The organism is Terrabacter terrigena (genome assembly GCF_042676085.1).
GTDB classification, from domain to species: Bacteria; Actinomycetota; Actinomycetes; order Actinomycetales; family Dermatophilaceae; genus Terrabacter; species Terrabacter terrigena.
Window position 1 is genome coordinate 112,374 of record NZ_JBHTKH010000004.1, and the last position, 55,171, is coordinate 167,544.

Annotated in this window: 53 protein-coding genes and 1 pseudogene (1 of these 54 running past the window's edge); 37 read left to right on the forward strand and 17 right to left on the reverse strand. The window is 72.3% G+C overall.

The genetic code is table 11. The features are described from left to right. Window positions 1-434, forward strand: partial view of a LemA family protein gene (locus ACFQ2V_RS08050; protein ID WP_386052155.1) — the 3' portion only. It extends 307 nt beyond the left edge of the window; the window shows 434 of its 741 coding nt (coding positions 308-741); the start codon falls outside the window, past its left edge; it ends in the stop codon at window positions 432-434. A gap of 131 nt (window positions 435-565) precedes the next feature. Here ACFQ2V_RS08050 and ACFQ2V_RS08055 read toward each other — a convergent pair whose 3' ends face one another. Beyond that, window positions 566-1,513: a TIGR03086 family metal-binding protein gene (locus ACFQ2V_RS08055; RefSeq protein ID WP_386052156.1), complete on the reverse strand. Its 948-nt coding sequence runs from the start codon at window positions 1,511-1,513 to the stop codon at window positions 566-568. A gap of 74 nt (window positions 1,514-1,587) precedes the next feature. Next, window positions 1,588-2,313, reverse strand: coding sequence for a DedA family protein (locus ACFQ2V_RS08060; RefSeq protein ID WP_386052157.1), 726 nt, complete (start codon window positions 2,311-2,313; stop codon window positions 1,588-1,590). Window positions 2,314-2,584: 271 nt separating this feature from the next. On the opposite strand from ACFQ2V_RS08060, the gene ACFQ2V_RS08065 reads away from it, so the two are divergent. Next, entirely contained in the window at window positions 2,585-3,196 is a 612-nt protein-coding gene (locus tag ACFQ2V_RS08065) for a TrmH family RNA methyltransferase (protein ID WP_386052158.1), read from the forward strand. 45 nt (window positions 3,197-3,241) lie between these two features. On the opposite strand, the gene ACFQ2V_RS08070 is transcribed toward ACFQ2V_RS08065, so the two are convergent. Further along, window positions 3,242-4,420 carry a citrate/2-methylcitrate synthase gene (locus ACFQ2V_RS08070; protein ID WP_386052159.1) on the reverse strand — a complete coding sequence of 393 codons (1,179 nt, stop codon included), beginning with the start codon at window positions 4,418-4,420 and terminating at the stop codon, window positions 3,242-3,244. A 101-nt stretch (window positions 4,421-4,521) separates the two neighbouring features. On the opposite strand from ACFQ2V_RS08070, the gene ACFQ2V_RS08075 reads away from it, so the two are divergent. Further along, window positions 4,522-5,679, forward strand: coding sequence for a citrate/2-methylcitrate synthase (locus tag ACFQ2V_RS08075; RefSeq protein WP_386052160.1), 1,158 nt, complete (start codon window positions 4,522-4,524; stop codon window positions 5,677-5,679). 264 nt (window positions 5,680-5,943) lie between these two features. Here the strand turns inward: ACFQ2V_RS08075 and ACFQ2V_RS08080 are convergent, their stop codons facing one another. Genes ACFQ2V_RS08080 through ACFQ2V_RS08095 form a run of 4 tightly spaced genes read right to left on the reverse strand, consistent with a single transcriptional unit; the run spans window position 5,944 to window position 10,279 of the window. Further along, window positions 5,944-7,206, reverse strand: coding sequence for an ABC transporter permease (locus tag ACFQ2V_RS08080; protein WP_386052161.1), 1,263 nt, complete (start codon window positions 7,204-7,206; stop codon window positions 5,944-5,946). Further along, window positions 7,203-8,159, reverse strand: coding sequence for an ABC transporter ATP-binding protein (locus ACFQ2V_RS08085; protein WP_386052361.1), 957 nt, complete (start codon window positions 8,157-8,159; stop codon window positions 7,203-7,205). Before ACFQ2V_RS08085 ends, ACFQ2V_RS08080 begins: the two co-directional genes overlap by 4 nt. A 39-nt stretch (window positions 8,160-8,198) precedes the next feature. After that, window positions 8,199-8,915, reverse strand: a complete 717-nt coding sequence (locus ACFQ2V_RS08090) for a response regulator (protein ID WP_386052162.1) — start codon at window positions 8,913-8,915, stop codon at window positions 8,199-8,201. Next, window positions 8,912-10,279, reverse strand: a complete 1,368-nt coding sequence (locus ACFQ2V_RS08095; protein WP_386052163.1) for a sensor histidine kinase — start codon at window positions 10,277-10,279, stop codon at window positions 8,912-8,914. Before ACFQ2V_RS08095 ends, ACFQ2V_RS08090 begins: the two co-directional genes overlap by 4 nt. A gap of 81 nt (window positions 10,280-10,360) precedes the next feature. Here ACFQ2V_RS08095 and ACFQ2V_RS08100 point away from each other — a divergent pair, with 81 nt between their 5' ends. After that, entirely contained in the window at window positions 10,361-11,488 is a 1,128-nt protein-coding gene (locus ACFQ2V_RS08100; RefSeq protein ID WP_386052164.1) for a M24 family metallopeptidase, read from the forward strand. Window positions 11,489-11,536: 48 nt separating this feature from the next. Here ACFQ2V_RS08100 and ACFQ2V_RS08105 read toward each other — a convergent pair whose 3' ends face one another. After that, complete coding sequence (locus ACFQ2V_RS08105) at window positions 11,537-12,949, reverse strand: NAD(P)/FAD-dependent oxidoreductase (protein WP_386052165.1); 1,413 nt, start codon at window positions 12,947-12,949, stop codon at window positions 11,537-11,539. 34 nt (window positions 12,950-12,983) lie between these two features. Here ACFQ2V_RS08105 and ACFQ2V_RS08110 point away from each other — a divergent pair, with 34 nt between their 5' ends. The 17 genes and pseudogenes from ACFQ2V_RS08110 (at window position 12,984) to ACFQ2V_RS08190 (ending at window position 30,142) form a co-directional block, all read left to right on the forward strand. Then, a complete protein-coding gene (locus tag ACFQ2V_RS08110) occupies window positions 12,984-13,835 on the forward strand; it encodes a GNAT family N-acetyltransferase (protein WP_386052166.1) in 852 nt (283 codons plus the stop codon). A 280-nt stretch (window positions 13,836-14,115) separates the two neighbouring features. Next, entirely contained in the window at window positions 14,116-14,733 is a 618-nt protein-coding gene (locus ACFQ2V_RS08115) for a hypothetical protein (protein WP_386052167.1), read from the forward strand. Window positions 14,734-14,846: 113 nt separating this feature from the next. Then, window positions 14,847-15,875, forward strand: coding sequence for a class II fructose-bisphosphate aldolase (gene fbaA / locus ACFQ2V_RS08120; RefSeq protein WP_386052168.1), 1,029 nt, complete (start codon window positions 14,847-14,849; stop codon window positions 15,873-15,875). Between the two features lie 8 nt (window positions 15,876-15,883). Then, on the forward strand, window positions 15,884-16,291 hold the full coding sequence (locus ACFQ2V_RS08125; RefSeq protein ID WP_386052362.1) for a DUF3151 domain-containing protein: 408 nt from the start codon (window positions 15,884-15,886) through the stop codon (window positions 16,289-16,291). Between the two features lie 24 nt (window positions 16,292-16,315). Then, entirely contained in the window at window positions 16,316-17,119 is an 804-nt protein-coding gene (locus tag ACFQ2V_RS08130; protein WP_386052169.1) for a Cof-type HAD-IIB family hydrolase, read from the forward strand. 178 nt (window positions 17,120-17,297) lie between these two features. After that, window positions 17,298-18,608, forward strand: a complete 1,311-nt coding sequence (locus tag ACFQ2V_RS08135; protein ID WP_386052170.1) for an adenylosuccinate synthase — start codon at window positions 17,298-17,300, stop codon at window positions 18,606-18,608. Between the two features lie 58 nt (window positions 18,609-18,666). Next, window positions 18,667-20,451, forward strand: a complete 1,785-nt coding sequence (lysS, locus tag ACFQ2V_RS08140; protein WP_386052171.1) for a lysine--tRNA ligase — start codon at window positions 18,667-18,669, stop codon at window positions 20,449-20,451. A 102-nt stretch (window positions 20,452-20,553) separates the two neighbouring features. Continuing rightward, window positions 20,554-21,159 carry a helix-turn-helix domain-containing protein gene (locus tag ACFQ2V_RS08145; RefSeq protein ID WP_386052172.1) on the forward strand — a complete coding sequence of 202 codons (606 nt, stop codon included), beginning with the start codon at window positions 20,554-20,556 and terminating at the stop codon, window positions 21,157-21,159. A gap of 131 nt (window positions 21,160-21,290) precedes the next feature. After that, window positions 21,291-22,595 carry an MFS transporter gene (locus tag ACFQ2V_RS08150; protein WP_386052173.1) on the forward strand — a complete coding sequence of 435 codons (1,305 nt, stop codon included), beginning with the start codon at window positions 21,291-21,293 and terminating at the stop codon, window positions 22,593-22,595. Window positions 22,596-22,606: 11 nt separating this feature from the next. Continuing rightward, window positions 22,607-24,001 (forward strand): FAD-dependent oxidoreductase, encoded by a 1,395-nt coding sequence (locus tag ACFQ2V_RS08155; protein ID WP_386052363.1) that lies wholly within the window; start codon window positions 22,607-22,609, stop codon window positions 23,999-24,001. Continuing rightward, complete coding sequence (locus ACFQ2V_RS08160) at window positions 23,998-25,248, forward strand: CaiB/BaiF CoA transferase family protein (protein ID WP_386052174.1); 1,251 nt, start codon at window positions 23,998-24,000, stop codon at window positions 25,246-25,248. Before ACFQ2V_RS08155 ends, ACFQ2V_RS08160 begins: the two co-directional genes overlap by 4 nt. After that, window positions 25,245-26,051 carry an enoyl-CoA hydratase-related protein gene (locus ACFQ2V_RS08165; RefSeq protein WP_386052175.1) on the forward strand — a complete coding sequence of 269 codons (807 nt, stop codon included), beginning with the start codon at window positions 25,245-25,247 and terminating at the stop codon, window positions 26,049-26,051. The genes ACFQ2V_RS08160 and ACFQ2V_RS08165 overlap by 4 nt, the downstream gene beginning before the upstream one ends. Then, window positions 26,048-26,971, forward strand: coding sequence for a dihydrodipicolinate synthase family protein (locus ACFQ2V_RS08170; protein ID WP_386052176.1), 924 nt, complete (start codon window positions 26,048-26,050; stop codon window positions 26,969-26,971). The genes ACFQ2V_RS08165 and ACFQ2V_RS08170 overlap by 4 nt, the downstream gene beginning before the upstream one ends. Next, window positions 26,971-27,744: an SDR family oxidoreductase gene (locus ACFQ2V_RS08175; RefSeq protein ID WP_386052177.1), complete on the forward strand. Its 774-nt coding sequence runs from the start codon at window positions 26,971-26,973 to the stop codon at window positions 27,742-27,744. Before ACFQ2V_RS08170 ends, ACFQ2V_RS08175 begins: the two co-directional genes overlap by 1 nt. 33 nt (window positions 27,745-27,777) lie before the next feature. Continuing rightward, window positions 27,778-29,208, forward strand: a complete 1,431-nt coding sequence (locus ACFQ2V_RS08180; RefSeq protein WP_386052178.1) for an aldehyde dehydrogenase family protein — start codon at window positions 27,778-27,780, stop codon at window positions 29,206-29,208. Further along, window positions 29,205-29,486 (forward strand): annotated as a pseudogene (locus ACFQ2V_RS08185) (hypothetical protein); the annotation flags it as partial. The gene ACFQ2V_RS08180 and the pseudogene ACFQ2V_RS08185, both read left to right, overlap by 4 nt. Before the next feature lie 140 nt (window positions 29,487-29,626). Next, entirely contained in the window at window positions 29,627-30,142 is a 516-nt protein-coding gene (locus tag ACFQ2V_RS08190) for a hypothetical protein (protein ID WP_386052179.1), read from the forward strand. An 81-nt stretch (window positions 30,143-30,223) separates the two neighbouring features. On the opposite strand, the gene ACFQ2V_RS08195 is transcribed toward ACFQ2V_RS08190, so the two are convergent. Together ACFQ2V_RS08195 and ACFQ2V_RS08200 are read right to left on the reverse strand one after the other, a co-directional pair. Further along, window positions 30,224-31,798 (reverse strand): M4 family metallopeptidase, encoded by a 1,575-nt coding sequence (locus ACFQ2V_RS08195; RefSeq protein WP_386052180.1) that lies wholly within the window; start codon window positions 31,796-31,798, stop codon window positions 30,224-30,226. A gap of 598 nt (window positions 31,799-32,396) precedes the next feature. After that, window positions 32,397-34,676: a HelD family protein gene (locus ACFQ2V_RS08200; protein WP_386052181.1), complete on the reverse strand. Its 2,280-nt coding sequence runs from the start codon at window positions 34,674-34,676 to the stop codon at window positions 32,397-32,399. Between the two features lie 128 nt (window positions 34,677-34,804). On the opposite strand from ACFQ2V_RS08200, the gene ACFQ2V_RS08205 reads away from it, so the two are divergent. The 3 genes from ACFQ2V_RS08205 to ACFQ2V_RS08215 are packed head-to-tail and all read left to right on the forward strand — an operon-like array spanning window position 34,805 to window position 37,621. Further along, window positions 34,805-35,434, forward strand: coding sequence for a GNAT family N-acetyltransferase (locus ACFQ2V_RS08205; protein WP_386052182.1), 630 nt, complete (start codon window positions 34,805-34,807; stop codon window positions 35,432-35,434). Window positions 35,435-35,444: 10 nt separating this feature from the next. Further along, window positions 35,445-36,731, forward strand: a complete 1,287-nt coding sequence (gene purD / locus ACFQ2V_RS08210) for a phosphoribosylamine--glycine ligase (protein WP_386052183.1) — start codon at window positions 35,445-35,447, stop codon at window positions 36,729-36,731. Beyond that, the gene (locus ACFQ2V_RS08215; protein WP_386052184.1) at window positions 36,728-37,621 is read left to right on the forward strand and encodes a phosphoribosylaminoimidazolesuccinocarboxamide synthase; all 894 of its coding nucleotides are present in this window, start codon (window positions 36,728-36,730) and stop codon (window positions 37,619-37,621) included. Before purD ends, ACFQ2V_RS08215 begins: the two co-directional genes overlap by 4 nt. Here ACFQ2V_RS08215 and ACFQ2V_RS08220 read toward each other — a convergent pair whose 3' ends face one another. Further along, on the reverse strand, window positions 37,622-37,819 hold the full coding sequence (locus ACFQ2V_RS08220; protein WP_386052185.1) for a hypothetical protein: 198 nt from the start codon (window positions 37,817-37,819) through the stop codon (window positions 37,622-37,624). It abuts the gene before it with no gap. Window positions 37,820-38,149: 330 nt separating this feature from the next. Continuing rightward, window positions 38,150-38,356, reverse strand: coding sequence for a hypothetical protein (locus ACFQ2V_RS08225; RefSeq protein WP_386052186.1), 207 nt, complete (start codon window positions 38,354-38,356; stop codon window positions 38,150-38,152). Between the two features lie 257 nt (window positions 38,357-38,613). Between ACFQ2V_RS08225 and ACFQ2V_RS08230 the strand changes: the two genes are divergently transcribed. Continuing rightward, complete coding sequence (locus ACFQ2V_RS08230) at window positions 38,614-39,183, forward strand: GNAT family N-acetyltransferase (RefSeq protein WP_386052187.1); 570 nt, start codon at window positions 38,614-38,616, stop codon at window positions 39,181-39,183. Here ACFQ2V_RS08230 and ACFQ2V_RS08235 read toward each other — a convergent pair. Beyond that, window positions 39,170-40,000, reverse strand: coding sequence for an aminoglycoside adenylyltransferase domain-containing protein (locus ACFQ2V_RS08235; RefSeq protein ID WP_386052188.1), 831 nt, complete (start codon window positions 39,998-40,000; stop codon window positions 39,170-39,172). The genes ACFQ2V_RS08230 and ACFQ2V_RS08235 overlap by 14 nt on opposite strands. Before the next feature lie 132 nt (window positions 40,001-40,132). Here ACFQ2V_RS08235 and ACFQ2V_RS08240 point away from each other — a divergent pair, with 132 nt between their 5' ends. From ACFQ2V_RS08240 to purL, 4 genes are all read left to right on the forward strand, one after another. Further along, window positions 40,133-40,759, forward strand: coding sequence for a hypothetical protein (locus tag ACFQ2V_RS08240; RefSeq protein ID WP_386052189.1), 627 nt, complete (start codon window positions 40,133-40,135; stop codon window positions 40,757-40,759). Between the two features lie 103 nt (window positions 40,760-40,862). Beyond that, window positions 40,863-41,198: a phosphoribosylformylglycinamidine synthase subunit PurS gene (purS, locus tag ACFQ2V_RS08245; protein WP_386052190.1), complete on the forward strand. Its 336-nt coding sequence runs from the start codon at window positions 40,863-40,865 to the stop codon at window positions 41,196-41,198. Then, the gene (gene purQ / locus ACFQ2V_RS08250; RefSeq protein WP_386052191.1) at window positions 41,195-41,890 is read left to right on the forward strand and encodes a phosphoribosylformylglycinamidine synthase subunit PurQ; all 696 of its coding nucleotides are present in this window, start codon (window positions 41,195-41,197) and stop codon (window positions 41,888-41,890) included. The genes purS and purQ overlap by 4 nt, the downstream gene beginning before the upstream one ends. Next, window positions 41,887-44,205, forward strand: a complete 2,319-nt coding sequence (purL, locus tag ACFQ2V_RS08255; RefSeq protein WP_386052192.1) for a phosphoribosylformylglycinamidine synthase subunit PurL — start codon at window positions 41,887-41,889, stop codon at window positions 44,203-44,205. Before purQ ends, purL begins: the two co-directional genes overlap by 4 nt. A 64-nt stretch (window positions 44,206-44,269) precedes the next feature. Here the strand turns inward: purL and ACFQ2V_RS08260 are convergent, their stop codons facing one another. From ACFQ2V_RS08260 to ACFQ2V_RS08275, 4 genes are all read right to left on the reverse strand, one after another. Then, window positions 44,270-45,286, reverse strand: coding sequence for an LLM class flavin-dependent oxidoreductase (locus tag ACFQ2V_RS08260; protein WP_386052193.1), 1,017 nt, complete (start codon window positions 45,284-45,286; stop codon window positions 44,270-44,272). 158 nt (window positions 45,287-45,444) lie between these two features. Beyond that, window positions 45,445-46,263 carry a spermidine synthase gene (locus ACFQ2V_RS08265; RefSeq protein ID WP_449343041.1) on the reverse strand — a complete coding sequence of 273 codons (819 nt, stop codon included), beginning with the start codon at window positions 46,261-46,263 and terminating at the stop codon, window positions 45,445-45,447. Then, on the reverse strand, window positions 46,260-47,069 hold the full coding sequence (locus ACFQ2V_RS08270; protein ID WP_386052194.1) for a GNAT family N-acetyltransferase: 810 nt from the start codon (window positions 47,067-47,069) through the stop codon (window positions 46,260-46,262). The genes ACFQ2V_RS08265 and ACFQ2V_RS08270 overlap by 4 nt, the downstream gene beginning before the upstream one ends. A 4-nt stretch (window positions 47,070-47,073) precedes the next feature. Continuing rightward, the gene (locus ACFQ2V_RS08275) at window positions 47,074-47,499 is read right to left on the reverse strand and encodes a VOC family protein (protein ID WP_386052195.1); all 426 of its coding nucleotides are present in this window, start codon (window positions 47,497-47,499) and stop codon (window positions 47,074-47,076) included. Between the two features lie 116 nt (window positions 47,500-47,615). Here ACFQ2V_RS08275 and ACFQ2V_RS08280 point away from each other — a divergent pair, with 116 nt between their 5' ends. From ACFQ2V_RS08280 to purM, 8 genes are all read left to right on the forward strand, one after another. Further along, window positions 47,616-48,497 (forward strand): LLM class flavin-dependent oxidoreductase, encoded by an 882-nt coding sequence (locus ACFQ2V_RS08280; RefSeq protein WP_386052196.1) that lies wholly within the window; start codon window positions 47,616-47,618, stop codon window positions 48,495-48,497. 52 nt (window positions 48,498-48,549) lie between these two features. After that, a complete protein-coding gene (locus ACFQ2V_RS08285; protein ID WP_386052197.1) occupies window positions 48,550-48,930 on the forward strand; it encodes a sterol carrier family protein in 381 nt (126 codons plus the stop codon). Further along, window positions 48,927-49,175 (forward strand): hypothetical protein, encoded by a 249-nt coding sequence (locus ACFQ2V_RS08290; RefSeq protein WP_386052198.1) that lies wholly within the window; start codon window positions 48,927-48,929, stop codon window positions 49,173-49,175. The genes ACFQ2V_RS08285 and ACFQ2V_RS08290 overlap by 4 nt, the downstream gene beginning before the upstream one ends. Then, window positions 49,172-50,344 (forward strand): CaiB/BaiF CoA transferase family protein, encoded by a 1,173-nt coding sequence (locus ACFQ2V_RS08295; RefSeq protein ID WP_386052199.1) that lies wholly within the window; start codon window positions 49,172-49,174, stop codon window positions 50,342-50,344. Before ACFQ2V_RS08290 ends, ACFQ2V_RS08295 begins: the two co-directional genes overlap by 4 nt. Further along, the gene (gene thpR, locus ACFQ2V_RS08300) at window positions 50,341-50,928 is read left to right on the forward strand and encodes an RNA 2',3'-cyclic phosphodiesterase (protein ID WP_386052200.1); all 588 of its coding nucleotides are present in this window, start codon (window positions 50,341-50,343) and stop codon (window positions 50,926-50,928) included. The genes ACFQ2V_RS08295 and thpR overlap by 4 nt, the downstream gene beginning before the upstream one ends. Before the next feature lie 26 nt (window positions 50,929-50,954). Next, window positions 50,955-52,517: an amidophosphoribosyltransferase gene (gene purF, locus ACFQ2V_RS08305; RefSeq protein WP_386052201.1), complete on the forward strand. Its 1,563-nt coding sequence runs from the start codon at window positions 50,955-50,957 to the stop codon at window positions 52,515-52,517. 242 nt (window positions 52,518-52,759) lie between these two features. Then, entirely contained in the window at window positions 52,760-53,680 is a 921-nt protein-coding gene (locus ACFQ2V_RS08310; protein WP_386052202.1) for a hypothetical protein, read from the forward strand. 106 nt (window positions 53,681-53,786) lie between these two features. Beyond that, a complete protein-coding gene (gene purM / locus ACFQ2V_RS08315; protein WP_386052203.1) occupies window positions 53,787-54,917 on the forward strand; it encodes a phosphoribosylformylglycinamidine cyclo-ligase in 1,131 nt (376 codons plus the stop codon). Window positions 54,918-55,171: the final 254 nt, after the last annotated feature.

Sequence of the window (55,171 nt, forward strand, 5' to 3'; positions counted from 1 at the left end):
TGGCCGTCGCCGAGGCCTACCCCGACCTGAAGGCCAACCAGAACTTCCTCGCCCTGCAGTCCGAGCTGACGAGCACCGAGGACCGCATCGCCAGCTCGCGCCGCTACTACAACGCCCTCGTGCGCCAGCTCAACACGAAGGTCGAGTCGGTGCCGTCCAACCTCGTGGCGAACATGGCCGGCGTGAAGCGGGCCGAGTACTTCGAGACCCCCGCCACCGAGGCCGTCGTGCCGAGCATCTCCTTCGGTGACAACGCCCCCGGCGGCGCGCCCGCCGTGTCTCCCTCGACCCAGCCCGGCGCGGTGGGCGGCCCGTCAACAGCCCCCGGCGCCGCACCGGGTGCCCTGCCGCAGGCGCAGGCCCCGGGCGCCGGCCAGCCCGACCCGACCTCCGACGCGAGCGTGCCGCACCCGCCGACCACGTCCGACAGCTGACCGCGGCTCGGGCGGGTTCGGGCGCGTCGGGACGCCCGTCCGGCAGGGGCTTCGCCTGAGCTCTTGACGTGTGAGCTCTTGACGTGTGAGCCCTTGACGTGTGAGCCCTTGACGTAGGAGAGCTTGACGTGTCAGCCCTTGACGTAGGAGAGCTTCTCGCAGACCTTCCCGTCACGCAGGCGCATGGCGTCGACGCCGCGTACGTGCCCGGGGTCGTCGCCGCCCCAGTCGAACCGCCAGCGCAGCACCGCACGGTTGCCCGTCACGAACGACTCCTCGGCGGTGAAGCGCGGGTCGGGCGTGCTGCCGAAGAGCTGCTCCCAGACGGCACGCACGGCGGCGGCACCCTCGTGCCGCTGCCCGTCGGGCGCCGGACCCGTCGCCTCGAAGACGCAGTCGTCGGTCATGCAGGCCATGATCGCGTCGACGTCACCACGGCCGAACGCCGCGTTGAACCGGGCGAAACCCGCGTGGTTCGGACCCCACCCGGCATCCCGGCCGAAGCGGGCGAGCAGGTCTGCCTGCGGGTCGCCGGTCAGCTCGCCACGTGCGGCGACCGCCCCGCCCGAGCGGTACGCCTCCTCGGTGGCGTCGAACCAGGCTGCGACCGACGCGACGAGCTCGGGGTCGAGGGTGCGGTCGCGCCCGGTCGCCACGGCGAGGTCCCAGCCGTGCACGAGGTGGTCTGCGAGCAGCTGACGCACGTACTCGTCCATCGACTCCTCGCCGTAGGACAGCTGGACGGTGCCGTGGGTGTGGAGCGTCTCGTCGACGATCCCCTGGGCCTCCGTCGCCGCCGAGGCCGCCGTCACGCGTGGCTCCTCGCCGAGGAGGTCGCCGTCGAGCCGGCTGCCGACGTCGGCGATGGTGTGGCCCCGCATGAGGGGCGAGGTCCAGAGGTCCTCTCCGACGACGTGGTTGACGAGGTCGCGCACGGTCCACTCGCTGCAGGGGGTCGGGAGGTCCCACTGGTCCTCCGCGACGACCGACACCTGTCGCGCCCACCACTGCACGCTCCGGTGGTACATCCCGCCGAGGTCGGTCGCGGGAGTCCGCGAGCCCACGGTCTCCGTGTCCATGACGCCTCCGTCCGCCCAGCACCTTCGAACACAGTGTCCCCCGGTGTCGGGAGGGCGTCCGGGCTTCGGCGGAATCAGGCCCGGCGGTCGGAGCCCGGGGTGCGGTCGGCCAGGTCGCCAGCGGCCTCGCCCGCCTCGGCCGCCATCGCCTTCGCCTGCCGGCGGTGCTTGACGACCTCGAAGACCATCGGCAGCACCGAGACGGCGACGATGAGCAGGATCGCGATCTCGAGCTTGTCGGAGATCCACGGGAAGGCCTGGCCGAGGAAGTAGCCGAGCAGGGTGAGCCCGGCGGCCCACAGGACGGCGCCGACCGCGCTCCACGTGAAGAACCGACGGCGCTCCATGCGGCTCACGCCCGCCACCACGGTGATGAAGGTGCGCACGATCGGCACGAACCGGCCGATGACGAGGGCCTTGTTGCCGTGCTGGTCGAAGAAATCGGTGGTCTGGTCGAAGTACTTCTTCTTGAGGACGCGTCCGTCACGTTCGTAGAGCGGGGTGCCGATGGCGCGCCCGATCTCGTAGCCCGCGACGTTGCCGATGAACGCGGCCCCGCACAGCGCGAGGATCGCGACGCCGAGGTTGACGTGCACCTGGCCCGTGGCGACGAACAGGCCCACCGCGAAGAGCAGCGAGTCGCCCGGCAGGATCGGGAAGAGCAGCCCGCACTCGATGAAGACGATGGCGATGGCGATCCAGAAGAACGCGCCGCCGTACTGATCGAGCAGGTAGGCGGGGTCCATCCACTTGGGGCCGAGGGCCGGGACGGCGGCCGGCAGGGCGGCGAGAGCGTGCATGCGTCACAGGGTATGCCGTGTGCCCGGCCCCGCCTGAACCGTGGCTGTGCCGCGCCTGTGGGTCTCGGGCGGGTCTCGAAGCCGTATCGATGGCGTGACCTGCCTTCCGTCCACCGCCGGCGCGGGCCGACGATGGCCGTGGGAGCGCAGGAGGAGGGCCGCACCGGCCCGCCGCGACGACGGGGTCGCGTCGCGGGTGGCGCCGTCCTCCTCCTGACCCGCCCTTCGTAGACTCGGCTGGTCCCGTCGCCCCGTCTCCGGAGGAGCCGTCATGCACGAGGTCGGTGTGGGCCCCTGGGTCGGGCCATGGCCCGAGGGCGACCACTGGGACCCCGAGCTGCTCGAGCACGGCGACCGGCGCAACGTCGTGGACGCCTACCGGTACTGGCGCCACGAGGCCGTCGTCGCCGACCTCGACACGAAGCGGCACTCGTTCCACGTCGCCGTCGAGAACTGGGGCCACGACTTCAACATCGGGTCGGTCATCCGCACCGCCAACGCGATGGGCGCGGCTGCCTTCCACATCGTCGGCCGGAGGCGGTGGAACCGGCGCGGCGCCATGGTCACCGACCGCTACCAGCACGAGCACCACCACGCGGACGCCGCGGCGCTCGCGGCGTACGCCCGGGAGCGGGGCCTCGCCCTGCTCGGCGTGGACAACCTGCCCGGCTCGGTGCCGATCGAGACCTACGACCTGCCGCGTGGCTGCGTGCTCGTCTTCGGGCAGGAGGGTCCGGGCCTCTCGGAGCCGATGCGGGCCGAGTGCGAGGCGGTGCTGCACATCGAGCAGTTCGGGTCGACGCGCTCGATCAACGCCGGTGCAGCCGCAGCCGTGGCGATGCACGCCTGGGTGCGGCGGCACGTCTTCGACCAGCACGTGTAGCCGCCGAGTCGCCCACCCTGCGAGTCGATCACCCCTGCGAGTCGATCAGCCCTGCGGGTCGCGGCCTCGCCAGCGCAACGGCTCCTCGGCGTACTCCTCGACGGCATGGGCCGCCACGCCGACCGAGCGCGCCATCTGGAAGACGACCTCGCCCGACTCGGCGGGCAGGTGCAACGCGTGCAGCACGGCGGCGCTCGCCAGGTCGATGTTCGGCAGCTGTCCGGTGCGCTCGGCGACGACGGCGGCCACCGCCTCGACCCGGCGACGCAGCCTGGTGGTGCCCCGCCGTCGCCAGAGGGCCTCCAGCACGACGTCGGCGCGGGGGTCGCCGTCGGGGTAGAGGAAGTGGCCGAAGCCCGGCACGCCGCCGTGCTGCCGCAGGGACCGGGCGACGAGGCCCGCGGGGTCGGCTCCCTCCGCGAGCAGCGCGTGGGCGGCCACCGGCGCAGCGCCGTGCAGCGGCCCGGCCATCGCGGCGTAGGCGGCCGAGAGGCAGTCGTGCAGACCTGCGCGGGTCGACGCCGCCACCCGGGCCGCGACGGTGGACGCGGTGAGGCCGTGGTCCAGCAGCGCGACCAGCAGGACGCGCAGCGCTGCGACGTCGGCAGGAGTGGTCGGCGACCCGCCGAGGGCCTCGAGCGCGAGCGGGGCGAGGTCGGTCGACGACTCGGGCGGGGCCGGGCGCCCGGCCACGAGTGCCACTGCGGCGCGCACGGTCGACAGCGCCGAACGGCATACGCGCTCGGGGTCGGTGTCCGAGGCGAAGGGGTCTGCTGCCGCGAGCAGCTGCACGGCGACCGGCATGCGTCGTTCCAGCGGCAGCACGGACAGGTCGACGGCAGATGGGGTCTTCATGTGCGGGATCGCTTGTGTGACGGGCGAACCGATCACGATCCGCGCCGCCTCGTCGAACGAGCCGAGCGCGACGACGTCGGCGAGCGACGTGCCGCGGTAGAGGAGGTCGCCGTCCACCTGGCTGCTGACCGCCGTCGCGATGCTGCGGAAGCGCAGCACGGGCGGCGGGCCCCCGGGCGACCTCGTCGACGACGCCATGGTGTCGATCTGGGCGCGGTCGAACAGGCTCTCCTGCTGGCCGGGCCGCCGCTCGCTGCGGAGCACGCCGCGACTCACGTACGCGTAGAGCGTCGCCCGCTTGACGCCGAGCCGCTGTGCGGCCTCGGTGGTCGTGATCCACGGACCCGAGGGGTCGGCTGTCGGCGTCACGTGGCCTCCGGGTTGATCGGGTCAACGGGTTGATGTGATCAACATTGACGACGTTGATCAACGTGTTTGACAGTGACGAGTGAACCCGAGAGGAGCACGCCATGTCCACCACCACCGACTTCATCACCGTCCCCAGGGGACTCGCCAGGGTCGTCGTCACCGACACCGAGCTCGGCGACGTGCGCGGCGAGGAGGGTTTCTTCCACTACCGCCAGTACTCGGCGGTCGAGCTCGCCGGACAGGTCGGCGTCGAGGCCGCCTGGCACCTGCTCTTCCACGGGCACCTGCCGTCGGACGACGAGCTCGCCACCTTCACGGCCGAGATCGGTCGCCTGCGCGTGCTGCCGCCTGCCCTCGCCGACCTGCTGCCCGCCATCTGTGCCACGACCGGCGACTCGCTCCAGGTGCTGCGCACGGCGCTCTCCGCGTGGGGTGGCGTGGCCGGGCTGCGCACCCTCTACGACAGCGGGGAGGACGAGAGGACGGCGGCCGCGATGGCGGCTGCATCGGTCACCCCGACCATCCTCGCCGCCGCCCACCGCCTGCACCACGGGCTCGAACCGGTCCCCGCCGACCCGACGCTCGGGCACACCGAGGACTACCTGCGGATGGTGAGCGGCGAACGGCCCTCCACGCGCGACGTCCGGGCGGTCGAGCAGTACCTCGTCGCGACGATGGACCACGGCTTCAACGCCTCGACCTTCACGGCCCGCGTCATCGCGAGCACCGGAGCCGACCTCGCGGCCTGCCTCGTCGGTGCCATCGGGTCCTTCTCGGGCCCGAAGCACGGCGGTGCCCCGAGCCGCGCCCTCGAGGCGCTCGATGAGATCGGCACCCTCGACCGCGCCGACGCGTGGGTGCGCCGACAGGTCGAGGCGGGCGGCCGCATCATGGGTTTCGGTCACGCCGTCTACCGCACCCGCGACCCGCGCTCCGAGATGCTCAAGGCGATTGCCCGTGGCTGGCAGGACCCGCTCGTCGACCTCGCCCTCGGGGTCGAGGACGCCGTGGAGGCGACGCTCGCCGAGCTCAAGCCCGGTCGCGAGCTGCACGCGAACGTCGAGTTCTACGCCGGCGTGGTGATGAAGCTCGCCGGCCTCGACCCGTCGATGTTCACGCCGACCTTCTGCGTGGCGCGCGTCGTCGGCTGGACAGCCAACGTGCTGGAGCAGAGTCGCGACCCGAAGATCATCCGGCCGGCCGCACGGTACGTCGGTCCGCCGCCGCCCCAGCCGGTGCCCGTGCGCGCGGCGGGTTGAGCCGGACATGAGCAGGCCCCGACGCATCCGGCGGCCGGGGCCCGCTCGTCGCGAACGGAGGGAGCATCCGCCGCGACGTCCTTCATGACCCAGCACTCACCGGGCCCCTTCACGCTAGGCCCATCCGGGCACCCTCGCTGCGTTTCTCGGTCAGGACTCGACAGGGAACGGTCTGGACTGGGTCGGCACGTCGTAAGGAGCGAACATGCGGTCGGACAATCCTGGCATTCGGTGCATTTCGGCCCGACGCCACGTGTGCTGGTGTCAGTCCGGTGACCTCAGGGCCTGCTTCCACGACACCCGCCCGCGCGTCTGCAGCAGCGAGCGGCGGTAGATCCGCTCGCTCAGCACGATCGTCGCCACCGAGAACCCGGCCATGACCACGAGGGCCAGCGGCGGCTCCCACCAGGCGGCGTCACCGGCCAGGATGCGCCCCGGCATGGAGACCACCGACGCGACCGGGACGAACGAGGCGACCTTGAGCGCGGTGCCGCCGAGACCGAAGCTCAGCACGTAGACGAGCATCAGGATCGTGGTCATCGGGGCGGTCGTCGACTGCAGGTCCTCGGTGCGCGAGGCGAGGGCGCCGGCGACGGCGAAGAGGCACGCGAGGGCGAAGAACCCGACGGCGAAGAAGAGGACGAACCAGACGACCGCCGCCCCGAGGGTCGGCAGCAGCTTCGCCATGTCGGTGAACGACACCGCGACGAGGCCGACCCCGGCGAAGAGGAGCACCTGTCCGAGAGCGATCACCGAGTTGCCGACGATCTTGCCGGCCAGCAGGGCGCGCAGCGGGATGGCGGTCACGAGGATCTCGACGAGCCGCGACTGCTTCTCCTCGACGACGCTCGCCGCGATCTGCTGGCCGAACATCATCGCCGCCATGAAGAAGAGCAGGGCGAACGCGAAGGTGGCGCCCTTGACGAACCCGCCCGTGCCCTGCTGCCCGTCGAACTGGGTGGTGGCGAGCGTCGACCCGCGCTCGAGGGCGGCGACGGTCGTGCCGGCCGCGGCGGCGTTGGTCGTGAGTGCCGCGGTGCGGACCGCGGTCTCGAGAGGGCCCACGAGGTCGTTGTCGGGATCGTCCGTCGACGTGAGAGTCCAGCCGCCGGAAGGGTTCTCGTGCAACCAGGCATCGGCGTCGCCGGCCTCGACCAGTGCCCTGGCCGCTGCCTCGCCACCCACGGTGCGCGACTGGATGACGACCTTGTCGTCGTCGGCGCGGGCGGTCGTGGCCGCCTGGCCGACGAGCCGGGTCGCCTCGCTGTCGGCGACGGCGACGGTCCACGTCGTCGTGCGGCCCGACTGCCACACCGAGAACGCGCCGTAGCCGGCGATGAACACGAGCGTCACCAGGGTCGAGACGAGGAAGGCACGGTTGGTCAGCCGCACGACGATCTCGCGGAGCGCGACGATGAGCCAGGGGCGCTCGGTGCGGCCGACCCCGAGGGCCTCGCCTGGCCCGGGCCCTTCGGTGGTGGGGGCCGCGGGCGGGTCGGACGGGGAGCGGTGCGCCGTGGTGGTCATGCCGTCACCTCACGGTAGATCTGGGCCAGGCTGGGCCGCTGGGGGGAGAACTCGTGCACGTCGCCGCGGCGCAGCGCCTCCTCCAGCAGGCGGTGCTCGGCCGCCGGCTCGACGACCTCGAGCAGGGCGGTGTGGCCCTCGACGTCGACCGCGTGCACGCCGGTCACGCCGCGCACCCAGCCCGCGTCGCCCGAAAGGACGAGCCGGTGACGCAGCACCGAGCTGCTGCGCAGGTCGTCAGGGGTGCCGGAGGCGACGACGCGGCCGCGAGCCAGCACGACGAGGCGTTCGCAGAGCCGCTCGACGAGGTCGAGCTGGTGCGAGGAGAAGAGCACCGGCACGCCGCGGGCGGTGTGCTCCCGCAGGAGGTCGGCCATGCTGTCGACGGCGGCGGGGTCCAGGCCGCTGAACGGCTCGTCGAGCACGAGCGCCGTGGGCCGGCCCATGAGGGCGGCGATGATCTGGACGCGCTGCTGGTTGCCCAGCGAGAGCTTCTCGACGTGGTCGCGGGCCCGGTCGGCGAGCCCGAGACGCTCGAGGTGGGCGGTGACCGACTGCCGTGCGACCCCCGCACCCAGGCCGCGCAGCCGGCCGAGGTAGACGAGCTGGTCGAGCACGGGCTGCTTGGGGTAGAGCCCACGCTCCTCGGGCATGTAGCCGAACGAGCGCCGGTCGAGCGCGGTGATCGGTCGCCCGTCCCAGAGCACGTCGCCGCCGGACGCCGAGAGCACCCCCATGACCATGCGCATCGTCGTGGTCTTGCCCGCGCCGTTGCCGCCGACGAAGCCGGTGAGCAGGCCGGCCCCGACCGTGAAGCTGACGTCGTCGACGGCACGCACCTCCCCGAAGGTCCGCGTCAGGTGACGCACCTCGATGTCCGCCGTTGCAACGTCCGCTCTCGCGGATCTCGTTGCCGTGACTCGTTCCCCGTGGTCCTGCTGCTCGCGCCGCATCATGACGGCAACGCTAGCCACGGGCCGGTCGCGGCTGGATCAGCCGGGCGGCTGATCCGCTGGCTCCCCCGGGAGGATGAGCCCGGCCTCGTACGCCAGCACGACGGCCTGCACCCGGTCGCGCAGGTGGAGCTTGCTGAAGACGTTCGACAGGTGTGTCTTGACGGTGGCCTCGCCGACGAAGAGGCGGGCGGCGATCTCGGCGTTGGACAGGCCACGACCGACCAGGCCGAGCACCTCGAGCTCGCGCGGCGTCAGGGACTCGAGCCGGTCGCCCGGCCGGCGCCCACGACCGACGGGGCTGCCTGCCGGGGAGGCGCCGGGGTGCACCGTCTCGACCCCCGTGGTCATCCGCGCGATGACGCGACGGGTCACCTCGGGTGCGAGCAGCGCGTGCCCGTCGGCGACCGCGCGCACCGCCTCGACGAGGTGCTCCGCGTCGGCGTTCTTCAGCAGGAAGCCGCTGGCGCCGGCCGACAGCCCGGCGTAGACGTAGTCGTCGCGGTCGAACGTCGTGAGGATGACGACCTTGGCGAGGTCGTCGGCGACGATGCTGCGGGTTGCCTCGATGCCGTCCATCACCGGCATCTGGACGTCCATGAGCACGATGTCGGGCCTCAGCTGCCGCGTGAGCCGCACCGCCTCCGCGCCGTCGCTCGCCTCGCCGACGACCTCGAGGTCGGGCTCGACCGAGAGGATGAGGGCGAAGCCCGAACGGACGAGCTTCTGGTCGTCGACGAGCAGGATGCGGGTCACGACGGCTCCTCGGGCAGCGGCATGCGGACGCGGACACGGTAGCCACCGGTCACGCGCGGCCCGATCTCGCTGACGCCACCGTGGGTCGCGAGGCGCTCGCGCACGCCGAGCAGCCCGAGGCCCGTGCCCGACGTGCCCGACCTCGGGCTGCCCGCGTCGAGCACCTCGACCTCGGCGTAGCCGTGGGCGAAGCCGGGCTCGCCGCGACGGTCGACGCGCACGAAAACCGTTGCGGCAGAGGCGGTCGAGTGTCGGCGTACGTTGGACAGCGCCTCCTGGACGGTGCGGTAGAGCGAGAGCCCGACCGGGTCGGGCACCGTCGCGACGGCGCCGGGCGAGTCCTCGACGACGCGGCACTCGATGTCGAGCCCCGCGGCTGCAGACTGCTCTGCGAGTGCGGCCACGTCGGACAGCCGTGGCTCGGGAGCGCGGGCACTCCCAGCGACCTCGTCGTCGCCGGATCGCAGCGTGCCGAGCAGCCCGCGCATCTGCGTCACCGCGTCTCGTGATGATGTCTCGACCGAACGCAGCGCCCCCTCGGCCGCGTCGGGGTCGCGACGCAGGACCCGGCGGGCGGCCGCGGCCTGGATGCCGATGACCGAGACGTGGTGGGCGACGACGTCGTGCAGCTCGCGTGCGATGCGCAGACGCTCCTCGACGACGGCCCGGCGTTGCAGCTCGTCCGCCTGTGCGGTGATGGTGCGGGCCTGCTCGGCGACGCGGTCGCGCTGCAGGGCCGAGCGCCAGGCGAACTGGCCGCCGACGATGGCGCCTCCGAAGTAGACCGAGTTGAGCACGGCCGCGTAGACGACGTACGCGGCGAGCGGCGAGAACAGGCCCTGGCGGGGGAGCGGCTTGCCGTTGTCGGTGAGGAGCCCCTCGACGCCGGATCCGACCGCGAACTGCCAGACGAGCCACACCGTCATCGCGACGACGACCCCGGTGACGACGACCAGCATCGCCCGCCGGTCTCGTGCCCAGGCGACCCCGGTGAAGAGGGCGAGGAAGTAGACGACCTGCATCGAGAACGACATGGCCACGGCCGTGAGGGTGAGCCCGACGACGAGGAAGTGGAGCGAGCAGACGGCGGCGACGACGAGCGGGTGGCTGCGGCGCCACACGAGGGGCAGGGTCCCGGCGACCACCGCGAGGTGAGGGAGGAAGACCGGGCCAGGGGGGTCGCCGAGGCTGTCGAGGCTACGGAGTACCTCGATGCCGAGCAGTCCCGAGAGCATCAGCGCGAGGGCCACGGCCGTGTCGGTGCGACGGGTGCGCTCGGGGTCGGCAGGCACGCGCTCCCAGTCGGAGTCGACGCCGAACCACGCCGTCACCCGGGAGCGGAGTCTGCTCCAGCGGCCGTCCATGCGCACAGCCTAGGCAGCCGGTCGGCGTCGCCGGCTCCGCCTCGCGGGGGAGCACCGTGGGCCGGGCGGTAGCGTCGACCCATGGCCGTCAGCACCTCCACCCTGGACCTCACGACGATGCGGTCCCGGCTCGACCGGCTGCGCGCGGAGGCCTCCCGAGCGGGCGTCGCCGCGCTCGTCGTCGCCCCCGGCTCCGACCTGCGCTACCTCACGGGCATCGGCGGGTCGTCGTTCGAGCGGCTCACCGCCCTCGTCGTGCCCACCGACGAGGCCGCGGCGCCCGTCTTCGTGTCGCCCGCCCTCGAGTACGCCGGTCTCGGCCACGTGCCGCTCGAAGACCTCGGCGTCGAGGTGCGCACCTGGGTCGACGGCGAGGACCCGTACGCCCTCGCGCTCGGTGGCGTGCCCTCGGGTCGGGTCGCCGTCAGCGACCTGCTGCCGGCGCTGCACCTGCTGCGCCTGCGCGATGCCGGTGCGGCCGACCAGCAGCTCGCCGGCCCCGTCCTGCGCGAGCTGCGGATGCGCAAGGACGACGCCGAGCTGGCCGAGCTGCGCTCCGCGGGCGCTGCCATCGACCGGGTGCACGCCCGCGTCGGCGAGTGGCTGCGCGCTGGTCGCACCGAGGCCGAGGTGGCCGCCGACATCGCGGCCGCGATCGTCGAGGAGGGCCACGCCCTCGCGGAGTTCGTCATCGTCGGCTCGGGGCCGAACGGCGCGAGCCCGCACCACTCCGTCAGCGACCGGGTCATCGAGCGGGGCGACCTCGTCGTCGTCGACATCGGCGGCCCGCTCCCGTCGGGCTACAACTCCGACAGCACCCGGACGTATGCCGTCGACGCACCACGCGAGCCCGACGTGGCGTCCGCCTACGCGGCGTTGCGGGCGGCCCAGCAGGCGGCCGTCGCCGCCGTGCGCCCCGGTGCGACGTGCCAGGACGTCGACCGGGCCGCTCGGGCAGTGCTCGCCGACGCCGGACTTGCCGAGCACTTCATCCATCGCACCGGGCACGGCATCGGGCTCGACGTCCACGAAGAGCCCTACGTCGTCGAGGGCAACGACCTGCCGCTCGAGCCGGGGATGACCTTCAGCATCGAGCCCGGCGTCTACCTGTCGGCACGCTGGGGCGCGCGCATCGAGGACATCGTGGCCGTCACCGACGACGGCGTCGAGCGGTTCAACGCCCGCCCCACCGACCTCGTCGTCCAGTAGCCGATCCGGAGTCGATCCGGAGTCGATCCGGAGTCGATTCAGAGTCGCTCAGGAGTCGAAGCCGACGCCCAGCCGGTCCAGCGCCTTCAGCCAGAGGTTGCGCCGGCCGGTGCGGTCCTCGGAAGCCAGCGCCGAGCGCGTGGCCCGCACGGCGGCATACCGGATCGGCTCCGGCGGGAACGGCACCGGCTTGCGGCGCACCATGGCGAGGCGGGTCAGCTCCGTGTCCTGGCCGTCGACGAGGTCGAGTGCGACCGCCGCACCGAAACGGGTCGAGGCAACGCCGAGGCCGGTGTACCCGACGGCGTACGCGATGCGGCCACCGAGCGCCGTGCCGAAGACGGGCGTGAAGCGGGACGTCGTGTCGATGACACCTGCCCAGCGGTGCGTGAACCGGATGCCCTCGAGCTGCGGGAAGATGTCGAGGAAGTGGTCGGCGAGCAGGCCGTGAGACGCGTCCGACTGCTCGAGCGCGGGGTCGATCCGGCCGGGGAAGTGGTAGCTCGCGTCGTAGCCGCCGAAGAGCACCCGGTCGTCGAGCGTCCTTCTGTAGTAGTGGAACTGGTTGCCGGCGTCGGTCAGTCCCTCGCGCCCCTCCCAGCCGATGGCAGCCAGCTGCGCCGGCGTGAGCGGCTCCGTCATGAGCACGTGGTCGTAGACCGGCAGCACCCAGGCGCTGAACCGGCGCAGCACGCCCTGCGAGGCGTTCGTGCCGAGGACGACGCGTCGCGCATGGATCGACCCGCTGTCGAGGCGGACCCGGACCCCGGGGCCTTCTGGGTCGAATCCCGTGGCGCGCGTGTGCTCGTGGAGGCGCACCCCGAGTGACTCGGCTGCGCGAGCCAGCTCCCAGACGAGGCGGGCGGGGTCGACGAGCGCGACGTCGGGGTCGTACATGCCGCCCAGGTAGCGGGGAGAGTGCACGCGCGCGCGGGCCTGCGCTGCGTCGAGCAGCTCGACCGGCAGCCCGTGCGCGCGGTGCAGCTCGTAGGACTCGCGGACCGACGGCACCTGGTGGTCGGTGAGCGCCAGCGTGAGCTCGCCGGGCACGTGGAGGTCGGCGTCGACGGCATACGCCGACAGGCTTCGTTCGATGGCCGCGAAGTTCTCTGCCGCGAGACGGTCGAGCGTGGCCATCTCGTCGGGCCAGCAGGCCACGCCCTGGGCCAGGCCGTGCGTCAGCGACGGCGCCATGAACCCGCCGTTGCGGCCGGACGCTCCGTCGCCGAGGCGCCCGCCCTCGACGACGACCACGTCACGCGACGGGTCGGCCTCCTTGGCCTGGATCGCGGTCCACAGGCCCGTGAAACCGCCTCCGACGACGAGCAGGTCGGTGCGCGGGGCCGCCCCCGTCAGCGCGGGGCGCGGGTCGGGCCGCTCCGGCCGGTCGGTCCAGAACGGCGCCGGCCGCGCGTCGGCGAGGGCCGCTGCAGCGCGCGGCGAGAGCGTGGAAACAGGCATGACGAGACGGATTCGACCATGCTTGGGTGGTCGTGTGAACCCCTCTTCGTTCCAGAGCGATCGGCCGGACAGTCCTGATGCCGACGTCGACCTCACGCCCGACGACCTGCTGCGGGTCTTCCACGACCAGACCCGCGGCCCGATCCCGGTGGGCTCTGCCGAGCGGCCGGTCGAGCTCGACGGGCTCGTGCGCAGGCAGTACGACCTCGACCCGGCAGGCCACTTCGCGATGGTCGAGAGTCCCGACGGTCTGGGCGACGACCCCGACGCCGTCATCGCCCGGGTGCGTGACTTCTTCGCCGAGCGCGGACAGCGCGTCGAGTGGAAGACCTACGACTACGACGAGCCCGCGGACCTCGGTGAGCTCCTCGTCGCCGCAGGTTTCGTGCGCGAGGACGACGAGGCGCTCGTCCTCGGCGAGGCCGCGCCGCTCGCCGCCCAGACCATCGACCTGCCCGACGGCGTCGTCGTGCGGGCCGCCGACGGCTTCGACGACTTCGTGAGGATGCGCACCATGTCCGAGACGGTGTGGGGCGGGCAGCACGCCTGGGTCACCGAGTCCCTCTACCCCGACTGGGTGGCGAGGCCCGGTTCGATGGACGTCGTCGTCGTCGAGGAGTCGCGCGAGGGGCCGGTGCTGTGCGCGGCGCGGGGCGAGTACGACGCGAGCGGCTTCACGGGGCTCTGGGGTGGCTCCACCCTGCCGGAGTGGCGCGGGCGCGGCCTCTACCGCGCCACCCTGCTCCACCGGGCGAGGCTGGGGCTCGACCGGGGCAAGGAGTTCGTGCGGGTCGACGCCTCACCCGACAGCGAGCCCATCCTGCGGCGGCTCGGGCTGCACCGCGTCGCGACGACGACGCCCTACGTCTTCGACCCCGCAGCCTGACACCGTGCCAGACTCCTGAGGTGACGCGGGGACGCGGGTGACGGTGGTGGCGCGGGCAGGTCGGACAGCTCGGACAGCGCGGCGCGCTCGGACAGCGCGGCGCGCTCGGACAGCGCGGACAGCCCGGGCCTGCCGGCCGTGCGCCGTCCTGGCCGCCGTGGCCCTGGCTGCGCCGACTCTCGGTGCGTGCACCTCGGAGGGCCTCGCACCGGTGGCGGGAGGTGCCACGGCGTCGGCCGCCGCGGGCAGCCGCCCCTCCTCGGCGTCGGCCGACCCGCGGATGACACCAGTCGAGGCGGCGCCGCGGTGCACCACGACGCGTCCCCTCACCGGCAAGGGCCAGGTGCCCCTCGACGCCGTCTTCCCGGGGGCCGAGACGAGCGCCTCGTCCGACCCGGAGGAGGTCGTGCCGGGTGCCGACGCCGCCGACCGGGCACGGTGTCCCGGCGAGCTGCCGTCCGAGCCGCGCTGCGACGGCCTCGTGCCGTGGACCGGGCTGCTCCCCGACGAGCTCGTCCCGGCGAGCCGGGCGCGCCGCGTCGTCCAGGGTTACCTCCTCACGATGCCGAAGCAGGCGGGCAACCAGGCGCCGCCCGAGAGCTCGGCCGGCACGAAGGTCGTGACCTTCAGCCTCGTCGACCTCGCCGCAGGCGACCCGGCAGGGCTCACCGGCTACCTCCGCGTCGCGTTCGAGGCCTGTGCGAAGGCGACGTCGAGCACCGTGGCCGGTGTCGCGGCCCTCGTCGGGACAGTGCCTTCGGAGTACGGCGCCGGGTCGGCCGAGGTGGTCCTGCTGCGCCGTGGCAGCCACGTCGTGTGGGCCAGCCTCGACGGGAGCGGATGGAAGGCGGGGGAGCAGCGTCAGGCCCTCGTGGTGCTCGTCGGACGGCTCCTCTGAGCGAGCGCTCACCGATGGGTGGGCACCCGTGGGCACGTGACGGCATACGTGGCAGGATTTCGGCTGGATCGAAACCGCTCAGCTCCCGTACGCCCAACCCAGCAGGAGACGCAATGCCCATCGCCACCCCCGAGGTCTATGCCGACATGCTCGACCGCGCGAAGGCCGGCTCCTTCGCGTACCCCGCCATCAACGTCTCGAGCTCGCAGACGCTGAACGCCGCGCTCAAGGGCTTCGCCGACGCGGGCTCCGACGGCATCATCCAGGTCTCGACGGGCGGTGCCGAGTACCTCTCCGGCCCGAGCATCAAGAACATGGTGAGCGGCTCGCTCGCCTTCGCGGCGTACGCCCACGAGGTCGCGAAGAACTACCCCGTCAACATCGCGCTGCACACCGACCACTGCCCCAAGGACAAGCTCGACGGCTTCGTGCGCCCGCTCCTCGCGGCGTCGACCGAGCGGGTCAAGGCCGGTGGCACCCCGTGGTTCCAGTCGCACATGTGGGACGGCTCGGCCGTCCCGCTCGACGAGAACCTCTCGATCGCGCGTGAGCTGCTCGACCTCGCCAAGGTCGCGAACGTCGTCCTCGAGATCGAGGTCGGCGTCGTCGGCGGCGAGGAGGACGGTGTCGCCTACGAGATCAACGACAAGCTCTACTCGACGCCCGAGGACGCCATCGCCACGGTCAAGGCCCTCGGCGCCGGCGAGAACGGTCGCTACCTGACGGCCCTCACCTTCGGCAACGTCCACGGCGTCTACAAGCCGGGCAACGTCAAGCTGCGCCCCGAGGTGCTCCTCGAGGCGCAGAAGGCCGCCGCCAAGGAGCTCGGCCTCTCCGAGGACGCGCGCCCGTTCGACCTCGTCTTCCACGGCGGCTCCGGTTCGCTGCCCGAGGAGATCTCGGCGGCCGTCGACCACGGCGTCATCAAGATGAACGTCGACACCGACACCCAGTACGCCTTCACTCGCAGGATCGCCGACTGGATGATCTCCGGCTACGCCGGCGTGCTCAAGGTCGACGGCGAGGTCGGCAACAAGAAGCAGTACGACCCGCGCGCCTGGGGCAAGGCGGCCGAGGAGGCCATGGCGGTGCGCATCGTCGAGGCCTGCACCGCGCTGCGTTCGGCCGGCACGCACCAGTGAGCGACAACCTGCAGCCCAACCTCCTCGGCATCCCCGAGACGCGGCTCGCCCCCGACCCGGCCGCCGAGATGCTCGAGGCGGGGGTCGACCCGGTGCAGGTCGCCGCGGCGCAGCCCGCGAGCTCGCTCGCGTGGGCGGTCCTCGCCGAGGACGCGCTCGCCGACGGTGACCGCGACGTCGAGGCCTACGCATACGCCCGCACCGGCTACCACCGGGCCCTCGACGCGCTGCGCAAGTCGGGCTGGCGCGGTCAGGGCCCCGTGCCGTGGTCGCACGAGCCGAACCGCGGGTTCCTCCGGGCGCTCGGGGCCCTGGCCCGGGCGGCGCGCGCCATCGGCGAGAGCGACGAGGAGGCACGTTGCACGCAGTTCCTGCGCGACAGCTCGGCCGAGGCGGCGCGCGAGCTCGGTCTCTGACCGGGTCTCTCTCCCCGTGAACGCATGACGCTCTTCTGCTCCGACGTCGACGGAACGCTGCTCGACCACCGTCGCACGCTGTCCTCCCGCACCGTCGCCGCCATCCGGGCGGTGCGGGAGGCCGGCCACGCGTTCGTCCTGTGCTCCTCGCGCATGCCGGCATCCCTCGAGGGCCTCGAGCGGCTCTGCGGTGTGGAGCCCACCCCGCTGATCGCGTACAACGGTGGGCTCGTGCTGCGTGCCGACCGCTCCGTGGTCACCGACGTGGCCATCCCGCCCCACGACGCCCGGGCCGCGTATGCCGTGTGCGAGCGTCTCGGGCTCCACGCGAGCTTCTTCGCGGGTGACGACTGGTACGCCTGGGGTCCCGACGAGTGGACCGAGCGCGAGGCGACGATCACCGTCGTCGACCCGAGCGACGTCTCGGCCCACGAGTACCTCGCCTCGGGCACGGTCGACGCCCGGCCGCCGCACAAGGTCATGGCGATGGGTGACCCAGTGCTCGTCGACCAGCTGGAGGCGGCCCTGGCCGAGCGCCCTGGCGTCGTCGCCTACCGGTCGAAGGCGACCTACCTCGAGCTCGCGAGCTCCGCGTGCTCGAAGGGCGAGGGGCTGCGCTCCCTCGCCGCCGAGCTCGGGGTCGACCTCGCCGACACCGTCTTCTTCGGCGACAACCACAACGACGTCTCCGCCTTCGCGGTCGCGGGCACCGCGGTCGCTGTCGCCAACGCCGTCGACCCGGCGCTCGACGCCGCCACGGTCGTCACCGGGCACCACCGCGAGGACGGCGTCGCCGAGTACCTCGAGGCCTGGCTCGCCGCGCACTGACGCAACGCGTGCTCGGGCTCAGCGACGCCGGTCCGGCTCAGCGGCACCGCAGCTCTCGAGCGCTGCCGAGCGCGACCGGCGCTGCTGGCTGCCCTGCGGCGGGCGGACGCCGTCCGGGGCAGTGGTCTCGAACCGATAACCTTGCGGTTGGCCAGGACCACAACCGGAAGGCGGACTGATGCCCGCAATCGTGCTCGTCGGAGCCCAGTGGGGCGACGAAGGCAAGGGCAAGGCGACCGACCTGCTCGGCAGCAGCGTCGACTACGTCGTCAAGTTCAACGGCGGCAACAACGCCGGCCACACCGTCGTCATCGAGAAGGACGGCAAGCGCGAGAAGTACGCGCTGCACCTGCTGCCCTCCGGCATCCTCAGCCCGAACTGCGTGCCGGTCATCGGCAACGGCGTCGTCATCGACCTGTCCGTGCTGTTCGAGGAGCTCGACGGGCTCGACGGTCGAGGCGTCGACACGAGCAAGCTGCTCGTCAGCGCCAACGCGCACGTCATCCCGAGCTACAACCGCACCATCGACAAGGTGACCGAGCGGTTCCTCGGCAAGCGCCGCATCGGCACGACCGGCCGCGGCATCGGCCCCACCTACGCCGACAAGATGAACCGCATCGGCATCCGCATCCAGGACCTCTACGACGAGAAGATCCTGCGCCAGAAGGTCGAGGCAGCCCTTGAGGTCAAGAACCAGGTCCTCGCGAAGATCTACAACACCCGCGCGGCCGCGGTCGACGAGGTCGTGACCGAGCTCCTGTCGTATGCCGCCCGCCTCGCCCCCATGGTCGCCGACACGAGCCTCGTGCTGAGCCAGGCGCTCGACCGGGGCGACACTGTGCTCTTCGAGGCCGGGCAGGCGACCCTGCTCGACGTCGACCACGGCACCTACCCCTACGTGACCTCCAGCAACGCCGTCGCCGCCGGCGCCTGCACGGGCTCGGGGGTGCCCCCGACCCGCATCGACTCGGTCATCGCGATCCTCAAGGCCTACACGACGCGCGTCGGCGAGGGCCCCTTCCCCACCGAGCTCCACGACGACAACGGCGAGTTCCTGCGCAAGACGGGTGCCGAGTACGGCACGACCACCGGTCGCCCGCGCCGCTGCGGCTGGATGGACACCGTCGTCGGCCGCTACGCGACCCGCATCAACGGCGTCACCGACTTCGTCATCACCAAGCTCGACGTGCTCACCGGCCTGCCCAAGGTGCCCATCTGCGTCGCCTACGACGTCGACGGCGTGCGCCACGACGAGATGCCGGTCAACCAGACCGACTTCCACCACGCGACGCCCGTCTACGAGGAGCTCGACGGCTGGTGGGAGGACATCACCCACTGCCGCTCGTTCGACGAGCTGCCCGCCAACGCGCAGGCCTACGTGATGCGCGTCGAAGAGCTCATCGGTGCGCGCGTGTCGGCCATCGGTGTGGGTCCCGGCCGCGACGAGATCATCGAGCGCTTCCCGCTCAAGCCCGCCGTCGCGTCCTGAGCGCACGCGCCCGACGAGGCGCACGGCATACGCAATCGCTTGGAACTGAAGGAAACCCATGACTGAAACGGTCGCCCCGCTCGACTGGGTCACGCGCCTGGCCGACGAGGTCGTCGCCGAGGCGCAGGAGCGCAACCCCGGCGAGACCATCGTCTGCGCGTCGGGCATCAGCCCGTCGGGCCCGATCCACCTCGGCAACTTCCGCGAGCTCATCACGCCGCACCTCGTGGCCGACGAGATCAAGCGCCGGGGCATCGCCTGCGAGCACATCCTCAGCTGGGACGACTTCGACCGCTTCCGCCGCGTGCCGAAGAACCTTGCGGGAGTGGACGACTCGTGGGAGCAGTACATCGGTATGCCGCTCACGGCGGTGCCCCCGCCCGCCGGCTCGCCGCACGCCAGCTGGGCAGACCACTTCAAGGCGCCGCTGCTCGAGGCCATGGCCGCGACAGGGATCGAGGTGCGCCAGATCAGCCAGACCGAGCAGTACCGCGCCGGCGTCTACCGCGACCAGGTGCTGCTCGCGATGCGTGAGCGTCTCGCCATCGACAAGGTGCTCGACCAGTACCGCACGCTCGAGGCCGTCGAGGCGGCGCGCCAGAAGGCGAGCGGCAAGAGCAAGGGCGGCAAGGGCGGCGCTGGCAAGGAGCCGAAGCTCACCGACGAGCAGGCCGCGGCCGCGACCGAGGCCGAGCGCGGCTCGGGGGCCGCGACCGAGGACGACGGCAGCGAGGGCAGGGCCGGCTACTACCCGTACAAGCCGTTCTGCTCGTCGTGCGGCACCGACTTCACGACCGTCACCGCCTACGACGACGACACGCACGCGCTCACCTACGAGTGCACGAAGTGCGGTCACACCGAGACCGTCGACCTCGACACGTTCACCAACGGCAAGCTCGTGTGGAAGGTGGACTGGCCGATGCGCTGGGGCCACGAGCACGTCGTGTTCGAGCCGTCCGGCGTCGACCACCAGAGCCCGGGCTCCAGCTTCGTCGTCGGCAAGGACCTCGCGCCGATCTTCGGCTGGGAGCGCCCGGTCGGCCCGATGTACGCGTTCGTCGGCATCGCCGGAATGGCGAAGATGAGCTCGAGCAAGGGCGGGGTACCGATCCCCAACGACGCGCTCGAGGTCATGGAGGCGCCGGTGCTGCGCTGGATCTACGCGCGCCGCCGGCCCAACCAGAGCTTCGACGTCGCGTTCGGCCCGGAGCTGCAGCGTCTCTACGACGAGTGGGATGCCTTGAACCGCAAGGTCGCCGACGGTTCGGCCCAGGCCGGCGACGTCGCCGCACACCTGCGGGCGACCTCGACCGCGTCGGCTCAGCTTCCCGCCACGCCGCGCCCGATGCCGTTCCGCACCATCGCCTCGGTCCTCGACGTGACGCAGGGCGACGAGGAGCAGGCGGTGCGCATCCTGTCGGACCTCGACCCCGACAACCCGGTCGGCTCCATCGACGACCTGCGCCCGCGCCTCGACTGCGCCGAGCGGTGGATGCTCGGCTACGTCCCCGCCGAGGACCGCACGGTCGTGCGCGAGACGCCTGACGCGGACCTGCTCGCCAGCCTCGACGAGCAGCAGCGCGAGTCGCTTCGCCTGCTCGCCGACGGCCTCGACGACCACTGGTCGCTCGACGGCCTGACCCACCTGACCTACGGGGTGCCGAAGATCCAGCGCGGCATCGACCCCGAGGCCAAGGTCAAGGATCCCGAGCTCTCGGCGGCGCAGCGCGCGTTCTTCGTGCTCCTCTACCGGCTGCTCGTCGGCCGGGACACCGGCCCGCGCCTGCCCACGCTCCTGCTGGCCGTGGGCACCGACCGCGTGCGCACCCTCATCGGCCACTGACCGCGCCGCCCGCAGAGCATCTTCTTCATTCTGCTAAAGAAACCATTGACATAGTGAAGACGATTCGTATGCTTGGGGGCACGTAGAACGAAGGAGTTTTCCGTGAGCAGCGACGTTGCGAACACCAATGGTGTGCCGATGGAGGCCATGCTGGCCGACTTCGGTGCCCGGGTGCGTTCCCTTCGCAAGGAACGGTCGCTGACCACCGAGAAGCTCGCCCAGAGCGCGGGGGTGAGTGCCGGGCTCATCAGCCAGATCGAGCGCGGTCACGGCAACCCCTCGTTCGCCACCCTGGTCCAGCTTGCACACGGGTTGCAGCTACCCGTGGGCCAGCTGCTCCAGCCGGTCGAGACGGAGCAGGTCGTGGTCCGCAAGGACAAGCGGCGCCGACTCGACAGCCACGGACTGGCCACCGAGGACGGCGGCGTCTACGAGCTGCTGACGCCCGACCTCAACGGTGCCCTCGAGGCCAACTGGGTGGTCACGCCACCCGGTTACGACACCAGCGCCACGCCGTACACCCACAACGGCGAGGAGTTCGGCATCGTGCTGTCCGGAACCAAGGACGTCTTCCTCGACGGGGTGCGTCACCGGCTCCATGCCGGCGACTCCATCCGCTACAGCTCCACCACCCCGCACTGGTACGTCAACCCGTCGGAAACCGAGGACTGCACCGCCGTCTGGGTGAGCACACCGCCCACCTGGTAGCCCCGGCCGCATCAACCCTCCTCACCTCCGACCGCCTCCATCCCACGAAGGTCCCCGGACGCGCCGCGTCCCGGGCTGTGTCGAGTGCGCCCTGAAACAGGGCCCTCCCGTTCCGAACCGGAGAGTTCGTCATGACCGCTACCCCGAAAGCGACCACCGTCCCCGCGACGGCGGAGTCAGGCGCCCAGGCGCCGTCCACCCGTCGGGCCATGCTCGGCCTCGGCCTCGGCAACACCCTCGAGTGGTACGACTGGATGATCTTCGGCCTGCTGGCCACGTTCATCGGTCCGCAGTTCTTCGCCAAGACCGACCCGGTCTCGGCGACGCTCGACGCCTTGGCGGTCTTCGCCGTCGGCTTCTTCGTGCGTCCCCTCGGCGGAGCTCTCTTCGGCACCGTGGCCGACCGCATCGGCCGGCGCAGCGTCATGCTCTGGTCGGTCGGCACCATGGCCGTGACGACGCTCGTCATCGGCCTGCTGCCCAACTACGAGTCGATCGGCGTCTGGGCAGGCGTCCTGCTGCTCGTCTGCCGCCTGCTCCAGGGGCTGTCGACCGGCGTGGAGGCACCGCTCTCGACGGCCTTCGCCATCGAGGTCATGCCCCAGGGCCACGAAGGCCGGGCTGCGGGCTACATCAGCTTCTTCGTCAACTTCGGCATCCTGCTCGCCTCCCTCGTCAGCTTCGCCACCAGCTACGTCATCGGTGGTGACGCCATGGAGACCTGGGGCTGGCGGGTGCCGCTGCTCTTCGGTGCCGCCCTCAGCTTCTTCGTGCTCTACCTGCGACGGGCACTCCCCGAGACCCTGCACGAGCAGGAGCGCAGCGAGACCGCCGGCGGCACGTGGAAGGGCGTGCGCAAGCACTGGCTCGGCCTGCTCGCCATCGTCTTCGTCGTCGGCAGCGCCCAGGCGTTCAACTACGCGTGGAACGTCGGCCTGCCGAGCCTCGCGCGCACCACGTTCAAGGAGAACCCCACCGCCGTCTTCGGCATCACGACCCTGCTCGGCGTCATCCTGCTCGTCGGCTCCATCGTCACCGGCCGCGTCGCCGACCGGGTCACCCTCTCGCGCGCCTTCGTCGTCACGCGCCTCGCGGCCGTGCCCGCCGTCTTCCTCATGCTGCTCTACACGGGTCCCGGCATGGGCAGGTTCGCGCTCGTCGTGCTCGGCGGCGGCATCGTCCTCGTGGCCAACATGACGCTCTACAACGTCGTGTCGGCCTCGCTGATGCCGAAGTTCTGCCGGGCCACCGGCACCGGCGTCGGCTACGGCGTCGCGGTCGCCCTCTTCGGCGGCACCGCGTCCTACCTGCTCGTGTGGCTGCAGAGCAACCACGTGCAGTGGGTCTTCCCCGCCTACACGGCCGCTCTGTCGGTCATCAGCGTCGTCGTCTACATCGCCGCCCGTCGCCGCAGCGGCATCTTCGCCGGAGAGTGAGCTCCCCCATCATGAACGCCCAGCAGCCCCACCAGGTCCAGCCCCTCAGCATCACCTCGGACGAGGTGACCGCCCCGGTCGTGCGCCGCAGTGACGTCGTCGTCGTCGGGGGAGGTCCCGCCGGTGTCAGCGCCGCGGTGTCGGCAGCCCGCAGCGGCGTCGACGTGACGCTCGTCGAGCGCTACTCGGCTCTCGGCGGACTCGCCTCCGGCGGAATGGTGCTCGTCCTCGACGACATGGTCAACGGCGACGAGGTCACCGTGACCGGCATCGTCGACGAGTACGTCGAGCGGATGGCGCGCAACAGGCTCGCCGTCTACCCGCCCGTGGAGGAGCGCGCCGCGTCGCAGGAGCTGTGGAACAAGTGGGGGCGCTGGGGCACCTTCAACTTCCACTCGCACAGCAACCCGAAGCCGATCTGCTACGCCGTCGCCTTCGACCCCGACGCCTGGAAGTCGACGTCGATCGACCTCGTCCGCGAGTCCGGCGTGCACCTGCGCATGCACAGCTGGTTCTCGCGGCCCGTCGTCGACGACGGTGCCCTCAAGGGTGTCGTCGTCGAGACGAAGCAGGGACCGCAGGCCATCATGGGCGACGTCGTCATCGACACGACCGGCGACATCGACGTGGCCTCTCGTGCCGGCGCGCCGTACGCCCACGACTCCTACCTCGTCACCCTGGTCTTCCGCCTCGGCGGGGTCGACACCGCCAAGGCGGAGCGCTTCGAGCAGGAGCACCCGCGGGAGGCCCGGGCTGCCAACCGCCGCATCAAGCGCCTGCTCGGCGGCGCGTGGGAGCTGTGGTGGCTCAAGACACCGCTGCCCGGCATCGTGTGGTGCAACACGCCGCACATGACCGGCTTCGACGGCGCCGACCCCGAGTCGCTGACCAGCGCGGAGTTCGCGGCCCGAGACCGCATCGCGGCCGCGCTGCCAGCGATCCGCGCCGACCTGCCCGGCTTCGAGAACGCGTACATCCTCGACGTCGCCCAGCAGATGGGGGTGCGCCAGACCCGCCTGCTCCAGGGGGAGTACGTCGTGACGAAGGACGACGTCGTGAGCCGCCGGCACTTCGCCGACTCGGTGGCCCGCGGTCGCGACTACTACACGCCGTACCGGTCGCTGCTTCCCCGAGGTGTGGACCAGCTCATCGTCGCGGGGCGACACTACTCGGCAACGCCGGAGGCCCAGCGGATGTCCCGCGAGATCCCGCCGTGCATGGCCCAGGGCCAGGCAGCAGGAATCGCGGCGGCACTCGCCGTCGAGAAGGCCCTCCCGGTGCGCGACGTGCCGGTGGACGAGATCCAGCTGCGCATGCGCGACCAGGGAGCCGACCCGGGCGACCGGCCGGCGCCCAACGCGACCATCGACGCGACCATCCCGTCCGACCAGGAGAGCCAGCGATGACGACATCCGCAGAGAGCACCGCAGAGAGCACCGCAGAGACCACCGCAGAGACCACCGCAGCGGGAGCCCCGCGTGCCCTCGAGGGCGTCACCGTCCTCGACTTCACCCAGGTCTACATGGGTCCGTCGTGCACGCAGATGCTCGCCGACTACGGGGCGGAGGTGATCAAGGTCGAGCGCCCGGTCTGGGGCGACCTCTCGCGCAACTCGCTGCCCGACCCGGCGGGGCAGGAGAACCCGATCTTCATCTCGATCAACCGCAACAAGCGGTCGGTCACCATCGACACGCGGACCGAGACGGGCCGTGAGGTCGTGCTCGACCTCGTGCGGCGCTCCGACGTGGTGGTCAGCAACTTCCGCTCCGGGGTCATGGAGCGCATGGGCTTCGGCTACGACGCGCTCAAGGAGGTCAACCCGACCATCGTCTGGGCGTCCGGCACCGGTTTCGGCGAGACCGGGCCCTACGCCCACAAGGGCGGCCAGGACGTCATCGCCCAGGCGTACTCGGGTGTCATGTGGCGCCGGTCCGACGACACCGTGCCGCTCAGCGTCTACCCGACGACGCTCGCCGACTACACGACCGGCATGCACCTGTGCCAGGGCATCCTGCTCGCCCTCATCGCGCGCGACCGCACCGGCGAGGGCCAGAAGGTCCAGGTCAACATGTACGACTCGATGCTGCACATGCAGATGCAGGAGGCGGCCACGCAGCTCAACCGCGGGCACGAGGTCAACTGGGCCGCGATGCCGCTCTCGGGCGTCTTCCCCACGACCGACGGCGCCGTCTGCATGGTCGGCGCGTTCAAGGAGAACCCGCTCCGCGACATCAGCAAGGCCCTCGAGCTCGACGAGGACTGGTCGACCAAGCCCGGGTTCGACACCCTCGAGGGGCAGTTCGAGCGACGTCCCGAGCTGCAGGCGCTCTTCCGCGAGCGCTTCGCCACCGACACCACCGCCCACTGGGTCGAGCGGCTCGAGGCCGTCGACATCCTCTGCGCCCCGGTGCGCAGCCTCGTCGAGGCCCTCGCCGACGAGCAGACCGCGGCCAACGGCATGGTCGTCGACATGGAGCACCCGCACGGCGGCACGATGCGCGTGCTCAACGCTCCGATCCGCCTCTCGGCGACACCCAACGCTGCCAGGCGCCCTGCACCCATGCTGGGCGAGCACAACGCGGAGGTGCTGCGCGAGCTCGGCTACGACGAGGAGCGCGTCGCTGCGCTGCTCGCCGACGGGGTGATCCGATGAGTGCCCCGGCGCCCGAGCGCGTCGACGAGGTGCGCTTCGAGCGCAGGGGCCGCGTCGCGTACGTGACGATCGACCGCCAGCACGTGCTCAACGCGGTCGACGACGCGACGAACCGGCGGTGCAACGAGATCTGGGACGAGATCGAGCGCGACCCCGGCGTCCACGCCGTCGTCGTCACCGGCGCCGGCGAGCGCGCCTTCTGCACCGGCGCCGACATGTCCCTCGGCGGCACCGGCAAGAACGGCATCGACTACTGGGCCGACCTCGACCCCAACGGCTTCGCCGGCCTGAGCCTGCGCCGCACGCTCGACGTTCCCGTGATCGCCCGCGTCAACGGGTACGCGTTCGGCGGCGGCATGGAGATCGTGCTCGGTGCCGACATCGTCGTCGCCTCCAGCACCGCACAGTTCGGGCTCACCGAGCCGCGCGTCGGGCGCCTGCCCCTCGACGGCGGCATCGTCAAGCTCGTCCGCCGCATCCCGCACACCCGGGCCATGTCGATCCTGCTGACGGGTCGCCGCGTCCGGGCCGAGGAGATGCGCGACCTCGGTCTCGTCAACGAGGTCGCGGCGCCCGACGAGCTGGACGCTGCGGTTGACCGCTGGCTCGCCGATGTGCTCGCGTGCGCGCCGACCTCGTTGCGCGCCATCAAGCAGATCGTCAACCGCACCGACCACCTCACCGACCGCGACGCGCGGGCCCAGCGCCTGCCCGCGCTGATGGAGTGCCTGACGAGCCCCAACGCCACCGAGGGCGTCGAGGCCTTCCGCGAGAAGCGCGCTCCCGTCTGGAGCGACCGGTGAACCGGCACATGCGTCCCGGCGTCTGGGGCGTGCTCGCCACGCCCTTCGCCGGCTCGACCCTCGACGTCGACGACAACGGGGTGGCCCAGCTCGTCGAGCACGCCGAGCAGGCCGGGGTCGCCGGCCTCACGGTCCTCGGGGTCTTCGGCGAGGCTGCGCGCCTCTCGTGGGCCGAGCGACGGCTCGTGCTCGAGACCGTGCTCGAGACGACCGACCTCCCGCTCGTCGTCGGCTGCACGTCGCTCGCGACCGCTCCCGTCATCGACGAGGCGCGGATGGCCGTCGAGCTCGTCGGCGAGCGCCTCGCCGGGGTCATGGTGCAGGCCAACAGCGCCGACGCCGCCACGCTCGACACGCACCTGGTCGCCGTTCACCAGGCATCCGGCGCCGACATCGTCGTGCAGGACTACCCGGTCGTGAGCGGGGTCAACGTCTCGTCGGCGGTGCTCGGCGATCTCGTCGCGCGGTCGCCGCACGTCACGGCCGTCAAGGCGGAGGCGCCGCCGACCCCGGTGGCCGTGGCCGAGCTCACGGCCCGCTGTGACGTGCCCGTCTTCGGCGGGCTCGGGGGCATCAACCTGCTCGACGAGCTGGCCTGCGGCGCGGCGGGAGCGATGACCGGCTTCTCCTACCCGGAGGGTCTCGTGGCGACCGTCGAGGCCTGGGACGCCGCTGCCCCGGAACGGGCCCGTGCCGAGCTGCTGCCCTACCTGCCGCTCATCACCTTCGAGCAGCAGGCCGGCGTCGCCCTCGCGGTGCGCAAGGAGTGCCTGCGTCGTCGCGGCCTCATCGCCGAGTCCGGGGTGCGCCCCCCGGCACGACTGCTGCCGGACTCGCTGCGGCCGCTGCTCGCCGGGCACCTCGACGCGACCGAGGCGTCGACCCGGGTCCCGACGCGGGTCACGGCCGGGGTCGCCTGATGGATCTCGGACTCGACGGACGCGTGGCCCTCGTTCTCGCGTCGACGGGTGGCCTCGGTGCCGCGGTCGCCACGGCACTCGCGGCAGAGGGCGCTCACGTCGTCGTCACCGGGCGTGACGCAGCGCGGGCGCAGGCTCTGGCCGCCCGGTTGCCCTCGGCAGTCGGTGTCGGCGTCGACCTCACCGCGCCCGGTGCCGCCGCCACCGTTCTCGCGGCCACGAGGGAGGCCTTCGGCGACCCGGAGGTGCTCGTCCTCAACGGTCCCGGTCCGCCACCCAGCCGCGCTGCGGACCTCGACGGAGCAGCGGTGCGAGCCGCCGCCGAGACCCTGCTCGTGCCGCACGTCGACCTCGTCCAGCAGGCCCTGCCGGCCATGCGGGCGCGCCGCTGGGGCCGCATCCTCGCCATCGGCTCGAGCGGCGTCGAGGCCCCGCTTCCCGACCTCAGCGCCTCCAACGTCGGGCGTGCCGCGCTCGCGGCCTACCTCAAGACCCTGGCCGGCGAGGTCGCTGCCGACGGCGTGACCGTCAATATGCTGCTACCGGGTCGCATCGCGACCGACCGCGTCGCGGCGCTCGACGCCGCCGCAGCCACCCGACAGGGGCGGCCCGTCGACGAGGTGGAGGCCGCCTCGCGGGCCACGATCCCGCTCGGCCGCTACGGCGAACCCGAGGAGTTCGGTGCCACCGGTGCCTTCCTGTGCAGCGCGCGGGCCTCCTACCTCACCGGCGCGCTCGTCCGCTGCGACGGCGGCCTGCTCGCCAACCTCTGACCACCGACCCCGATCCGTCTCGAGGAGACCCCGATGACCATGCACGTGCACAACATCGTCGACGGCGCCCGCACCGGCGCGCCGACCATCGAGCGCCGCAACCCGGCTCGCCCTGCAGAGGTGGTCGCCGTGTCACCGGCCTCGAGCGCCGCCGACGTCGACGCCGCGGTCGGGGCCGCCGAGAAGGCCCAGCCGGGCTGGGCCGCCCTCACTCCCGTCGCGCGGGGCGCAGTGCTGCTCGACGCGGCCGACCTGCTGCGACAGCGCCAGCCGCAGATCGCGGCCGACCTCGTACGTGAGGAGGGCAAGACGCGCGCCGAGGCGATGGGTGAGGTGCGGCGCGCCATCGACGTGCTGCGCTTCTTCGGCGCGGCCGGGTGGCGTTCCACAGGCGAGACCCTGCCGAGCGTCGTCCCCCACACGAGCGTGCACACGCGGTCCGAGCCGCTCGGCGTCGTCGGGCTCATCACGCCGTGGAACTTCCCCATCGCCATCCCGGCCTGGAAGATGGCGCCCGCGCTCGTCTCGGGCAACGCCGTCGTCATCAAGCCGGCCGAGCTCACGCCGTTGTCCGTCGACCACCTGGCGACCGCCCTGCACGACGCGGGCCTGCCGGCCGGCGTGCTGAACGTCGTCCACGGCGAGGGGGCGGTCGCCGGCGAGGCGCTCGCCGCCCACTCCGACGTCGCCGCGCTGTCCTTCACGGGTTCCACCGCCGTCGGGCGCCACCTGCACGACGTGGTCAGCGCACGCCGTGCGCGGGTGCAGCTCGAGATGGGCGGCAAGAACGCGTACCTCGTCCTCGATGACGCCGACGTCGACCACGCCGCAGCGACGGTTGCTGCCGGCGCGTTCGGGCTCACCGGACAGGCGTGCACGGCGACGTCGAGGGTCTACGTCACGCCCGGCATCCGCGACGCGTTCGTCGAGCGCCTGCGTTCGCACGCCGCTGCCGCCCGTGCCGGCGACGGACTCGACGACGGCACGACGATGGGGCCCGTGGTCTCGCAGGCCCAGCTGGACAAGGACCTCGCCGCCATCGAGGGTGCGGTCGCCGCCGGCCACGACGGCGGGTCGATCGCCGACCCCGACGGACTCCTGCTGCAGCCCGTCGTGTTCTCCGATGTGTCGCACGACAGCCCGCTCGCCCGCGACGAGGTCTTCGGGCCCGTGGTCGCCGTCGTCGACGTCGCCGACTACGAGGTCGGCCTGGCCCGCGTCAACGATTCCAGCTACGGGCTCACGGCCGGGGTCTGCACCCGCGACCTCGGCACCGCGCACGACTTCGCGGCGCGCGCTCGTGTCGGCGTCGTCAAGGTGAACCGGCCGACGACCGGGCTCGACCTCAACGTGCCCTTCGGAGGCATCCGTGACTCGTCGTCGAACACGTTCCGCGAGCAGGGCGCCCGAGCCGTCGACTTCTACACCTGGTCCAAGAGCGTCTACGTCGGGCACGACGTGTGACGCCCGACGAGCTGCGCGCCCTGCCGAAGGCCGAGCTGCACCTGCACCTCGAGTCGGCGATCGCGGCCGGCACCGCGCGCGAGCTCGCCGAGCGCGCCGGCCTCCCCGTTCCGCCGAGCGGTCCGTTCCCCGACCAGGCGAGCTTCGTCGTCGCGTGCGAGCGTGCGCGTGACCTCGTGGCGACGACCGACGACGTGTGCCGGCTGGCTCACGAGCTCGTCGAGCGGCAGGCGGCCGACGGTGTCGTGTGGAGCGAGGTCCACCTTGCCCCGTCGACGTATGCCGGTCGGCTCGGTCCGCCCGACGGGATCGTCGAGGCGTTCCTCGACGGGGCCGACGGCCGGGCGGGAGTGGTCCTCGGGGTCAACCGGGGGCTGCCCCTGGCCGAGGCCGAGGCGACCGTCGATCTCGCCCTGCGATGGGCGGGCCGGGCCGTGGCGTCGTCGCCGTGGGTCTTGCCGGTGCCGAGGCCGCCTTCCCGCCCGCGCCGTTCGTGGCACCGCTGCGTCGCGCAGCCGCCGCGGGGCTTGCCGTCGTGCCCCACTGCGGCGAGGGCACCGGGGCAGCTGGTGTCCGGGCTGCGCTCGCGCTCGACCCCCTGCGGCTGTGCCACGCGGTCGGCGCCGAGACGGACCCGACGCTCGTCGAGGAGCTGCGCCACCGCGGCGTCTGCCTCGACATGGCGCCGTCGTCGAACGTGGCGCTCGGCATCGTGGCCGACCTCGCGAGCCATCCTCTGCCGGCCTTGCTGAGGGCGGGCCTCGACGTCACCCTCAGCACCGACATCCCGGGCTTCCTGGGTCACGGCCCGGTCGAGGAGCTCGCACGCTGCGCGGCTGCCTGGGCGCTCACCGACGAGGAGGTCGTGCGGCTGGCGGAGACCTCCGTGCGACGCAGCCTGGCTCCGGCGCACCTCAGGCTCGCCCACCCCTGACGGACCAGGACCACGAAGGAGGAGCAGCTCGTCCCCGGCGGGACGAGCTGCTCCTCCTGTCGCGTGCTGTGGGTGAACGGGTCAGCTGACGCCGACGGCGCTCCAGGTGGCGGCGGTCGCGGCGTACTGGGCGCTGCCGGCACCGTAGAGGTCACTGGCGGCCGAGAGCATCCCGGCCCGGGCGCCCGCGTAGTTGGTGGACGAGGTCCAGTACGTCGTCAGGGCGCGGTACCAGATGGCGGCAGCCGCGTCGTGGCCGATGCCCGTGACGGTGGAGCCGTTGCACGTCGGGCTGTTGTAGGCGACGCCGTTGATCGTCTTGGTGCCACTGCCCTCCGACAGCAGGTAGAAGGCGTGGTTGCCGACGCCGGAGGAGTAGTGGACGTCGAGCGTGCCGACCCGCTTGCTCCAGCAGTCTGCCGATGCGCCGTCCTTGCTCGGCTGGTCCATGTAGCGCAGCGGCTTGGCACCGCCGAGGGCGAAGCGCTCACCGATGAGGTAGTCGCCCGGGTCGCCCGTCGTGTTCGCCGTGAACTCGACCATCGTGCCCATGACGTCGGACGTCGACTCGTTCAGACCGCCCGACTCGCGGGCGTAGGTGAGGCCTGCCGTCGCGGAGGTGACGCCGTGCGTCATCTCGTGCCCGGCCACGTCGAGCGACACGAGCGGCCCGTAGCTGACGCCGTCGCCGTCGCCGTAGCGCATGCAGAAGCAGGTGTCGCTCCACGACGCGTTGACCCAGTTGTTGCCGACGTGGACGAGGCTGCGGGCGCCCTTGCCGTCGTTCTTGATCCCGTTGCGACCGAAGGTGTTCTTGTAGAAGTCCCACGTCGCCCCCACGCCGAAGTCGGCGTCGACGGCGGCCGTCTGGCGGTTGCTGTTGGAGCCTGTGCCCCAGACGTTGTCGGCGTCGCTGAAGAGGGTGCCGGTCGTCGAGGTCGTGGCGCCGTTGTTCCCGTCCTCGGTGCGGGCTCCGCCGCGCGTGGCGTCGACCATCTGCCACTGTCCGCCGGACGCCGTGGTCTGGACCGTCACGGTGCCGAGGTAGAGACTGTTGCCGGTGCCCGCGTCGTTGATCTCCGTCGCCCAGCCGTCGACGACGTGGCCGGAGCGGGCGTCGACGAAAACCACCTTGCCGGCGGGCTCGCGGTGCGCGCCGACGCCGTCGACCTGGGTCTTCCACACGAGGCGGGCCGGGCCGTTCAGGGCGTAGACGGCGAGCGTCGGGGTCGACGTGCGCACCGTGAAGCCCGCGGTGCGGGCGGCCGTCTGGGCTGCGGAGGCCGCCGCGACGGTCGGCGTCGTCGACGCGACGCGCACGGCGTGAGAGGCCGCGTCGGCGCCCTTCCAGCCGCCGGCCTTGTCGGTGTGCACGACGAGGTCGCCGCCCACGACGGGCAGGCCCTTGAACGTACGGTTGAACCGGGCGTGGCTGGTGCCGTCAGGGTCGGTCGCGAAGCTCTTGCTCTGCAGCGCCTGGTCGTTGTCGAGACCGAAGGCGCTGCCGTGGGCCCGCGCGGCCGCGACGGCCCGATCGAGGCCGGCGTTGCCGGCGGACTGGCCGGCGGCCTGCGCGCCGCTCGTGGCGACGGTCGCGAGGGCTGTGGCGGCGATCGCTGCTGTGGCGAGCGTCGTCGTGATGAAGCTCTTCTTCAAGGCGTTCTCCTGGCTACCGAGGTACCCCCGAGGGTGGTCGGATGACCTGCCGCAACAGTCGTCGGTGACCCGGTCGGACGCCAGTCGGATGGAGCAATGTTTGCCGTCGCTTGAAGGAGATTTGGGCGAACGGCTGGCCATCTCCCAGAGAATTCCCAGCGACGGGCCCGGGGCGCAGGAGAAGTGGCGGTCCGGCGAACGCGAAGCAGGGTCCGGTCAGCGGGGGGCGTGTGCGCGCCGTCGTGAGGACGCGGTGCCGGACGCGCAGGGCCGATCGGGGGCCCCGGCAGGACGCCGGACATGGTGCGGGCGAGGGGCGAGATGCAGGGGGGTTGCATCTCGCCCCTCGCCCGGTGCGTCGTCCACTTTTGGGGGGCGGGACTTCGCCGTGCGCCAAGGGTCTCAGGGGGGAGGAGACGGCGGGGAGGGTAGGTTCGCACGCCTTGGCGTTGAGGCAATCATCCCCCTCGGCCGGGGTGCAGTCGACGGTTCGTCGAATCCTTGAACAACTCTTTACCTAATGCCGATGTGGCCGTAAGGGTGTCTCCCGTGCATCGAGGGCGAGCCGGCGGGAGGCGGGCAGCGCGTCAGGAGAAGGTCAGAAGAGCACGGTCATCCGGTGCGCCGCACGGGTGAGGGCGACGTAGAGGACGCGTATGCCGCCGGGCGACTCACGGGTGATCTCTTCGGGGTCGACGACGACCGTCGCGTCGTACTCGAGGCCCTTGGTCGACATCGGGTCGACCACCTGCACCCGCCCGTCGGGATCGGCCACGGGCGCCAGCGCGGCGGCGTGCCGAGCCGGAGTGATGACGGCGATCGGGCCCTCGACCTGCCCGAGCAGCGCGTCGACCGCGGCCCGGGTGGCAGCCAGCGGGTCGGGCCCGAGAGGCGCCTCGAGCGGCTGGAGGCCGGTCTCGCGCACCGCCTGCGGGATGTCGGCGTCGGGCACCTCGCGGCGCACGACGTCGGCGGCGTAGTCGAAGATCTCGCGCGCGTTGCGGTAGTTGGTGTCCATGTGGAAGAGCTGTCGTCCCTGGGTGCCGAACGCCTCCTCGCGCGCCGCTGCTGCCTCGGCAGCGTCGGGCCACGAGGCCTGGGCGGCATCGCCGACGACGGTCCACGACGCGTACCGTCCCCGGCGGCCGATCATCCGCCACTGCATCGGCGAGAGGTCCTGCGCCTCGTCGACGAGCACGTGGGCGTACTCCTCCGGGCGGCCGATGCGGCCGGCGAGCAGGCGCTCGCGCGGCTCGGTGCGAACCACCGGTGCGCCCTCGTCGCGAGCAGCGCTGCGGACGGGCTGGACCTCGGTGACGCCGTACTGGCTGAGGTCGTCGAGCTCCTCGATCTCGTAGAAGCCGCGCTCCTCCTTGGGGGCGTCCTGGACCTGACCGAGGCGGGCGGCGAGGTCGTCGACGAGCGCGACGTCGGCGACCGACCACGACCCGACCTCGAGGGCGTGGCGGAACGAGGCGGCCAGGGCCTCGACCTCGTCGTCGCGCAGGCTGCCGCGGGCGTGTCGACGCACCAGCGCGGGGTCGCCCAGCCACAGCAGCACCTCGCGCGGGTCGACCTGGGGCCACCAGGCCTCCATGAACGACTCGACGTCGAGGTGGTCCTCCCACTTGTCGATGAACTCCGCTTTGGCGTCACGGTCGCCGGTGATGCCGAGCGACGCCCACGCCGCCTCGCCGAGCGCTGCCTGGGCAGCCGCCGTGGCGGTGTTGCGCTGGTGCTGGCGCAGCACCTGAGACCGCACGCGGTCGAGGTCACGCGCCTCGAGGCGCACCGGCCGGCCCGCCACCATGACGCGCAGCTCGGTGGGCGAGTCGGGCACGCGTCCGCGTGCCGCGGCCGCGAGCAGGCTGCGGATGCGCGTCGAGCCCTTGACGCGGGCGACGGCGGGCGGGTCGAGGCGCTCGGTGTCCACGACGTCGAGCACGTCGCCGAGGGCGCGCAGGACGACGCTCTCCTCACCGAGCGACGGGAGCACCCGCTCGATGTAGGCCGTGTAGGCACCGGAGGGGCCGACGACGAGGATGCCGCCGGACTCGAAGCGCCGTCGGTCGGAGTAGAGCAGGTAGGCCGCGCGGTGCAGGGCGACGACCGTCTTGCCGGTGCCGGGGCCGCCCGTGATCTCGGTGATGCCGCGGGCGCTCGCGCGGATCGCCTCGTCCTGGTGGGCCTGGATCGTCGCGACGATGTCGCGCATGCGTTCGCCACGGCTGCGGGTCAGCGCGGCCATCAGCGCGCCGTCGCCGACCACGACGAGGTCGTCGGGCGCCTCGGGCACCATCAGGTCGTCCTCGATGCCGATGACCGTGGTGCCGCGGCTGCGCAGGACACGACGGCGCAGCACGCCCATCGGCTGGGTCGGGGTGGCGCGGTAGAACGGGGACGCCGCGGGTGCCCGCCAGTCGATGACGAGGGGCTCGTAGTCGTCGTCACGCACGCCGAGGCGTCCGATGTAGCGGATCTCGCGGTCCTCGCCCGAGCCGCCCGAGCCACTCGGGCCGCTCGAGGCCCCTGAGCGCTCGCGCGGATGTCCGTTGCCTGCCGCGTCGGTCGGCGTGGCGGCGCGCAGCATGGCGTGGTCGATGTCGAGCCGGCCGAAGACGAGGCCTTCGTACTGGGTGTCGAGGGCCGACCGTCGCTTGGCCGCGTGGAACATCAGGGCGTCGCGCTCGAAGAGCCCGGCGCCCTCCGCGTCGCCGATCTCGACCTGCCGGCCGAACTGGCTCCGGGCCAGGCCCTCGGCCTGGACCACGTCGGCGCGCACGCCGGCCTTCTCGAGCTCCTCGTGCACGCGGTCGACGTGCGCCTGCTCGACGGCGATCTCGCGCGCGAGCTCGTCGGGGATGCTCTTGGTCGACACCTGCGAGACGTCCCGCGATCCGGGCGCGCTGCTCCGCTGTGACGATGCGTTCGAAGTGCTCACTGACATCCAAGGGCTCTGAGGGACCGCCTCGGCGGCGCGGGAACCATCAAGTCTACTGTCATCGCATGCCCGTTCAGGCCTGCGTACCGCCGACCGGCGCGCCGCTCGTCGGCCGCTTCGTGCGCCTCGACGTGATGACGCCCGCCGATGCCGAGGCACTCTTCGCCGTCTTCGGCGACCCGCGGTGCTACGAACAGGGATACGCGATGTCGCGGGTGCACGAGAGCCTGGCCGACACGGAGGCCGTCGTGGCGTCCCAGGTCGCCTCGCGCAAGGCCGGCCGGACGGCATACACGATCAGGCTCGTCGCCGACGGCGACCTCGGCCCCGCGGGCACGGTCGTGGGCACGAGCTCGCTCGGCGACGTCGACACGGACCGCGAGCACGTGCACCTCGGCTGGACGATGTACGGCTCGCGCTGGTGGGGCACGCAGGTCAACCCCGAGAGCAAGCTGCTCCTGCTCGAGCACGCGTTCGACACCTGTGGCTTCGGTCGGGTCAAGATCCAGACCGACGTCGTCAACGCGCGGTCGCGTGCCGCGATCCTCAAGCTCGGCGCGACCTTCGAGGGGATCACCCGCCGCGACGTGCGCCGGGCTGACGGGTCGTGGCGCGACTCGGCCGTCCACTCGATCCTCGTCGACGAGTGGCCCAACGTCCGGGCAGGGCTGCTGGCCCGGCTGGACGGCCCCTAGGCTGGGCGCCGTGAAGGTCCTCGTCCTCGGTTCCGGCGCCCGTGAACACGCACTCGTCAAGGCCGTCGCGGCCGATCCCGAGGTCGACGCGGTGATCGCCGCGCCCGGCAACCCGGGCATCGACGCGACCGCACTCTGCGTGCCCGTCGACATCCTCGACGGCGCAGCAGTCGCAGCGCTCGCGCGCGAGCACGAGGTAGACCTCGTCGTCGTGGGCCCCGAGGCGCCGCTCGTCGCAGGGGTCGCCGACGTATGCCGTGAGGCCGGCTTCGCCGTCTTCGGCCCGTCCGCCGAGGCCGCCCGCCTCGAGGGCAGCAAGTCCTTCGCCAAGGAGGTCATGGCGGCGGCTGACGTGCCGACCGCGCTCGCCCACGTGTGCACGACGATGGAAGAGGTCGAGGCCGCGCTCGACGCGCTCGGGGCGCCGCACGTCGTCAAGGACGACGGGCTCGCGGCCGGTAAGGGCGTCGTCGTCACCGACTCGCGCGACATGGCGCTCGAGCACGCCCGGGCCTGCCTCGCGAAGCCCGACGGCCGCCTGGTCGTCGAGGAGTTCCTCGACGGGCCCGAGGTCTCGGTCTTCTGCGTCAGCGACGGCGACACCGTCGTGGCGCTCCAGCCCGCCCAGGACTTCAAGCGCGTCGGGGACGACGACGCCGGCCCCAACACCGGCGGCATGGGCGCCTACTCCCCGCTGGAGTGGGCACCCGAGGGCCTTGTCGACGACGTCGTCGCCCGGGTGGCCCAGCCGACCGTCGACGAGATGCGGCGCCGGGGCACACCGTTCGTCGGGGCGCTCTACGTGGGCCTCGCGCTGACGTCCCGCGGCCCGAAGGTCATCGAGTTCAACGCGCGCTTCGGCGACCCCGACGGCCAGGCATCGCTCGCGCGGCTCGAGACGCCGTTCGCCCAGCTGCTGTTCGCCGCCGCCACCGGTGGTCTCGGCGGCTTCGGCCGACTGCGCTGGTCCGGCGACCACGCCGTCGTCGTCGTGGTGGCGTCGGCCGGCTACCCCGACTCGCCCCGCACGGGCGACCCGATCACGGGCCTCGACGCCGCGGCCGAGGTGCCCGGTGTCGTCGTGCTCCACGCAGGCACCCGTCTGGACGGGAGCGGAAACCTCGTGTCGTCGGGGGGTCGCGTGCTGGACGTCGTCGCCGTGGGCGCGTCCCTCGCGAAGGCGCGGAAGGCGGCATACGACGCGGTGGGCGTCATCGAGCTCGACGGCTCGCACCACCGCACCGACATCGCGCTGCGCGCCGAACGCGGCGAGATCACCGTGGGAGGCGTCCGATGAGCGCGCTCGAGCTGGCCGGCTACACGCACGTCTACTCCGGGAAGGTGCGTGACCTCTACGCACCGCTCGACGACGCCGGTGAGGTCGTGCCCGACCAGCTGCTGCTCGTCGCCTCGAACCGGCTCTCGGCGTACGACTGGATGATGGCTCCCGAGATCCCCGACAAGGGCGCCGTGCTGACAAGGCTCTCGCTGTGGTGGTTCGACCAGCTCGCCGACCTCGTGCCGAACCACGTGGTCTCCACCGACGTGCCCGAGGCCGTGGCGGGGCGCGGGGTGCTCGTGCGCAAGCTCGACATGCTCAAGGTCGAGGCGATCGCCCGCGCGTACCTCACCGGGGGCGGCCTGGAGGAGTACCGCGAGAAGGGCTCGGTCTCGGGCGTCGAGCTGCCCGAGGGGCTCGTCGACGGCTCGAAGCTGCCCGAGCCGGTGTTCACCCCCACGACGAAGGCGCCGGTGGGCGAGCACGACCTGCCGATGACGCCCGCCGAGGTCGAGGCCGAGGTGGGCGCGGAGGTGGCCGCCGAGGTGTCGCGTCTGACCCGGGCCATCCTCGCGAGAGGCAACGAGATCGCCTCTGCCCGAGGGATTCTCATTGCCGACACGAAGGTCGAGTTCGGCGTCTCACCCGACGGCTCGGGTGGCCTCGTGCTCGCCGACGAGGTGCTCACGCCCGACTCGTCGCGGTTCTGGCCGGCCGACCTGTGGGAGCCCGGGCACCCGCAGCCGTCGTACGACAAGCAGTTCGTCCGTGACTGGCTCACCTCGGCCGAGTCGGGTTGGGACCGCAAGAGCGGCGAGGCCCCGCCGGAGCTGCCCGCCCGCATCGTCGAGCAGACGCGGGCGAAGTACGTCGAGGCGTACGAGCGGCTCACCGGCCAGACCTTCTGATCAGCCGGCAGGGGCGAGCTCGACCTCCACGTCGTCGCGCTCGTGGACCCCGAAGCGCACGCCGTTGCGTCCGATGACGACCCGAGCTCGCAGAGCGCCGTCGCGCGGTGGACGTGGTGGACCGGCCTCTTCGGCGCCGGGCAGCACGGGTGGCGCGACGGAGAGGTGCGTGTGACCGGTCGGCGTCGTGACTCGCACCGTGGCGACGACTGCTGGCCATGGCGACGAGGGCGCCGGTCGAGGGGTGCGTGAAGAGGCGCCTGACCCGCACCTGCGCCGCCTCCTCACCGTGTGCGGCTGCACCAACCGGCCGCCGTGTCAGGAGCTCACGCGCCCAGCCGGCGGGCACGGCGCCGTAGCCAGGGCCGCGTGCACGGCCACGGCCTGGGCGACCGGGAGGACGGCCGAGACGAGAGCCATCGTGTCGGGGACCGGACGGATGGTCACCCGCCGCGGGGACTCGGCGAAGCGGCACCGCGCGACGGCAGCCGCGGCATCGAGACGGTCGGCGCGGGCGCGGACGCGCCCCTAGAGCTCGCGGTCGCCCCACGACCCGACGCCGGACGTCGGGTCGTCCGGGTCGAGATGGGCGCCCACGACCTCGTCGTCGACGCGGGCGCGCTGCTCGGGCTCGAGGTGGTTCGTGCCCCGGACGACGATCTCGGCGAGACGCTCGTCGAGGGCGCCGACGGACAGGGCCTCCAGAGTGCGGGGGAGGTGTCTGACGAGAGTCACAGCCGTGCCGGCGAGGCGGGACCCGTGGTTGGGTGACTCGTGCCTGGCAAGGCCCACCTACGCGGAGACGCTCGATCGAGATCGCATCATCCGCCGCGTGCCGAGTGCGACCGCCCGCACCCCCGCGAGGAGCTCGTCGCGGCGGCCGGGGCCACTCACCCCGACGGAACCAGCCCTTGTCCACAGCCAGTTCCATTCACCCGCAAAGGGATTCCGCACCGAACGCGACTGTCGGTGCCGGGTGCAAGCATGGGGGCATGTCTGCTCTTCCCGTGGCCGTTCCCGCCGGCTCGGTCAGTGGCCGGCCCCAGCCCGTCATCGAGGCAGGTGGCGGGCTGACGCTCCGACCCTTCGTCGACGACGATGCCGACGTGCTCGTACGCGCGTACGCCGACCCCGACATCGAGCGTTGGCACCGTCGCACCCTCACCCACGACGAGGCGCTCGAGTGGGTCCGGGGCCGAGCGGGCGCGCGGTGGGAAGCCGAGACGGGCGCCGAGTGGGCGGTCGTCGAAGGCGGCAGCCTCGTCGGCCGGGTGGGTCTGCCCGTGCTGCACCTCGACGAGGGCATCGCCGAGGTCGGCTACTGGGTGCTGCCCGAAGGGCGCGGTCGCGGAGTCGCGGGTCGGGCGCTCACGGCGATGACCGAGTGGCTCTTCGCGCTGGGCCTGCACCGCGTCGAGCTCATGCACTCGGTGCACAACGGGCCGTCGTGCCGCGTGGCGACGAAGAACGGCTTCGAGCTCGAGGGTGTCCGCCGCTCGGCGCTGCTCCACCCGGACGGCTGGCACGACATGCATTCCCACGCGCGCATCAACCCGGGCTGAACCCGCGCTCGGCCTCCCACCCGGAGGACTGCCCGAGAATCTCGCCGCACGTGCGCACCACGAAGTCGCGGACCTCACCAAGGCGGCCCGTCTCGCCGTCCGACCCGTCCGCGTACCACCAGTCGCGCGCCCAGCCGACGAGATCGGCCTCCGTGCCCCGACCAGCCACCAACAGGCCCGTGGCCCGCCGGTCGGCAGCCGCCCGCTTCGAGAGCTGCTCGCCCTCCACGAGGGCGCACCACGCGCGGCACAGCGACAGCACGGAGTACGCCTGGCCGCCCACCTGCTGCATGTCCTCGACCCACTCCGGCCAGTCCCGCACGTGCTGGAGCAGGGCCGCGCGCACCAGCTCGGGTGACACCGCAGGCAGCATCGTGGGTGCGGGCGGACCGACGAGCGCCTGGCCCTTCTCGCGCACCGTGGCCCACGTGAGCACGCGGTGCCCGGTGGCCGGGAGCAGGTGCAGCTCCTCGCCCGGGCTGACGCGCATGATCAGCTGGCGCGCCCCGGCAGCGACGTCGCCGCTGACGAAGGCCTCCACCGTCGGCAGGCCGACCGTCTCGACCTCCAGCCGCCCGCGCCAGGCGGGATGGCGCTGCTCGATGTCGGCGATCACGGGGGCGACCGCTGTCAGCGTCGCGTCGTCGGGCGGCCGCACGACGAGGGCCAGCACGTCGATGTCGCTGCGGGTCGGCGCGAAGTCGCCCGCGACCAGCGACCCGTGCAGGTAGAGCCCCGTCAGTCCGTCGCCGAGCACCGCCTCGAGCCCGGCCGTCAGGTCGTCGAGCACCTCTCGTGGCCCGACCGTGCGCCGCATCACCACGCCCCACGCCGAGCAGCGCCAGCCACCACCGACGGCTGCTCCACGAGGGCAGGCAGGTCGTCCGGACGGGCGCGGCGTACGCGGTTGGTCATCCGGCCACCCTGCCACCCGGCATACGCTGGCGGCATGACCGAGCCCGTCGCCGACCGCGCGCCCCTCGAGGCCGAGCGCTACGTCCTCCGCCAGAAGCTGACCCTCATGGTCAACCGCTACGAGATCTTCCGCGCCGACGAGCACGGCAACGAGCTCGGCCTGCTCTGCTTCGCCGAGCAGAAGCGGTTGGCCGCCAAGGAGCAGGTCACGTTCTACACCGACTCCGCCAAGACCCACCCGCTCTTCGGCTTCAAGGCACGCAAGCGCATCGACCTCGGCTCCGGCTACGACGTCACCGACAGCCAGGGCCAGCCGATCGGCTGGTTCAAGAAGCAGTTCAAGGCCTCGCTCGTGAACTCGACGTGGACGCTCGGCCTGCCCGACGGGCGCGAGTTCGTCGGCCGCGAGCGCAACGCCAAGGTCGCCGTCGTCCGCCGCGTCTGGGAGCTCGTCCCCGTGATCGGCGACATCCCGGTCCCGTTCCTCTTCCACTTCGACTTCGTCGCGCCGGACGGCTCGATGGCCCTCAGCTCGACGAAGAAGGCGTCGGTCAAGGACGTCTACCACGTGACGCTGCCGGCCCTCGGCGACGGGCGCCCGATGGACTGGCGCGTCGGCATGTCGATGGCGGTGGCGCTCGACGCGCTCCAGTCGCGCTGAGACGTGGTCGGGCGCGTGCGGGGCGCCCGATAGACTCTGGCCCGTCCCGAGGGACCCGAGGGACGCCACCATCGCCCATCCAGCGCAGGGAGAAGCACCACTGATGGGAAGCATCGTCGTCGACGTCATGCTCAAGCCCGAGATCCTCGACCCCCAGGGGCAAGCCGTCGGCGGCGCCCTGCCGCGGCTCGGGTTCGACGGGTTCACCGACGTCCGTCAGGGCAAGCGCTTCGTGCTCACCGTCGACGGCGACGTCACGGACGAGCACCTCACGGCCGCCCGCGAGGCCGCCGAGACCCTCCTGTCCAACCCCGTCATCGAGGACGTCGTGTCCGTACGCGTGCTCGACGGTTCCGAGGGCGACGCCGAGGGCGAGACCCAGGGCGGCGCTGAGGGCGCGGACGAGGGCAAGGGCGAGTCGGAGGACGGCGAGCAGTGAGGATCGGCGTCGTCACGTTCCCCGGTTCCCTCGACGACCGAGACGCGGCGAGGGCCGTGCGGGAGTGTGGCGGCGAGGCCGTCACGCTCTGGCACGGTGACGCCGACCTCCGAGGCGTCGACGCGGTCATCCTGCCGGGTGGGTTCTCCTACGGCGACTACCTGCGCTGCGGCGCCATCGCCCGGTTCGCGCCCGTCATGGACGCCCTCGTCCCGGCCGCCAAGGGCGGCCTGCCGGTGCTCGGCATCTGCAACGGCTTCCAGGTGCTCACCGAGAGCCACCTGCTCCCCGGCGCGCTGATCCGCAACGACCACCGCAAGTTCAACTGCGTCGACCAGCGGCTCGTCGTCGAGAACGCCTCCACCGCCTGGACCTCCGACTTCGAGGCCGGCCAGGAGATCACCATCGTCCTCAAGAACGGCGAGGGCGGCTACGTGGCCGACCAGAACACCCTCGACAAGCTCGAGGGAGACGGGCGCGTGGTGTTCCGCTACGTGCCCGACGCCGAGGGCCGCAACCCCAACGGCTCCTACCGCCACATCGCCGGGATCACCAACAAGCGCGGCAACGTCGTCGGTCTCATGCCGCACCCCGAGCACGCGGTCGAGGCCGGCTACGGCCCGAGCCTCGACGGGCGCGCCTTCTTCACCTCGATCATCACGAAGACCCTCGAGAGCGCGGCCAACGCATGAGCGACACCCAGACCGTCCAGCAGGCGCCGGCGGCGCCCGTCCTCGACACCGTCGAGCACGCGGCCGGCACGCCCGACGTCGAGCAGCCGTGGGCCGAGCTCGGCCTCAAGGCCGACGAGTACGCCCGCATCCGCGAGATCATCGGGCGTCGCCCGACCATCGCCGAGCTCGCGATGTACTCCGTCATGTGGAGCGAGCACTGCTCCTACAAGTCGAGCAAGATCCACTTCAAGCTCTGGGGCGAGAACACCACCGACGAGATGCGCGAGAAGCTGCTCGTCGGCATCGGCGAGAACGCCGGGGTCGTCGACATCGGCGACGGCTGGGCCGTGACCTTCAAGGTCGAGTCGCACAACCACCCGTCCTACGTCGAGCCCTACCAGGGCGCCGCGACCGGCGTCGGCGGCATCATCCGCGACATCATGTCGATGGGCGCCCGCCCGATCGCGGTCATGGACCCGCTCCGCTTCGGCAACCTGCACCACCCCGACACGCAGCGCGTGCTGCCGGGCGTCGTCGCCGGCGTCGGCGGCTACGGCAACTGCATCGGTCTGCCCAACATCGGCGGCGAGGTCGTCTTCGACGACTGCTACCAGGGCAACCCGCTCGTCAACGCGCTCTGCGTCGGCGCGATGCGCGTCGAGGACATCCACCTCGCCAAGGCGTCCGGCGTCGGCAACAAGGTGATCCTCTTCGGTGCCAAGACCGGCGGCGACGGCATCGGTGGCGTCTCGGTGCTCGCGTCCGAGACGTTCGACGAGGGCGGCCCGACCAAGCGCCCCGCCGTGCAGGTCGGCGACCCGTTCGCCGAGAAGGTGCTCATCGAGTGCTGCCTCGACCTCTACAAGGCGGGCGTCGTCGACGGCATCCAGGACCTCGGCGGCGCCGGGCTCTCCTGTGCGACGAGCGAGCTCGCGTCCAACGGTGACGGGGGTATGCAGGTCGAGCTCGACCTCGTGCCCCTGCGCGACGCGAGCCTGCAGCCGCAGGAGATCCTCATGTCGGAGTCGCAGGAACGCATGATGGCCGTGGTCGAGCCGAAGCACCTAGAGGAGTTCATGGCGATCACCGACCACTGGGACGTCGAGGCCACCGTCATCGGCGAGGTCACCGACGGCGACCACCTCGTCATCACCTGGCACGGCGAGACCATCGTCGACGTGCCGCCGCGCTCGGTCGCCCACGAGGGCCCGACCTACGACCGCCCGCTGGCCCGGCCGGCATACCTCGACGGGCTGAAGGCCTCGGGTGCGGCCTCCCTGGCCCGCCCCGAGAACGGCGACCAGATCCGTGCCCAGCTGCTGACGCTCCTCGGCTCGCCGAACCTCTGCGACAAGTCGTGGATCACCGACCAGTACGACCGATACGTCCTCGGCAACACGGCGCTCGCGCAGCCCGACGACTCCGGCGTCGTGCGCGTCGACGAGGAGACCGGCCGCGGCGTGGCGGTGTCCACCGACTGCAACGGCCGCTTCGCCAAGCTCGACCCGTATGCCGGCGCGCAGCTCGCGCTCGCCGAGGCCTATCGCAACGTCGCCACCGCAGGTGCGGCTCCGCTCGCGGTCACGGACTGCCTCAACTTCGGCTCGCCCGAGGACCCCGGCGTCATGTGGCAGTTCCGCGAGGCGATCCGCGGCATCGCCGAGGGCTGCAAGTTCCTCGGCATCCCGGTCACTGGTGGCAACGTGTCGTTCTACAACCAGACCGGTGACGTCGCCATCCACCCGACGCCCGTCATCGGCGTGCTCGGGGTCATGGACGACGTCTCGAAGCGCTCCGGCTCGGGCTTCCGCAGCGAGGACGCCCACGTCTACCTGCTCGGCACCACCCGCGACGAGCTCGACGGCTCGGAGTGGGCGCACGTGGTGCACAAGCACCTCGGCGGGCACCCGCCGCAGGTCGACCTCGCTGCCGAGCAGGCCCTCGGTCGTGTCCTCGTCGAGGCGGCCCGTGCGGGTATCGTCGAGGCGGCCCACGACCTGTCGGAGGGCGGGCTGGCGATCGCGCTCGCCGAGGCGTGCATGCGCCACGGCGTGGGCGTGACCATCGACGGCCTCGACCGGGTCGGCGCGGACGCCGACGGCAACCCGCTCGACCCGTTCACCGCGCTGTTCTCCGAGTCGAGCGCCCGCGCGCTCGTCGCGGTGCCGGCGGGCCACGCGGCCGAGTTCGAGGCGCTGCTCGGCGACGTGCCGCACGCGCGCATCGGCGTCACGGGTGGCCGCGACCTCGACATCACCGGTGTCTTCACCGCCTCGGTCGCCGAGCTGAAGTCCGCCCACGAGTTCACGCTCCCGGCGGTCTTCGGAGCCTGACCTCCCGGCCCGCGCCAACGCGAACGGCGAGCACCTGCTGGTGCTCGCCGTTCGTCGTCTCCGGTCAGCGCCAGCCGAGCCCGGGTGCGAGGTGGGTCAGCACGCTCTCGATGACGTGCGCGTTGTAGTCGACGCCGAGCTGGTTGGGCACCGTGAGCAGCAGGGTGTCCGCCGCCGCGATCGCGGAGTCCTCGGCGAGGTCATGGACGAGCTGGTCGGGCTCGCCGGCATACGTCTTGCCGAAACGGGCGAGCCCGCCGTCGAGGTGTCCGACCTGGTCCTGGCTGGCCGTCTCGCGGAAGAAGTACTGCCGGTCCTCGTCGCTGACGATCGGGAAGATGCTGCGGCTCACCGAGACCCGCGGCTCCCGCTCGTGGCCGGCTGCCTTCCAGGCGTCGCGGAACATCTGGATCTGCTGGGCCTGCAGCTCGTGGAAGGGCACGCCGGTGTCCTCGGTGAGCAGCGTGGAGCTCATGAGGTTCAGGCCCTGCTCGGCCGTCCACTCGGCGGTGGCGCGAGAGCCGGCGCCCCACCAGATGCGGTCGCGCAGGCCGGGCGAGTGCGGCTCGATCGGCAGCAGGCCGGGCGGGTTGGGGAACATCGGCCGTGGGTTTGGCTGGGCGAAGCCCTTGCCGCCGATGACGTCGAGGAACGTACGCGTGTGGTCGCGCGCCATCGACGCGTGGTCGTCGCCCTCGGGCTGGTAGCCGAAGTAGCGGAAGCCGTCGACGACCTGCTCGGGTGACCCCCGGCTGATGCCGAGCTGCAGCCTGCCGCCCGAGATGAGGTCGGCCGCCCCGGCGTCCTCCGCCATGTAGAGGGGGTTCTCGTAGCGCATGTCGATGACGCCGGTGCCGATCTCGATGCGGCTCGTGCGCGCCCCGACGGCGGCGAGCAGGGGGAAGGGAGAGGCGAGCTGCCGCGCGAAGTGGTGCACCCGGAAGTAGGCGCCGTCGGCACCCAGCTCCTCGGCGGCCACCGCGAGGTCGATGGACTGCAGCAGGGCATCCGATGCAGAACGGGTCTGCGAGTGCGGCGACGGCGTCCAGTGCCCGAACGAGAGAAACCCGATGTTCTTCACAGGGCGTGCAACGTCTCGCGGCCCCGAACCCTTCCACACCCTGGCAGGCCGGCCAGTTGCACCGGCACGTCCCTGACCTCGTCGTAGACGGGGTCAGGGACGAGCTCGGTGTTCAGCACCCGCCCCGCAGCCTGCTCGAGGAGCCTGGGCGTCGAGGCTCAGCGAACCCGCCATCGGCCCGCCTCGGGTGGCGGCGGGCTCGGCTCGCCGGTCACGCCGAACGGCCGCGCCCCTGCCAGGAAGCGGGTCAGGGCAACGCCCTCGCGCAGCCCGGTCGGCAGGTGGGCCCGGGCGACATCGCGTCGCAGCGCCTCGACGGGCAGCGGTGACGCGCCGGCCACGAGCACCGAGTTGCCGAAGCGGCGCCCCTTGAGCACCTCATGCGTGGCGATGAGCGCGACGTGCGGCAACGTGCTCGCGACGGTGGCCACGACGCGGGCCACCCAGCGCAGCCCGGGCTCGTCGGCGAGGTTCCAGAGAGCTACGCCGTCGGGCCGCAGCACGCGCGCCACCTCGTGGGCGTATGCCGTGCCGGCGAGCTCTGCAGGCACCCTGCCTGCCGCGTAGGCGTCGGTCGCGACGACGTCGGCGGAGCCCGGCTTGAGCGCCCTGACGCCCGTCAGGCCGTCGACGGGACGCACGCGGATGCGGTGGCGGCGGGGGAGCGGGATCTCACGGCGGACGAGTTCGGTGAGAGCGGCGTCGGGCTCGAGGACGATCTGGGGCGACCCCGGCCGGGTGGCCTCGACCCACCGCGGCAGGGTGAGGCCGGCGCCGCCGACGTGCGTCACGCCGAGGGGGCCGGGCGACAGGGCGGCGATCGCCAGGGCCAGGTGCTGCACGTACTCGAAGACGAGGAGCGTCGGATCGTCGGGCTGCACGTGTGACTGTGGCGAGCCGTCCATGTGGACCGTGACGCCTCCACGCTCGTCCCACTCGAGCGAGACCCGTTGTGCGACAGGCGGTTCCGCGGTCACGACGGCGCCAGGTCGAGCACGAGAGTGCGCTCCTCGCCGTAGCGGGTGAACCCGGTGCGGCGCAGGATCGGTGACGACGTGCCGACGACACCGTGGGTCAGTCCTAGGGTCGCTCCAGCCGCCTTGGCCGCCCGCAGCCGCGCATCGAGGACGGCACGGTAGGCGCCGCGACCGCGGAGCGAGCTGTGCGTGCCGCCACCCCAGAGACGGCATACGTCACCGGCGAGGGTGTAGCCGCCCGTGCCCGCGGGACGGCCGTCGACGTAGGCGACCCAGCGACCGCTGGAGTCGTCGTCAAGGCCGCGCTCGACCTCGAGGAGCGCCGACGCGACCTGGTCGTCGGTGGGGTCGGCGCCCCCGAACGCGTCGTTGCCCACGGTGATCGCGTCACGCACGGTCTGCTCGTCGGTGACCCGCCGCACCGAGACGTCGCCGGGGACCGCGAGGTCGGGCAGGCCCTCGTCGAGCGAGAGCGCGAGCACGTCCATTCGGTCGACGACGCCGGCGCCGCGGGTCATGAGCTCGGGCTCGAGACCCTGCGGTTGCGTGAACTCGGACAGGCGCCACCACAGGCGGTCACGACCCCAGCCGCGGGCGACGGCGCAGATCTCGTCGGCGAGCGCGGCGGCGTCGCGCTCGGAGCCGAAGACCCGCGCTGACGTGGGCGTGAGGAAGTGCTGCGGGTAGGCGACGACGAGGTACTCGTCGTTGGCGACGTGTGGTGCGCCGTCGGGCACCCAGCTCCACGCGTTCGAGGCGGCGAGGACCGCGGCCGCGTCCCAGGCGCGCCTGTCGTCCCGGGTCACGCCGTCAGGTGCCCATGGCCGTGGTGCCGTCGGACATGACGGCCGAGATGAGGCCGAAGACGTTGCCGTCGGGGTCGTGCAGGTAGGCGAGACGGCCGACGCCCGGCATGTCGGCCGGGGCCAGCGCCTCGGACCCGCCCAGCTCGATTCCCTTGGCGAAGAGGCCGTCGACGTCGTCGACGCCGATGACGATGTTGCAGCCACTGACCGGGCCGCCGATCTCGGGGGCCGGGCCCTGGCGCTGGGTGAGGCCTCCGTTGATGCCGTTGCCCGAGCCGCCCTGGCGGATCGACCCGTCGCCGGTGTCGATGGCCCAGTAGGGCATCTCGCCGAACTGTTGGAACGACCAGCCGAGGAGCGAGGAGTAGAAGTCGGCGAGGCGCTGAGGGTCCGAGCCGTGGATCTCGAAGTGGACGACGAGGTTGGACATGGGTGCTCCTTCTCCGGCGTCTCGGAGGTCCTCCGAGACTGTCCACCCGACGCTATTGCGCAGCGCAGACAGGCACAACGGAGGTCCTCGTCGCACCGGGGCGCTAGCGTCGGTGCATGCGCTTCGGCCTCACCATCCTCCCCGAACACCCCTGGTCCGTCGCCGAGCCGATGTGGCGCGAGGCCGAGCAGATGGGCTTCGACCACGCGTGGACCTTCGACCACGTCACCTGGGGCGGGCTTCCCGAGTCGCCGTGGTTCGGCGCCGTGCCGACGCTCGCGGCCGCTGCCGCGGTGACCCGACGCATCGGCCTCGGCACGTTTGTCTCGTCGCCCAACAACCACCACCCGGTCCAGTTCATGCGCGAGGTGCTGGCGCTCGACGACATCTCGGGTGGGCGGTTCCTGCTCGGCATCGGCGCGGGGGGCGACGTCGACTCGCGCATCATGGGCGAGGACCTGCCGCTGCGCGACCGCACGGCGCGGTTCCACGAGTTCACGGCCCTCCTCGACCGGCTGCTCACCGAGGACCACGTCGACGCGGACGGCCGGTTCTACGGCGCGCGCGACGTGCGCACCCTGCCCGGTCCGGTGCGCGGCGGCGACACCGGCAACCGCGTGCCCCTCGTCGTGGCGGCCAACGGCCCCAAGGCGATCCGCCTCGCCGTCGAGCGCGGCGACGGCTGGATGACCTACGGCGGCAACGTCGACACCGACGACGAGTGGTGGACGCTGGTCGCTACGCTCTGCGGACGGGTCGACGAGGCGCTCGCAGGCGCGGGCCGCGACCCGGCCGACCTCGACCGCTACCTCAACATCGACTCGGCACCGACGTTCGCGCTCTCGAGCGCAGCCTGCTTCGAGGACGCCGTCGGACGCGCGGCCGAGCTCGGGTTCACCGACGTGATCACGCACTGGCCCCGCCCCTCCGAGCCGTTCCGGGGCACGCGCGACGTCCTCGACGAGGTCGTGGCCGACGTGCTGCCCCAGATGCGCTGACCGCTCGACACCGCCCGAACCGCTGACACCACCCGTCGGTAGCCTTCCCCGTATGCCGCCGCGCCGACGCACCCCGATCGCCGAGGGTCACGCCGCGCTCGAGGCGTGCCGCGCTGCCGGCTGGGCGGCCGACCGGCGCACGACGGCGACGGCCGTGCGCTACACGCTCGAGGAGCTCGCCACCATCGCACCCGGCCGCACCGTCGAGGTGCGGGTGCCGCCGCACGGCGCCGTCCAGTGCATCGAGGGGCCCGTGCACACCCGCGGCACGCCGCCCAACGTCATCGAGACGGATGCCGCCACCTGGCTGCGTCTCGCCGTCGGAGACCTGGCGTGGCACGACGCCCTCGACGGCGCGCTCGTCCGCGCGAGCGGGCAGCGGGCGCACCTCGAGGGGCTGCTGCCGATCGCCTCGCTTAGGGTGGGCGCGTGAGCCAGACCCCGCCCCAGACCCGCCCCGAGCGCCCGCGCATCCCGAACTTCAAGCGGTTCCTCATCACCGGGGCGGTGCTCGGTTTCGTCATCGGCGCCGCGGTGTCCTTGACGGGCGACCGGGTGCAGGGCTACTCCGAGAGCACCGGCGCCCTCTACATCGGGGCCCTCGGTGCACTGCTCGGCGCCGGCCTGGCCGGCGTGCTCGGCATCCTCCTCGACCGCTCAGGTCGCGACCGGTCGTGACCCACCCGGCCGGTGACCGCGCCCAGCGCACGGGTCCGCTCGCCGGTGTGCGTGTCGTCGAGCTGGCCGGTATCGGGCCGTCGCCGTTCGCGGCGATGCTGCTCGCCGACCTCGGGGCCGACGTGATCCGCATCGACCGCCCGGGCGGCCCCTCGCTGACCGTCCCGCTCGCGCCCGAGGCAGACGTGCTGCGCCGCGGCCGCCCGTCCGTGCTCCTCGACCTCAAGCACCCCGACGGCCTCGCCGCCGCGCTCGCGCTCGTCGAGAAGGCCGACGTGCTCGTCGAGGGTTACCGCCCCGGGGTCGCCGAGCGCCTCGGCCTCGGCCCCGACGACTGCCTCGCGCGCAACCCCGCCCTCGTCTACGGCCGCATGACCGGCTGGGGGCAGGACGGCCCCCTCGCGCAGGCGGCCGGGCACGACATCGGCTACGTCGCCATCACGGGCGCCCTGCACGCCATCGGCCGCGCCGGAGGTCCGCCGCAGGTGCCGGTCAACCTCGTCGGTGACTTCGGCGGCGGTGCGCTCTACCTCGTCGTCGGCGTCCTCGCCGCGTTGCACGAGGCCCGCAGCAGCGGTCGCGGCCAGGTCGTCGACGCCGCCATCGTCGACGGCACGGCGCACCTGTCGGCCCTCGTCGTCAGCCTCGTGTCGGCCGGGCTCTGGTCCGACCAGCGCGGCACCAACCTGCTCGACTCCGGCGCCCCCTTCTACGACGTCTACGAGACGAGCGACGGCGGCTGGATGGCGGTCGGCCCGCTCGAGCCGTCCTTCTACGCCGAGTTCCTCCGCCTGCTCGACCTCACCCACTCGGCACCCGACCGCCTCGACCCCCGGCGATGGCCGGCTCTGCGCGCCCTGCTCGCCGACACCTTCCGCACCCGCACCCGCGACGACTGGGTGGCGGTCTTCGAGGGCTCCGACGCCTGCGTCGAGCCCGTCCTGTCCTACGCCGAGGCGCCGCACCACCCGCACCTGGCGGCGCGTGGCACCTACGTCGAGCACCACGGCGTCGTGCAGCCGGCACCCGCGCCCCGCTTCTCGCGCACGCCGGTCGCACTGTCGACGCCCCCGTCCACGCCGGGTGCCGACACGCGGGCGGCCTTGTCCGCGTGGGGCATCGACGGTGTCGATGCCCTCATCGCCTCCGGTGTCGCAGCGCAGCCATGAGGCTCTTCGTCGCCGTCGTGCCGCCCGACGAGGTTCTCGACGACCTCGAGGAGCACGTCGCACCCCGCCGCGAAGCCGGGCCTGAGATCCGGTGGACCGATCGCCACCAGTGGCACGTCACCCTCGCGTTCCTCGGCGCGGTCCCCGACCCGCGTCTCGACGACCTCACCGACGCCCTTGCCCGCTCAGCCGGCCGGCGCGACCCGCTGGTGCTGCAGCTCGCGGGCGCCGGCGCCTTCCCCAACCCGTATGCCGCCCGCGTCCTCTGGGCGGGGGTCGAGCAGGTGCGCGGTGACCTCGGGGCGGTGGCACACGGCATACGCAATGCGGCCGGCACGGCCGGGGCCACACCCGACGGCGCGCGCTTCCACCCGCACCTGACGCTGGGACGCTTCCCTCGCCCGACGGAGGCGACGCGCTGGATCCGGGCGCTGGAAGCCTGGGAGGGACCGGCGTGGCGGGCCACCGAGCTCGCTCTCGTGGAGTCGCACCTGGGGGAGGGCCGCGGGCGGAGGCCGCGCTACGAGGTGCTCGCCGAGCTGCCGTTGCGTGGCCACGGCAACGCCGGACCGCGGCCGGACTGATCCCGCCCGTATGGGACACTGGGGCAGTGGCACGTGGCGACGGTCGACTTGGTCATGACCTCCTCCCCGGCGAGAAGGGCCCGCAGGACGCCTGCGGGGTCTTCGGTGTCTGGGCCCCCGGAGAGGACGTCGCAAAGCTGACGTACTTCGGGCTCTACGCGCTGCAGCACCGCGGCCAGGAGTCTGCCGGCATCGCGACCGGCGACGGCGAGAAGATCCTCGTCTACAAGGACATGGGCCTCGTGTCGCAGGTCTTCGACGAGACCGCCCTCAGCTCGCTCCGCGGCCACATCGCCATCGGCCACACGCGCTACTCCACCACCGGTGGCTCGACGTGGGAGAACGCCCAGCCGACCCTCGGCGGCACCGGCCACAGCACGCTCGCCCTCGCCCACAACGGCAACCTCATCAACACGGTCGAGCTCAAGGCCCTCGTCGACGAGCACTTCGGCGGCGCCCGCGTCACCGGCGAGCTCGCCCGCGGAAACACCTCCGACACCGCGCTCGTGACGACCCTGCTGTCGGCCGACGAGGACCGCACCCCCGAGCAGGCGGCTCTCGACCTGCTGCCGAAGCTCCGCGGCGCGTTCTCGTTCGTCTTCATGGACGAGACCACCCTGTATGCCGCTCGCGACCCGTGGGGCGTGCGTCCCCTCGCGCTCGGCCGCCTCGAGCGCGGCTGGGTCGTCGCGTCCGAGACCGCGGCGCTGCAGACCATCGGCGCGGCCGTCATCCGCGAGGTCGAGCCCGGCGAGCTCATCGTCATCGACGAGGACGGCCTGCGCTCGCACAAGTTCGCCGAGCCCCAGCCGAAGGGCTGCGTCTTCGAGTACGTCTACCTCGCACGCCCCGACGCCGTCATCCGCGGCCGGGTCGTGCACGAGGCCCGCGTCGAGATGGGCCGCGTCCTCGCGCGCGAGCACGCCGTCGACGCCGATCTCGTGATCGGTGTGCCCGAGTCGGGCGTGCCTGCGGCCGTGGGCTACTCGCAGGAGTCGGGCATCCCGTTCGGCCAGGGTTTCGTGAAGAACGCCTACGTCGGGCGCACCTTCATCCAGCCGTCCCAGACCCTGCGCCAGCTGGGCATCCGCCTCAAGCTCAACCCGCTCGAGCACACCATCCGCGGCAAGCGCCTCGTCGTCGTCGACGACTCGATCGTGCGCGGCAACACCCAGCGGGCACAGATCCGCATGCTGCGCGAGGCCGGCGCCGCCGAGGTGCACGTGCGCATCAGCTCCCCGCCCGTGCAGTGGCCCTGCTTCTACGGCATCGACTTCGCCACGCGGGCCGAGCTCATCGCGACCGGCCTCGGCGTCGAGGAGATCCGTGCGTCGATCGGCGCCGACTCGCTCGGCTACATCTCCGAGGAGGGCATGATCGGCGCGACCAACCAGTCGCCGACCGAGCTGTGCACCGCGTGCTTCACCGGGAAGTACCCCATCGACCTGCCGGAGGACGGCCACATCGGCAAGCACGTGCTCGAGACGCTGCCGCTGTCGGTGCGCACGGGTCACGACCGGTCGGTCGACGTCGAGGGCGTCAGCCTCGGGGTCGGAGTCGGCGGCGAGGCTGCCCTGCGCCACCCCTGACCCCCCGCTCGCCGACCTCGTCCGGCGGGTCGAGGTGATCCGTCGCGGCAGGTCGCGGCGTTCCACCTCGGACCGCGGGTTGTCGCTCCTTTCGAGGTGATCCGCCGCGGTTGAACGCGATGCTTCACCTCGACCCGAACGGCGTGGGATCGGCGTCCACATCTCCGCAGCCGGACTGGTGGCCGTCCACAGCCGGCGGAGGTCGACTTCCGGCGTGAGTCGCCCGCAGCCAGCCTGCGAGCATGAACGCAGCCGAACGCCGCGCCCTCGCCCGCCGGCTCGCCGCGGAGCAGGGCGGAGTCGTGTCGCGCCGACAGCTTCGTGCGGTCGGCATCACCCACGACCATGTGCGCAACGAGGTGGCCGCGGAGCGGTGGGTCGCCCTGGGACACCAGGGAGTCGCCGTGCACCGCGGGCCGCTGCCCGTGGTCGCGAACGCGTGGTCGGCGATCTGGAACGTGGGCGAGCGCATCGCCGTGCTCGACGGGGTGTCGAGCCTGCTCGCATCCGGCATGACGGGTTTCGCCGAGGAGCTGCTGCACCTCTCCGTGCTCCACTCCCACGACATCCCACGTCTGGACGGCGTGCGCGTGCACAAGGTCATCCGCCGCCTCGACGACGAGGTGGTCCCGGCCGGCATCCCGCGCACGAGGCCGACCGTCGCTGCACTGCGCGCCGCCGGATGGGCCGTCAGCGATCGTCAGGCCGCACTGATCCTGGTCATGCCGGTCCAACAACGGCTGACGACACCTGCGGCGTTGCTGGCGGCCTCCGAGCGTTGCGTCGGGCGTCGGCGGCGGGCCTTCATCCGCGGCGTGGTCCGCGACATCGCGCTGGGCGTCCAGTCCCTGGGTGAGCTGGACTTCGCAAGGCTGTGTCGGGCTCGCGGCCTGCCCGAGCCGTCTCGGCAGGTCGTGCGGCAGGGGCCTCACGGTCGCATCTACCTCGACGTGCGGTGGGACCGGCACGACCTCGTCGTCGAAGTGGACGGGATGCAGCACCGTGAAGGACTCAACGTCACCATCGACAACCTCACCCGCAACTGGGTGGTGCTGGCGGGCGACCGGGTCCTGCGCATCGACCTCATCGGGCTGCGGTTGCACGCGGACGCGTACCTGGACCAGGTGGCGGCCGGGCTGGCCTCGACCTCGCTGTCGAGGTGATCGCCGGCAGCTGACCACGAGGTTTCACCTCGACTCGTGACGCCTCGAATGCGGCCTTACGCGGACGGGGTCGGGGGTGTCGTCCGTGCGCCGGTAGGCTGGGGCCGTGAGCGACGCCCCCATCACGTATGCCTCGGCCGGAGTCGACGTCGAGGCGGGTGACAAGGCCGTCGAGCTGATGAAGGCATCGGTGCGCCGCGCGACCCGGCCCGAGGTGGTCGGCGGCCTCGGCGGCTTCGCCGGCATGTTCGACGCGAGCGCGATCGCCCGCATGACGCGTCCGATCCTCGCCACGAGCACCGACGGCGTCGGCACCAAGGTCGCCATCGCCCAGGCCCTGGACGTGCACGACACGATCGGCTTCGACCTCGTCGGCATGGTCGTCGACGACATCGTGGTCTGCGGCGCCGAGCCGCTCTTCATGACCGACTACATCGCGACCGGAAAGGTCGTCCCCGAGCGCATCGCCGCCATCGTCGGCGGCATCGCCCGCGCGTGCGAGGAGGCCGGCGTCGCCCTCGTGGGCGGAGAGACGGCCGAGCACCCCGGCCTGCTCGAGCCCGACGAGTACGACGTCGCCGGGGCCGCCACGGGCGTCGTCGAGTATGCCGCCGTGCTGGGTCCGCAGCGCGTCGCCGACGGTGACGTCGTGGTCGCGCTCGCGAGCAGCGGCCTGCACAGCAACGGCTACAGCCTCGTGCGCCGTGTGGTGGCGAGCACCGGCTGGGCCCTGGACCGGCACGTCGAGGACTTCGGCCGCACGCTCGGCGAGGAGCTGCTCGAGCCGACCCGGATCTACACCAAACCGCTGCTCGAGATCATCGCCGACGACGGCGTCGACGTGCACGCCCTGAGCCACGTCACCGGTGGTGGGCTCGCGGCGAACCTCGCCCGGGTGCTGCCCACCGGCACCTTCGCCCGCGTCGACCGGGCCACGTGGACGCCGCCGGCCGTCTTCCGCACCGTCCAGGACCTCGGCCGCGTGCCACAGGCCGACATCGAGCGCACCCTGAACCAGGGCATCGGCTTCGTCGCGGTGCTGCCAGAGGCGCACGCCGACCGCGCGATCGAGCTGAGCGAGGCCCGCGGCATACGGGCGTGGCGGCTCGGAGAGGTCGCCACCGAGGAGCGGGCCCAGGCCGACGGGCTCGTCGCACCCGACGCCGAGGTCGTGCGCGGCGCCAAGGGCGTCGACGGCGGTGCGGTGCAGGTCGTCGGACAGCACCCGACCGCCTGACCCCTTCCCGGCACCGGCCCGGCCGCTCCGGGCGCCGGTCTCGCCGGCCCGGCCAGCCGTGCCACCGACGTCGCCGACCTGCGAGCAGCCGTGGGCGACAAGGACGCTCGGCCGGGGGCCCGTGATGCACGTCAGGGCATGAGCAGGCCCGCCCACCGCGTCGGTGTGCGGGCTCCGCCCGTGTCAGGGCAGCACCGAGCGCGCCGGGTGCGAACACCCGACGCACGAGGTGCAGACGGAAGAGGAGGACGAGC

Coding starts and splice junctions, on each gene's coding strand:
- ACFQ2V_RS08055 (WP_386052156.1), bottom strand. CDS start 1,513: ATGGACACGGAGACCGTGGGCTCGCGGACTCCCGCGACCGACCTCGGC.
- ACFQ2V_RS08060 (WP_386052157.1), bottom strand. CDS start 2,313: ATGCACGCTCTCGCCGCCCTGCCGGCCGCCGTCCCGGCCCTCGGCCCC.
- ACFQ2V_RS08065 (WP_386052158.1), top strand. CDS start 2,585: ATGCACGAGGTCGGTGTGGGCCCCTGGGTCGGGCCATGGCCCGAGGGC.
- ACFQ2V_RS08075 (WP_386052160.1), top strand. CDS start 4,522: ATGTCCACCACCACCGACTTCATCACCGTCCCCAGGGGACTCGCCAGG.
- ACFQ2V_RS08080 (WP_386052161.1), bottom strand. CDS start 7,206: ATGACCACCACGGCGCACCGCTCCCCGTCCGACCCGCCCGCGGCCCCC.
- ACFQ2V_RS08085 (WP_386052361.1), bottom strand. CDS start 8,159: ATGCGGCGCGAGCAGCAGGACCACGGGGAACGAGTCACGGCAACGAGA.
- ACFQ2V_RS08095 (WP_386052163.1), bottom strand. CDS start 10,279: ATGGACGGCCGCTGGAGCAGACTCCGCTCCCGGGTGACGGCGTGGTTC.
- ACFQ2V_RS08100 (WP_386052164.1), top strand. CDS start 10,361: ATGGCCGTCAGCACCTCCACCCTGGACCTCACGACGATGCGGTCCCGG.
- ACFQ2V_RS08105 (WP_386052165.1), bottom strand. CDS start 12,949: ATGCCTGTTTCCACGCTCTCGCCGCGCGCTGCAGCGGCCCTCGCCGAC.
- ACFQ2V_RS08115 (WP_386052167.1), top strand. CDS start 14,116: ATGACACCAGTCGAGGCGGCGCCGCGGTGCACCACGACGCGTCCCCTC.
- fbaA (WP_386052168.1), top strand. CDS start 14,847: ATGCCCATCGCCACCCCCGAGGTCTATGCCGACATGCTCGACCGCGCG.
- ACFQ2V_RS08130 (WP_386052169.1), top strand. CDS start 16,316: ATGACGCTCTTCTGCTCCGACGTCGACGGAACGCTGCTCGACCACCGT.
- ACFQ2V_RS08135 (WP_386052170.1), top strand. CDS start 17,298: ATGCCCGCAATCGTGCTCGTCGGAGCCCAGTGGGGCGACGAAGGCAAG.
- lysS (WP_386052171.1), top strand. CDS start 18,667: ATGACTGAAACGGTCGCCCCGCTCGACTGGGTCACGCGCCTGGCCGAC.
- ACFQ2V_RS08150 (WP_386052173.1), top strand. CDS start 21,291: ATGACCGCTACCCCGAAAGCGACCACCGTCCCCGCGACGGCGGAGTCA.
- ACFQ2V_RS08155 (WP_386052363.1), top strand. CDS start 22,607: ATGAACGCCCAGCAGCCCCACCAGGTCCAGCCCCTCAGCATCACCTCG.
- ACFQ2V_RS08160 (WP_386052174.1), top strand. CDS start 23,998: ATGACGACATCCGCAGAGAGCACCGCAGAGAGCACCGCAGAGACCACC.
- ACFQ2V_RS08165 (WP_386052175.1), top strand. CDS start 25,245: ATGAGTGCCCCGGCGCCCGAGCGCGTCGACGAGGTGCGCTTCGAGCGC.
- ACFQ2V_RS08175 (WP_386052177.1), top strand. CDS start 26,971: ATGGATCTCGGACTCGACGGACGCGTGGCCCTCGTTCTCGCGTCGACG.
- ACFQ2V_RS08180 (WP_386052178.1), top strand. CDS start 27,778: ATGACCATGCACGTGCACAACATCGTCGACGGCGCCCGCACCGGCGCG.
- ACFQ2V_RS08190 (WP_386052179.1), top strand. CDS start 29,627: ATGGGCGGGCCGGGCCGTGGCGTCGTCGCCGTGGGTCTTGCCGGTGCC.
- ACFQ2V_RS08205 (WP_386052182.1), top strand. CDS start 34,805: ATGCCCGTTCAGGCCTGCGTACCGCCGACCGGCGCGCCGCTCGTCGGC.
- ACFQ2V_RS08215 (WP_386052184.1), top strand. CDS start 36,728: ATGAGCGCGCTCGAGCTGGCCGGCTACACGCACGTCTACTCCGGGAAG.
- ACFQ2V_RS08230 (WP_386052187.1), top strand. CDS start 38,614: ATGTCTGCTCTTCCCGTGGCCGTTCCCGCCGGCTCGGTCAGTGGCCGG.
- ACFQ2V_RS08235 (WP_386052188.1), bottom strand. CDS start 40,000: ATGCGGCGCACGGTCGGGCCACGAGAGGTGCTCGACGACCTGACGGCC.
- ACFQ2V_RS08240 (WP_386052189.1), top strand. CDS start 40,133: ATGACCGAGCCCGTCGCCGACCGCGCGCCCCTCGAGGCCGAGCGCTAC.
- purS (WP_386052190.1), top strand. CDS start 40,863: ATGGGAAGCATCGTCGTCGACGTCATGCTCAAGCCCGAGATCCTCGAC.
- purL (WP_386052192.1), top strand. CDS start 41,887: ATGAGCGACACCCAGACCGTCCAGCAGGCGCCGGCGGCGCCCGTCCTC.
- ACFQ2V_RS08275 (WP_386052195.1), bottom strand. CDS start 47,499: ATGTCCAACCTCGTCGTCCACTTCGAGATCCACGGCTCGGACCCTCAG.
- ACFQ2V_RS08280 (WP_386052196.1), top strand. CDS start 47,616: ATGCGCTTCGGCCTCACCATCCTCCCCGAACACCCCTGGTCCGTCGCC.
- ACFQ2V_RS08285 (WP_386052197.1), top strand. CDS start 48,550: ATGCCGCCGCGCCGACGCACCCCGATCGCCGAGGGTCACGCCGCGCTC.
- thpR (WP_386052200.1), top strand. CDS start 50,341: ATGAGGCTCTTCGTCGCCGTCGTGCCGCCCGACGAGGTTCTCGACGAC.
- ACFQ2V_RS08310 (WP_386052202.1), top strand. CDS start 52,760: ATGAACGCAGCCGAACGCCGCGCCCTCGCCCGCCGGCTCGCCGCGGAG.